The 57,249-nt window shown below is 54.2% G+C and carries 59 protein-coding genes and 2 pseudogenes (2 of these 61 cut by a window edge); 33 read left to right on the top strand and 28 right to left on the bottom strand.

Translation table 11 applies throughout. The features are described from left to right. The 3 genes from COO92_RS15510 to COO92_RS15500 form a co-directional block, all read right to left on the bottom strand. Positions 1-37 carry the 5' end (the start) of a polyprenyl synthetase family protein gene (locus COO92_RS15510; RefSeq protein WP_240626462.1) on the bottom strand. It extends 860 nt beyond the left edge of the window, so only the first 37 of its 897 coding nucleotides appear in the window; it begins with the start codon at positions 35-37; its stop codon lies off the left edge, out of view. Positions 38-48: 11 nt separating this feature from the next. Further along, complete coding sequence (locus COO92_RS15505; RefSeq protein ID WP_022733402.1) at positions 49-312, bottom strand: exodeoxyribonuclease VII small subunit; 264 nt, start codon at positions 310-312, stop codon at positions 49-51. 127 nt (positions 313-439) lie between these two features. Then, complete coding sequence (locus COO92_RS15500; protein ID WP_101303986.1) at positions 440-1,369, bottom strand: histone deacetylase family protein; 930 nt, start codon at positions 1,367-1,369, stop codon at positions 440-442. Between the two features lie 721 nt (positions 1,370-2,090). On the opposite strand from COO92_RS15500, the gene COO92_RS15495 reads away from it, so the two are divergent. Then, positions 2,091-2,405: an ArsR/SmtB family transcription factor gene (locus COO92_RS15495; protein WP_022733399.1), complete on the top strand. Its 315-nt coding sequence runs from the start codon at positions 2,091-2,093 to the stop codon at positions 2,403-2,405. Positions 2,406-2,516: 111 nt separating this feature from the next. Here COO92_RS15495 and COO92_RS15490 read toward each other — a convergent pair whose 3' ends face one another. From COO92_RS15490 to COO92_RS15475, 4 genes are all read right to left on the bottom strand, one after another. Next, positions 2,517-3,365: an EipB family protein gene (locus COO92_RS15490; RefSeq protein WP_101303548.1), complete on the bottom strand. Its 849-nt coding sequence runs from the start codon at positions 3,363-3,365 to the stop codon at positions 2,517-2,519. A 2-nt stretch (positions 3,366-3,367) separates the two neighbouring features. Continuing rightward, positions 3,368-4,315: an SPOR domain-containing protein gene (locus tag COO92_RS15485; RefSeq protein WP_101303985.1), complete on the bottom strand. Its 948-nt coding sequence runs from the start codon at positions 4,313-4,315 to the stop codon at positions 3,368-3,370. A gap of 173 nt (positions 4,316-4,488) precedes the next feature. Continuing rightward, positions 4,489-6,276 carry an aspartate--tRNA ligase gene (aspS, locus tag COO92_RS15480; RefSeq protein WP_101303983.1) on the bottom strand — a complete coding sequence of 596 codons (1,788 nt, stop codon included), beginning with the start codon at positions 6,274-6,276 and terminating at the stop codon, positions 4,489-4,491. Positions 6,277-6,502: 226 nt separating this feature from the next. Continuing rightward, positions 6,503-7,039, bottom strand: a complete 537-nt coding sequence (locus COO92_RS15475; protein ID WP_101303546.1) for a SixA phosphatase family protein — start codon at positions 7,037-7,039, stop codon at positions 6,503-6,505. 189 nt (positions 7,040-7,228) lie between these two features. On the opposite strand from COO92_RS15475, the gene COO92_RS15470 reads away from it, so the two are divergent. From COO92_RS15470 to COO92_RS22410, 10 genes and pseudogenes are all read left to right on the top strand, one after another. Continuing rightward, the gene (locus tag COO92_RS15470) at positions 7,229-9,376 is read left to right on the top strand and encodes an RNA degradosome polyphosphate kinase (RefSeq protein ID WP_101303545.1); all 2,148 of its coding nucleotides are present in this window, start codon (positions 7,229-7,231) and stop codon (positions 9,374-9,376) included. Positions 9,377-9,421: 45 nt separating this feature from the next. Next, complete coding sequence (locus COO92_RS15465) at positions 9,422-10,900, top strand: Ppx/GppA family phosphatase (protein WP_101303543.1); 1,479 nt, start codon at positions 9,422-9,424, stop codon at positions 10,898-10,900. A gap of 171 nt (positions 10,901-11,071) precedes the next feature. Continuing rightward, a pseudogene (locus COO92_RS22415) lies at positions 11,072-11,719 on the top strand (DUF1835 domain-containing protein); the annotation flags it as partial. A 780-nt stretch (positions 11,720-12,499) separates the two neighbouring features. After that, positions 12,500-13,393 (top strand): glycosyltransferase, encoded by an 894-nt coding sequence (locus COO92_RS15455; protein WP_101303540.1) that lies wholly within the window; start codon positions 12,500-12,502, stop codon positions 13,391-13,393. A gap of 43 nt (positions 13,394-13,436) precedes the next feature. After that, positions 13,437-14,207 carry a glucose-1-phosphate cytidylyltransferase gene (gene rfbF / locus COO92_RS15450; protein WP_028791857.1) on the top strand — a complete coding sequence of 257 codons (771 nt, stop codon included), beginning with the start codon at positions 13,437-13,439 and terminating at the stop codon, positions 14,205-14,207. A 3-nt stretch (positions 14,208-14,210) separates the two neighbouring features. Then, complete coding sequence (gene rfbG / locus COO92_RS15445) at positions 14,211-15,296, top strand: CDP-glucose 4,6-dehydratase (RefSeq protein WP_101303538.1); 1,086 nt, start codon at positions 14,211-14,213, stop codon at positions 15,294-15,296. Then, on the top strand, positions 15,293-16,525 hold the full coding sequence (locus COO92_RS15440) for a class I SAM-dependent methyltransferase (protein WP_101303536.1): 1,233 nt from the start codon (positions 15,293-15,295) through the stop codon (positions 16,523-16,525). Before rfbG ends, COO92_RS15440 begins: the two co-directional genes overlap by 4 nt. Further along, entirely contained in the window at positions 16,522-17,058 is a 537-nt protein-coding gene (rfbC, locus tag COO92_RS15435; protein ID WP_101303534.1) for a dTDP-4-dehydrorhamnose 3,5-epimerase, read from the top strand. Before COO92_RS15440 ends, rfbC begins: the two co-directional genes overlap by 4 nt. After that, complete coding sequence (locus COO92_RS15430) at positions 17,055-17,951, top strand: NAD-dependent epimerase/dehydratase family protein (protein WP_101303532.1); 897 nt, start codon at positions 17,055-17,057, stop codon at positions 17,949-17,951. The genes rfbC and COO92_RS15430 overlap by 4 nt, the downstream gene beginning before the upstream one ends. Further along, positions 17,941-18,522, top strand: coding sequence for a CatB-related O-acetyltransferase (locus COO92_RS22410; protein ID WP_101303530.1), 582 nt, complete (start codon positions 17,941-17,943; stop codon positions 18,520-18,522). Before COO92_RS15430 ends, COO92_RS22410 begins: the two co-directional genes overlap by 11 nt. An 88-nt stretch (positions 18,523-18,610) precedes the next feature. Here the strand turns inward: COO92_RS22410 and COO92_RS15420 are convergent, their stop codons facing one another. Further along, positions 18,611-19,525, bottom strand: a complete 915-nt coding sequence (locus COO92_RS15420; protein WP_101303528.1) for a LysR family transcriptional regulator — start codon at positions 19,523-19,525, stop codon at positions 18,611-18,613. A gap of 105 nt (positions 19,526-19,630) precedes the next feature. On the opposite strand from COO92_RS15420, the gene COO92_RS15415 reads away from it, so the two are divergent. Further along, positions 19,631-20,497, top strand: a complete 867-nt coding sequence (locus COO92_RS15415; RefSeq protein ID WP_101303526.1) for an SDR family oxidoreductase — start codon at positions 19,631-19,633, stop codon at positions 20,495-20,497. Positions 20,498-20,795: 298 nt separating this feature from the next. On the opposite strand, the gene COO92_RS15410 is transcribed toward COO92_RS15415, so the two are convergent. Together COO92_RS15410 and COO92_RS15405 are read right to left on the bottom strand one after the other, a co-directional pair. Next, entirely contained in the window at positions 20,796-21,260 is a 465-nt protein-coding gene (locus COO92_RS15410) for a nuclear transport factor 2 family protein (protein WP_101303981.1), read from the bottom strand. A 109-nt stretch (positions 21,261-21,369) separates the two neighbouring features. Continuing rightward, entirely contained in the window at positions 21,370-21,918 is a 549-nt protein-coding gene (locus COO92_RS15405) for a carboxymuconolactone decarboxylase family protein (RefSeq protein ID WP_101303524.1), read from the bottom strand. Between the two features lie 178 nt (positions 21,919-22,096). On the opposite strand from COO92_RS15405, the gene COO92_RS15400 reads away from it, so the two are divergent. Next, the gene (locus COO92_RS15400; protein WP_101303522.1) at positions 22,097-22,675 is read left to right on the top strand and encodes a TetR/AcrR family transcriptional regulator; all 579 of its coding nucleotides are present in this window, start codon (positions 22,097-22,099) and stop codon (positions 22,673-22,675) included. Positions 22,676-22,778: 103 nt separating this feature from the next. Here COO92_RS15400 and COO92_RS15395 read toward each other — a convergent pair whose 3' ends face one another. The 8 genes from COO92_RS15395 to COO92_RS15360 all read right to left on the bottom strand — a co-directional run bounded on the left by COO92_RS15395 (position 22,779) and on the right by COO92_RS15360 (position 30,741). Then, positions 22,779-23,411, bottom strand: coding sequence for a lipocalin/fatty acid-binding family protein (locus COO92_RS15395; RefSeq protein WP_101303520.1), 633 nt, complete (start codon positions 23,409-23,411; stop codon positions 22,779-22,781). A 154-nt stretch (positions 23,412-23,565) separates the two neighbouring features. Next, positions 23,566-24,726: a ribonuclease D gene (rnd, locus tag COO92_RS15390; protein ID WP_101303518.1), complete on the bottom strand. Its 1,161-nt coding sequence runs from the start codon at positions 24,724-24,726 to the stop codon at positions 23,566-23,568. A 155-nt stretch (positions 24,727-24,881) separates the two neighbouring features. Next, on the bottom strand, positions 24,882-25,961 hold the full coding sequence (locus COO92_RS15385) for a succinylglutamate desuccinylase/aspartoacylase family protein (RefSeq protein ID WP_101303516.1): 1,080 nt from the start codon (positions 25,959-25,961) through the stop codon (positions 24,882-24,884). Positions 25,962-25,965: 4 nt separating this feature from the next. Continuing rightward, on the bottom strand, positions 25,966-26,871 hold the full coding sequence (gene rimK / locus COO92_RS15380; protein ID WP_101303514.1) for a 30S ribosomal protein S6--L-glutamate ligase: 906 nt from the start codon (positions 26,869-26,871) through the stop codon (positions 25,966-25,968). Positions 26,872-27,006: 135 nt separating this feature from the next. Continuing rightward, a complete protein-coding gene (locus COO92_RS15375) occupies positions 27,007-27,507 on the bottom strand; it encodes an ATP-dependent zinc protease family protein (protein ID WP_101303512.1) in 501 nt (166 codons plus the stop codon). Between the two features lie 148 nt (positions 27,508-27,655). Next, complete coding sequence (locus tag COO92_RS15370; RefSeq protein WP_022734245.1) at positions 27,656-28,408, bottom strand: HdaA/DnaA family protein; 753 nt, start codon at positions 28,406-28,408, stop codon at positions 27,656-27,658. 7 nt (positions 28,409-28,415) lie between these two features. Next, on the bottom strand, positions 28,416-29,513 hold the full coding sequence (locus COO92_RS15365; protein WP_101303508.1) for an AI-2E family transporter: 1,098 nt from the start codon (positions 29,511-29,513) through the stop codon (positions 28,416-28,418). 103 nt (positions 29,514-29,616) lie between these two features. Next, the gene (locus tag COO92_RS15360; protein ID WP_240626461.1) at positions 29,617-30,741 is read right to left on the bottom strand and encodes a DUF2066 domain-containing protein; all 1,125 of its coding nucleotides are present in this window, start codon (positions 30,739-30,741) and stop codon (positions 29,617-29,619) included. Between the two features lie 357 nt (positions 30,742-31,098). Here COO92_RS15360 and purM point away from each other — a divergent pair, with 357 nt between their 5' ends. The 7 genes from purM to COO92_RS15325 all read left to right on the top strand — a co-directional run bounded on the left by purM (position 31,099) and on the right by COO92_RS15325 (position 37,797). Next, the gene (purM, locus tag COO92_RS15355) at positions 31,099-32,172 is read left to right on the top strand and encodes a phosphoribosylformylglycinamidine cyclo-ligase (RefSeq protein WP_101303506.1); all 1,074 of its coding nucleotides are present in this window, start codon (positions 31,099-31,101) and stop codon (positions 32,170-32,172) included. Continuing rightward, entirely contained in the window at positions 32,160-32,843 is a 684-nt protein-coding gene (gene purN / locus COO92_RS15350) for a phosphoribosylglycinamide formyltransferase (RefSeq protein ID WP_101303504.1), read from the top strand. Before purM ends, purN begins: the two co-directional genes overlap by 13 nt. Before the next feature lie 506 nt (positions 32,844-33,349). After that, complete coding sequence (locus tag COO92_RS15345) at positions 33,350-34,996, top strand: arylsulfatase (RefSeq protein WP_101303502.1); 1,647 nt, start codon at positions 33,350-33,352, stop codon at positions 34,994-34,996. A gap of 81 nt (positions 34,997-35,077) precedes the next feature. After that, positions 35,078-36,076 (top strand): HAD family hydrolase, encoded by a 999-nt coding sequence (locus COO92_RS15340; protein ID WP_101303500.1) that lies wholly within the window; start codon positions 35,078-35,080, stop codon positions 36,074-36,076. A gap of 73 nt (positions 36,077-36,149) precedes the next feature. Continuing rightward, complete coding sequence (locus COO92_RS15335) at positions 36,150-37,133, top strand: formylglycine-generating enzyme family protein (protein WP_206186421.1); 984 nt, start codon at positions 36,150-36,152, stop codon at positions 37,131-37,133. A gap of 67 nt (positions 37,134-37,200) precedes the next feature. After that, positions 37,201-37,587, top strand: coding sequence for a hypothetical protein (locus COO92_RS15330; RefSeq protein WP_101303498.1), 387 nt, complete (start codon positions 37,201-37,203; stop codon positions 37,585-37,587). An 81-nt stretch (positions 37,588-37,668) separates the two neighbouring features. Continuing rightward, the gene (locus COO92_RS15325) at positions 37,669-37,797 is read left to right on the top strand and encodes an aa3-type cytochrome c oxidase subunit IV (protein WP_028791851.1); all 129 of its coding nucleotides are present in this window, start codon (positions 37,669-37,671) and stop codon (positions 37,795-37,797) included. 65 nt (positions 37,798-37,862) lie between these two features. On the opposite strand, the gene COO92_RS15320 is transcribed toward COO92_RS15325, so the two are convergent. Then, positions 37,863-38,426 (bottom strand): P-loop nucleotide/nucleoside kinase family protein, encoded by a 564-nt coding sequence (locus tag COO92_RS15320; protein WP_101303496.1) that lies wholly within the window; start codon positions 38,424-38,426, stop codon positions 37,863-37,865. A 395-nt stretch (positions 38,427-38,821) separates the two neighbouring features. Between COO92_RS15320 and COO92_RS15315 the strand changes: the two genes are divergently transcribed. Further along, a complete protein-coding gene (locus COO92_RS15315) occupies positions 38,822-38,959 on the top strand; it encodes an aa3-type cytochrome c oxidase subunit IV (protein WP_022734237.1) in 138 nt (45 codons plus the stop codon). 90 nt (positions 38,960-39,049) lie between these two features. Here the strand turns inward: COO92_RS15315 and ndk are convergent, their stop codons facing one another. After that, positions 39,050-39,472: a nucleoside-diphosphate kinase gene (ndk, locus tag COO92_RS15310; protein ID WP_022734236.1), complete on the bottom strand. Its 423-nt coding sequence runs from the start codon at positions 39,470-39,472 to the stop codon at positions 39,050-39,052. Between the two features lie 410 nt (positions 39,473-39,882). Between ndk and COO92_RS15305 the strand changes: the two genes are divergently transcribed. Next, on the top strand, positions 39,883-41,799 hold the full coding sequence (locus COO92_RS15305; protein ID WP_101303494.1) for an ABC-F family ATP-binding cassette domain-containing protein: 1,917 nt from the start codon (positions 39,883-39,885) through the stop codon (positions 41,797-41,799). A 98-nt stretch (positions 41,800-41,897) separates the two neighbouring features. Here COO92_RS15305 and COO92_RS15300 read toward each other — a convergent pair whose 3' ends face one another. Then, on the bottom strand, positions 41,898-43,832 hold the full coding sequence (locus tag COO92_RS15300) for a diguanylate cyclase domain-containing protein (RefSeq protein WP_101303492.1): 1,935 nt from the start codon (positions 43,830-43,832) through the stop codon (positions 41,898-41,900). Positions 43,833-44,221: 389 nt separating this feature from the next. Here COO92_RS15300 and COO92_RS15295 point away from each other — a divergent pair, with 389 nt between their 5' ends. Further along, the gene (locus tag COO92_RS15295; RefSeq protein ID WP_101303490.1) at positions 44,222-44,635 is read left to right on the top strand and encodes a DUF1801 domain-containing protein; all 414 of its coding nucleotides are present in this window, start codon (positions 44,222-44,224) and stop codon (positions 44,633-44,635) included. A 102-nt stretch (positions 44,636-44,737) separates the two neighbouring features. Here the strand turns inward: COO92_RS15295 and COO92_RS15290 are convergent, their stop codons facing one another. Next, positions 44,738-45,052 (bottom strand): ArsR/SmtB family transcription factor, encoded by a 315-nt coding sequence (locus tag COO92_RS15290; RefSeq protein WP_101303488.1) that lies wholly within the window; start codon positions 45,050-45,052, stop codon positions 44,738-44,740. A gap of 46 nt (positions 45,053-45,098) precedes the next feature. Between COO92_RS15290 and COO92_RS15285 the strand changes: the two genes are divergently transcribed. The 8 genes from COO92_RS15285 (at position 45,099) to COO92_RS15250 (ending at position 51,097) form a co-directional block, all read left to right on the top strand. Then, entirely contained in the window at positions 45,099-45,911 is an 813-nt protein-coding gene (locus COO92_RS15285; RefSeq protein ID WP_101303486.1) for an alpha/beta fold hydrolase, read from the top strand. Between the two features lie 152 nt (positions 45,912-46,063). Further along, positions 46,064-46,360 (top strand): type II toxin-antitoxin system RelE/ParE family toxin, encoded by a 297-nt coding sequence (locus COO92_RS15280; RefSeq protein WP_101303483.1) that lies wholly within the window; start codon positions 46,064-46,066, stop codon positions 46,358-46,360. 14 nt (positions 46,361-46,374) lie between these two features. Further along, a complete protein-coding gene (locus COO92_RS15275; protein WP_240626460.1) occupies positions 46,375-46,671 on the top strand; it encodes a HigA family addiction module antitoxin in 297 nt (98 codons plus the stop codon). A 112-nt stretch (positions 46,672-46,783) separates the two neighbouring features. Further along, positions 46,784-47,437, top strand: coding sequence for a LysE family translocator (locus COO92_RS15270; protein ID WP_101303481.1), 654 nt, complete (start codon positions 46,784-46,786; stop codon positions 47,435-47,437). Positions 47,438-47,470: 33 nt separating this feature from the next. Further along, positions 47,471-47,908, top strand: coding sequence for an ArsR/SmtB family transcription factor (locus COO92_RS15265; protein WP_101303479.1), 438 nt, complete (start codon positions 47,471-47,473; stop codon positions 47,906-47,908). Continuing rightward, a complete protein-coding gene (locus COO92_RS15260) occupies positions 47,908-48,360 on the top strand; it encodes an SRPBCC family protein (protein WP_101303477.1) in 453 nt (150 codons plus the stop codon). The genes COO92_RS15265 and COO92_RS15260 overlap by 1 nt, the downstream gene beginning before the upstream one ends. Before the next feature lie 155 nt (positions 48,361-48,515). Then, positions 48,516-50,168, top strand: a complete 1,653-nt coding sequence (locus tag COO92_RS15255) for an MFS transporter (RefSeq protein ID WP_101303475.1) — start codon at positions 48,516-48,518, stop codon at positions 50,166-50,168. A gap of 200 nt (positions 50,169-50,368) precedes the next feature. Beyond that, entirely contained in the window at positions 50,369-51,097 is a 729-nt protein-coding gene (locus tag COO92_RS15250; RefSeq protein WP_101303473.1) for a DUF899 domain-containing protein, read from the top strand. 75 nt (positions 51,098-51,172) lie between these two features. Here the strand turns inward: COO92_RS15250 and COO92_RS15245 are convergent, their stop codons facing one another. From COO92_RS15245 to COO92_RS15230, 4 genes and pseudogenes are all read right to left on the bottom strand, one after another. Next, positions 51,173-51,973: a MetQ/NlpA family ABC transporter substrate-binding protein gene (locus COO92_RS15245; RefSeq protein ID WP_101303471.1), complete on the bottom strand. Its 801-nt coding sequence runs from the start codon at positions 51,971-51,973 to the stop codon at positions 51,173-51,175. A gap of 88 nt (positions 51,974-52,061) precedes the next feature. Continuing rightward, a complete protein-coding gene (locus tag COO92_RS15240; RefSeq protein WP_101303469.1) occupies positions 52,062-52,721 on the bottom strand; it encodes a methionine ABC transporter permease in 660 nt (219 codons plus the stop codon). Between the two features lie 93 nt (positions 52,722-52,814). Beyond that, positions 52,815-53,543, bottom strand: a pseudogene (locus COO92_RS15235) (methionine ABC transporter ATP-binding protein); the annotation flags it as partial. A gap of 256 nt (positions 53,544-53,799) precedes the next feature. After that, positions 53,800-54,462 carry a TetR/AcrR family transcriptional regulator gene (locus COO92_RS15230; RefSeq protein WP_101303465.1) on the bottom strand — a complete coding sequence of 221 codons (663 nt, stop codon included), beginning with the start codon at positions 54,460-54,462 and terminating at the stop codon, positions 53,800-53,802. 239 nt (positions 54,463-54,701) lie between these two features. Between COO92_RS15230 and COO92_RS15225 the strand changes: the two genes are divergently transcribed. Both COO92_RS15225 and COO92_RS15220 read left to right on the top strand, forming a co-directional pair. Then, positions 54,702-55,661, top strand: coding sequence for a homocysteine S-methyltransferase family protein (locus COO92_RS15225; protein WP_101303464.1), 960 nt, complete (start codon positions 54,702-54,704; stop codon positions 55,659-55,661). A 45-nt stretch (positions 55,662-55,706) separates the two neighbouring features. Next, positions 55,707-56,339, top strand: a complete 633-nt coding sequence (locus COO92_RS15220) for a GNAT family N-acetyltransferase (protein WP_101303462.1) — start codon at positions 55,707-55,709, stop codon at positions 56,337-56,339. A 30-nt stretch (positions 56,340-56,369) separates the two neighbouring features. Here the strand turns inward: COO92_RS15220 and COO92_RS15215 are convergent, their stop codons facing one another. Together COO92_RS15215 and COO92_RS15210 are read right to left on the bottom strand one after the other, a co-directional pair. After that, positions 56,370-56,825 carry a DNA polymerase III subunit chi gene (locus COO92_RS15215; protein ID WP_101303460.1) on the bottom strand — a complete coding sequence of 152 codons (456 nt, stop codon included), beginning with the start codon at positions 56,823-56,825 and terminating at the stop codon, positions 56,370-56,372. A gap of 186 nt (positions 56,826-57,011) precedes the next feature. Next, positions 57,012-57,249, bottom strand: partial view of a leucyl aminopeptidase gene (locus COO92_RS15210; protein ID WP_101303458.1) — the final stretch only. Its footprint extends 1,232 nt past the window's final position; 238 of the gene's 1,470 nt are visible here — the last part of the coding sequence; its start codon lies beyond the right edge, outside the window; the stop codon is at positions 57,012-57,014.

Below are 57,249 nucleotides of genomic sequence, written 5' to 3'. Positions count from 1 at the left end.
CAACACTCAGGCCGGCAAGCAGGTCATAACTCACCACGCGGTCTCCGATTATTCAATTTCAGTGGGGGTAGCAGCCGGACGGCCATCTGCATTCAGGGTAATTTTCTCAATGCGCTCTTCGGCGGTGCGCAGCTTGTCCGCACAATGGCGTTTAAGCGCCGCACCACGTTCGTAGGATGCAATCGCGTCATCAAGCCCGACCTGACCTTGCTCAAGCTGACGGACAAGGGTTTCAAGCTGGCCCAATGCCTCTTCAAAGCTGAGTTTGGCGATATCTTCGGGGATGGCGGGGGATGCAGTAGCCTCGGACATGTAAGCTCCATTAATTTGATTGGCGCGGAGTTTACGCTCTGATCGGTTTCAGGGCAACCAGACAGAACGGAATTTCGTCATCATGAAACATTCGCGCGAACCGCAATAACAACCCCTTAGCCGCCCCTCAGCCCATCATAAGTGTCCGCACATGCATCAGCACACATTTCGCCAGCGACGGCAGGTCATAGCCCCCCTCAAGGATCGAAACCACCCGCCCCTGACACTGTGCATCGGCAAGTGCCATCAATTGCTGTGTCATCCAGACAAAATCATCATCGGAAAACGCCAGTCCAGCCAGCGGATCGTTTTTATGGGCGTCAAACCCGGCCGAAATGATCAGAAGTTCCGGCTTGAACGCAGCAATGCCCGGCAATACCGTTTGCGTAAAGGCATGCTGTAGTTCTGCCGTGCCCGATCCGGATTCCAACCCGACATTAAGGATATTATTGGCACATCCGCGTTCGGTTTCCGCCCCCGTGCCGGGATAAAGCGGCCATTGATGGGTGGAGCAATAAAACAGATCGGGATCGTTCCAGAACAAATCCTGTGTGCCATTACCATGATGCACATCGAAATCCATCACCGCCACGCGCTTGATCCCGTATGTATCGCGCGCATGACGGGCGGCAACTGCGGCATTGTTAAACAGGCAGAACCCCATCGCACGATTATATTCCGCATGATGACCGGGCGGGCGTACGCCGACAAACGCATTGCGTTCGTGCCCCGCCATCACCGCATCCACCGCAACACATGCCCCGCCCACCGCACGAAGGGCGGCATCCCCCGACCCCGGCGACACATAGGTATCGCCATCAAGGGCGACCATACCCTCAGTCGGGATCGATGCCATGACGCTATCGACATAGTCGGGGTCATGCACCGACTTGATCAGATTGATGTCTGCTTTCGGGGCTTCTTCACGGTGCAGGAACATGAATTCCTCAGACTCAAGCACACGCTGTATCACGCGCAACCGATCGGGGCTTTCGGGGTGTCCCGGCCCGGTGTCATGTTCGATGCAATTGTGATGGGTCACAAACAATGTCGCCACGGTCTGGATCGCCTTCCTGTTTTGGTTTCCCTGTATGGCCAGCGGCATATGAACGGCCATAACGGCGCGATGACACGGGATGCTTCGCGCTCTTGTGACTGGTTTTGTTTTAGCAGCAGAAATGAACCGCTACTTTGTTCTAAATCAGCACATCAGACCGTGTTATCGCAAGTTCTTTAACCGGCGCTGATAGGTCTCTGGCTTTTTCGTCATCCACCGAGTCTGCGAATTGGAACTGTTTTATGATCGGGTGTGACGGATCGCACAGCCTTACATAATAAACGTGTGATATTCGATAATCATGATGAACAAAATCGAAAAACCACGTCACCATCAATCGACCAACAGATTGCCCTAAAATAGGCGCAAAAACTTTCTAAAGTAGTGTAATACGTTAGAAAATCTGTAGAATTCCATTTCCGGGCGAAAGTCGGGATACATTTTCGGCATTCGACAGACGGACAACAAAAACAAGTTTATGACCAAAGCAATGCGGTTTTCCGCAAGCGTCTGTGAAAACACTATCTTGACAGAAACGTCATATACTTGAGAATAAGGTGCATACTGATTTGATCGGGTTGAATTGTCCAAACCTTCCCGGATAATTGGTTGTAGAAAGCATGGAAATACTTCTTAAAAGTTGCCGTCAGCGTAAATGGTAACTATATGGTATTTTCATTGGGACAATGGCCCGTTGAGGCCATGTTTATAAGGAAGCCAAATGGAATTAAACCATCTGGAACACAATGCCGAGCAGGCAAGCACCCTGCTTAAGGCTATGAGCAATCAGAGCAGACTGCTTATTCTTTGCCAACTTAACGAAGGCGAGAAATCGGTCGGCGAGCTGGAACGGATTGTCGGACTGAGCCAGTCCGCACTATCACAGCATCTGGCCCGCCTGCGTCGCGACAAACTGGTGAAAACCCGTCGCGAAGCACAAACCATCTATTATTCTCTTCAGGGTGATGACGCACTGCGCGTGATCAAAACACTGTATGGGCTGTATTGCGAAACAAGCAATGCTGCCGCAGCCTGAAGACAGAATAGCGGGATCTCCCCACAAAAAAAGCCTGCCAGAAATGGCAGGCTTTTTTTGTGGCTTCGTTTCGCCCCGAACCTGAACGGTCCAGTCAACGAACAGCAATCCTTATTTACCGCAATCAGGTGCCGGCAACTCGGTCACTTTATCAAGCGTCCCAAGAACGGCAAAATCGCCATAGTCAAATCGTAATGCGTGCGCGACACCATTGCGCGCCAGATCAACCGCCATTTCGGTTGTCGGCCCATTTTCCGCCTCGCCAAGCGGGTAATACGCAAGGTTCATGCGATGGAATGGCACCTTGGTCAGACCGCTTTGGTCGTTGGCACTGCTATCTACCGTTTTGGCGTCCGAAATAACAACCGCCACCCGATTGGTCGGGGCATCGCCGCTGCCATCAAACACCAGATCATTGGCAAACTTTTCGCCCTCTTCGGCGCGTGCAAGCAACTGGATAGAATGTTGTGTCGGGAACATCGTATCAGCCGGCAGTTCGTCGACCACCTCAACCGGCTGTTCATAGGTGACCTTAACGCCGTCGCTTTCACGTACCGCGTCACCAACAACCTCATCAACCTTCGTGCCGTTCAGATAATCGCGCATGCGAAAACGATAACGGGTGCCGTCAAAGTTTTCCCACTGGGTCATCGAAAATGCCGAATTGATCGGCGTGCCTTCGGTCCCCTGAAGGATCATGATTTGCTGCATCTCGGTGATCCAGCCATCACAGACCTTTTCAAACCGATAGCCAAGCGCACCTGTCGCATCGACAATCGAACTGCCCTGATCGGATCGGGACATTTTGAAATTATATTCTGCCGTATGGGAAACCAGCGCAGACTGCGCCGATGTCACGTTTCCGGCCTGTGCAGCACAACCCGAAACGCCCAAACACAAGATCAGCGTCCCTGCAAAGGAACGCCGATGTTGATCAATATTTTTAAGAAACCCAGACAAACTTATTCTCCGGTAGGAGCAATTCCAACAATCCAGGGATCTTTAACCCCCTTTTTGGCAGCAAGAAGGCGCAAATCATTTGCATGCTCGGACGACAGCGGACCAACCGCAACACGCAGATAATCACGTCCCTTGACCTTAGCACTGATCAGGCGCGGTTGATATTCATGATAAAGTTCCAGTGCGCTATGCGCCCGTGCCTGATTGCTAAAGCTTGCCAGCACCACATACTCACCGGGCAACGGCACGGTCAACACATCCCCTGCCATCACATCGCTATTGGCATCGGTTTCAACCGGCTTTGTCACCCGTTCGACAGTGTCGCTCACGATGGTGGTATCAACCAAGGCAGCCGTTTGCGTTTCACCGACAACATCGGCCGGTGTTTCGGCCGGAACATATCCGGCAATCGCGGCGTTGGCTTCTGCCTCAACATTAAGCGGATCGTTGGTGCGCGCATATTGCGTCATCGTGCGTGACGGCAGTTCGTCGGATGCAGCCGCAATTTTCACCTCTGATACCGGCGCAGATACCGTCTCTGCGGCTTTGGTTTCTGGGGCACGTGGGGGCAAATCTGTTTTGACGACGGTCTTGGACACACTGCTTGGCGATGCCGGACGTGACCAGTCTTCGGCCGGGGCGTTCACCGCATAGATTTCCGGACGTGCAGTGCGGATTTCCTGTTTGATTTCCGGCTCGCCCATCACCGCAAGGGCGGATGCCTGTTCGGCAAGGATTGTGTCATCATCCTTGCAGATATCGTCGGAAAACAGCGGACGATGCAAGGCACAATCACGATCTGCGACCACCGAAACGGCGTGATCGGTTGTGCTTTTCCCCGTGGTCACATAGCTGATTAAATCACCGGCCAATTTGGCAACGGTCAATTCCACCGGCCCGCCACACGCAGAAAGCAACAACGGTGCCGCGACAACAAGTATCTTCTTCACAAGGCCATCCCCCGACGGATCGATTTTGTTTTCAACCCGCACTGTGGATCAAGGGCAGTTAATATTAGGTAAGCGACCTGGTGAAACATGTGCGGAAACCATCGCCCCCAAAACAAAACGGCCCGGTAAAAACCGGGCCGTTTGATGTAGTCTGATTGGGATGACGCCCAAAATCAGTCTTTTTTGACTTTGGCAGGCATCTGCACACGCAGATGAAGCTCTTTAAGCTGCTTGTCTTCGACACCGGACGGCGCGTTCATCATCAAATCCTGTGCCTGCTGGTTCAGCGGGAAGGCAATGACTTCGCGAATGTTCGGCTCGTCGGCCAGCAACATGACAATACGGTCAACACCCGGGGCAGAACCACCGTGCGGCGGGGCGCCGAATTTAAATGCGTTCAGCATGCCACCAAACTGTTCTTCGACCACGTCCTTGCCATAACCGGCGATTTCGAACGCACGGTACATGATGTCCGGACGATGGTTACGAATGGCACCCGATGACAGTTCGATACCGTTACACACGATGTCATACTGCCATGCCTTGATATCAAGCGGGTTCATGTTCTCAAGTGCGTCAAGTCCACCCTGCGGCATCGAGAACGGGTTGTGGCTAAACTCGATCTTGCCGTCGTCGTCTTCCTCAAACATCGGGAAATCAACGATCCAGCAGAACTTGAACATACCTTCTTCGCGCAGTTCCAGCTCGTCACACACCTTGTCACGAACTTTACCGGCGAATTTGGCAGCAGCCAGTGCCTTGTCACAAACAAAGAACACCGCGTCGCCATCGGCAACACCAGTAATTTCCTTAATCTGCGCTATGCGCTCCGCATCAAGATTTTTGGCAATCGGGCCTTTTGCTTCGCCGCCTTCGGCAAAGACGATATAGCCAAGACCAGCAGCCCCTTCGTCGCGCGCCCAGTTATTCAGCTTGTCAAAGAAGCTGCGCGGGCGGGCAGCCGCACCGGTTGCCTGAATGGCACGCACGACCGAACCTTTTTCGATGTTCGATGCAAAGATGCCAAAGCTCGACCCACGGAACGGCTCGGTAACGTCGCTGATCAGAAGCGGGTTACGCAGATCAGGTTTATCCGACCCGTATTTCGCCATGCTCTCATCAAACGGAATGCGCGGGAACGGGAATGGCGTCACATCACGATCACCGCCAAACTCGACAAAGATGTCATGGAGAACGGGCTCAATCGCGGCAAACACGTCTTCCTGAGTGGCAAACGCCATCTCGAAATCAAGCTGATAAAATTCGCCCGGTGACCGGTCGGCACGCGCATCTTCATCGCGGAAGCACGGTGCGATCTGGAAGTATTTATCAAACCCGGACACCATCAGAAGCTGTTTGAACTGCTGGGGTGCCTGCGGCAGGGCATAGAATTTACCCGGATGCATACGCGACGGCACGAGGAAGTCGCGTGCACCTTCTGGCGAGCTTGCCGTCAGGATCGGGGTCTGGATTTCCAAGAATCCCTGCGCGGTCATTTTCTGACGCATCGCCGAAATCACGTTCGAACGCAGAACGATATTTGAATGCACGCTTTCACGACGCAGATCAAGATACCGGTGACGCAGGCGAACTTCTTCGCCGTATTCAACATCGCCAAACACCGGCATCGGCAGAACATCGGCAGACGACTGAACTTCGATGTTCGATGCGTAAACTTCGATCTCGCCGGTCGGCAGGTTCGGGTTGATGGTCTCGGCGGTCCGTTTAACCACCTTGCCATCTACCGTGATCACGCTTTCGGCGCGCGCCTTATCAAGCACTTCAAACAGCGGGCTTGAAATGTCGATGACGACCTGGGTGATGCCGTAATGGTCGCGCAGATCAACAAACAGCAGGTTGCCGTGATCACGTTTACGGTGGATCCAGCCAGACAGGCGAATTTCCGCGTCGGCGTCGGTCGCGCGCAGCGCATTACAATTGTGTGAGCGAAAAGGATGCATTGTCATTCCAGGTTGCTTTATATTTTGGGCCGCAAATTTGGCCGCAAAGGTGCATGCCAGTCCCGCGCTGTCAAACAAAAAACGCACCGCAACACCTGCGCCACAGTAAATCCGGGGCGTTTGTGTAGGGTGTGTTCAAAGCCGATCATGCACGGCATCAAAATTTCAGCGGTATAAAACGCTTCTGGGGGCACCGCGTCAAGTGCGGTCTCGCCGTTGGGCGCAATCAATCCGCACCGATCTTGGCTGCTTGCAGTTCCTTGACCTTGGTAAAGCCCATCATCCGCCCGGTCTCAAATTGGGTATCGGCCCAGTTTTCCACATCAAATTCGAAATGCGCCAAGGCACAGGTTGGATATTTGCGCTCCATCATCGCGCGCGCAGCGTCATCCCCATCGCGGTACAATGCTTTGGCAAAATTCTCGATGCCGGAATTATGACCAATGATCATCACCCGTTTTGCTTCGTCATGGGTGTGATGAAGACATTCAAGCAACGTGCGTTCGCTGGCCATATAAAGATCTTCGCTATAGATCACATCCGCATGCCCGGCAAAATCACGCCCCAGCAGGCCTAGTGTCTGCACCGCACGTGCCGCAGTCGAACACCAGATAAGGTCTGGAATCAGATCATGTTCACGCAAAAAGCGCCCCATAAAGGGGGCTGCCTTTTCCCCGCGACGGTTCAGTTCACGGTCATGATCAACCCGGCTCGGATCAGACCAGCTCGATTTGGCATGCCTTAGAAGCAATAACGTCTTCATGTCTTCGTTTCGCTAGGGTTTAAGACGGTGTTCTTCCATGCCATATCGCAGCCTTGGATGCCATCAGAAAAACTGACACATAACTTTAAGAAAATTGCACGGGCGTAAGCAGTTATCCTATACTCCATTTACAACCGGGCCATGTCGCATAAATTCAAAGACATTCCCTCAATCCGCAGGAGGCATAGCGTGTCACACGCCGCTGCAGTTCAATCAAGCGCGATCACCATTGATTCGGAAAGCCGCTTCATCAACCGCGAACTTTCTTGGCTGGCTTTTAACAATCGCGTACTTGAAGAAGCCCAGAACAGTGGTCATCCGCTGCTTGAAAGGCTGCGTTTCCTGTCGATTTCAGCCAGCAATCTGGATGAATTCTATATGGTCCGTGTCGCCGGGCTCGTCGGACAGTTGCGTGCTGGCATGACCAAGGTCAGTCAGGATGGCATGAGCCCGTCTGAACAGCTGCGCGCCATCACCTTTGATGCCAACCAGTTGATGCAGGATCAACAACGCATCTGGCGTCAGCTTAGCCGGGAAATGGAACAGCAGGGCATTTCGGTGATTGATCAATCCGATCTGACCCAGACCGACCGCAAGTGGCTTGATGGCTATTTCATGCGCGAAATCTTCCCGACCTTAACCCCGCTTGCGATTGACCCATCCCACCCCTTCCCGTTCATCCCGAACCTTGGCTTTACCATCGTCATGCAGCTGTTTGACCCGGCGGACGGGCATAACATGCGTGGTCTGATCCCGGTTCCGCAAAAAATCGGTCGTTTCTTGCGCCTTCCGGGCCGCAATGAACGCTATTTGCCGGTCGAACAGGCGATTTTGCTGTATCTCAACAAGCTGTTCCCGGGTTTTGATATGATCGAACACGGTTTCTTCCGCGTCATCCGCGATTCGGATGTCGAGATCGAAGAAGAAGCCGAAGATCTGGTCCGCGTCTTTAAAACTGCCCTTAAGCGCCGCCGTCGCGGCAGCATCATCCGCCTTAAGGTCAACGCCCATATCCCCGAAGACCTGCTTGATTTTGTCATCGACGAATTGGATGTCGCACTCGAAGAAGTTGTGAAGGTCGATGGCCTTCTTGGCGTTGTGGACGTCAAACAACTGATTGATTCTGATCTGCATCATGATCTGCTGTTCGCCCCCTATTCGCCGCGTTACCCTGAACGCGTACGTGACTTCGGCGGCGATTGTTTTGCCGCGATCAGCAAAAAGGATCTGGTGGTTCATCACCCGTTCGAGGACTTTGACGTTGTCGTGCAGTTCCTGCTGCAAGCTGCCCGTGACCCGGATGTGGTCACCATCAAACAAACGCTTTATCGCACATCGGAAAACAGCCCGATCGTCAAAGCCCTGATTGCGGCGGCCGAGGCCGGAAAATCCGTCACCGCCATGGTCGAACTTAAAGCCCGCTTTGACGAAGAAGCCAACCTGCGCTGGGCGGCCGATCTTGAACGTGCGGGTTGTCAGGTGGTCTATGGCTTCCTTGATTGGAAAACCCATGCCAAGGTATCGCTTGTTGTCCGCCGTGAAACCCATGGGCTTCGCACGTTCGTTCACTTTGGGACGGGCAACTACCATCCGATCACGGCAAAATTCTATACCGATATTTCGTTCTTCTCGTGTGATCCGGCGCTTGGGCGTGATGCCGCCAGCATCTTTAATTTCATGACCGGCTACGCCACTCCGCGCTCGCTTGAAAAAATCGCCATCGCCCCGCACACCATGCGTCCGACCCTTCTGGCCCACATCGATCAGGAAATCGAAAACAGCAAGGCCGGCAAGCCATCTGGCATCTGGGCCAAGATGAACAGCCTGGTCGATCCTGTGGTGATTGATGCACTTTATCGCGCCAGCGAAGCCGGGGTTCACATTGAACTGATTATTCGCGGCATTTGCTGTCTGCGTCCGGGTGTACCGGGGCTTTCGGAAAACATCCGGGTCAAATCGATTGTCGGACGGTTCCTTGAACATTCGCGCATTGTTGTCTTTGCCAATGGGGCAAAGCTGCCCTCGCGCAAGGCCAAGGCGTTCATCTCGTCGGCTGACTGGATGCCGCGCAATTTGAACCGCCGGGTTGAAACGCTGGTCCCGGTTGAGAACCCGACCTGTCAGCGCCAGATCATCGAACAGATCATGATTGCAAACCTTAAAGATACAGCGCAGGCTTGGTATTTGCAGCCCGATGGTTCATATGAACGCTGCGAAGGCGGTGAAAAAGCGTTTTCGTCACACAAATACTTCATGACCAACCCGTCCTTGTCTGGTCGCGGAAGCGCGCTTAACGAGGCGGATCCGAATGTCCCCGTGCTGCAGCTCGATGACTAATGTGGCCAAATTGAAGACCGACGACCAACAGGTGCCCTCAAAGACATGCTGACTGACCAAAGAGCATCCAACCGCATCGCGATCATTGATGTTGGCTCCAACTCGGTACGCCTTGTCATTTTCGATGGCATGACCCGTGCCCCCGCCCCGATTTTCAACGAAAAAGTCATGTGCGGGCTGGGGCGCGACCCCGAAGATACCGGCAAACTCAACCCCGAGGGCGTTGAACTTGCCGTTGTCGCCATGCAGCGCTTTGCCACCCTGCTTCAGGCCATGAAGGTGTCGCACATCGACGTACTGGCCACCGCTGCGGTCCGTGCCGCTTCCGATGGTCAGGAATTTTGTGACCGTATCCATCGCGAAACCGGCCTTACGGTCAAGGTGATCGACGGACTTGAAGAAGCCCGCCTGTCCGCCCTTGGGATTATTTCCGGTGACCCACGCGCCAGCGGGATTATGGGTGATATTGGCGGCGGGTCGCTCGAACTTGTCTTGCTTGATCAGGGGGAAATCAAAAAACGCGTTAGCGTCCCCTTGGGAGCCATGCGGCTTCATGCCGTCTTTGCATCCGACCGTGCGCGCCTGACCGCTGAAATCAATCGCCACCTTGATACCATCGACTGGCTGAAAGAAGCCGCCGGCCAGCAGCTTTTTGCTGTTGGCGGGGCATGGCGGTCGATTGCCAAGCTGTTCATCGCACAGGAAGACTACCCGATTTCTGTCGTACATAATCTGGCAATGCCGCGCGGCGAAACCGAAGAACTCACCCACATCATTTCCCAGCAAAGCCGCATCTCGCTGGAAAAAGTCGGCGGTGTTTCCAAACGCCGTATCGACAGCCTGCCTCATGCATCGCTTGTCATGAATATGCTGCTGGCGCGCATGAAGCCGCGCGAAGTGGTCTTTTCCGGCCACGGCCTACGCGAAGGCTGGATGTATGAGGTCCTGCCCGAAGACTTGCGTCAACGCGACCCGCTGCTGGATGCCTGCTTAAGCTTTGCCGAGGACGGCGAACGGTTCCATCAACATGGCGAAGAACTGTTTCGCTGGTGCGCGCCGATCTTCTCCGACCTGCCGCAAAACCTTGAACGTCTGCGTCTTGCTGCCTGCATCATTGGCGATATCGGCTGGAACGAACACCCTGATTACCGCGCCATCCAAAGCTATAACCGCATCTTGCGTCACCCCTATCTTGATCTAAACCATCATGATCGGGTGTTTCTCGCCTATGCCATCGGGTCGCGCTATACCGGCAATTTCAAGGGCGATGAGTCAAGTGACCGGATTCTGGACGAAGAAACCCGCGTAACAGGCCGCATTTTTGGTCATGTCATTCGTCTGGGCCACACGCTTTCGGGTGGTGCTGAAGGCATCCTGTCGAAAACCGCGCTTAAACTCGAAGACGGCAAAATGATCCTTGAATTCGACAAGTCTATTTCGACCCTGTACGGCGAAGTGGTTGAACAACGCCTGTCAAAACTGGCCAAACTGATGAACCTTGATAGTGAAGTAAGGCTGTCCTGATTTCGGCGTAAACGCACCGCTTGATGCTTGCAATCGTTTGCAAAACAGATAAATTAACCGGGCTTTCCAAGCACCCCGTCCGCGGAAAGGGCTGCGCCCGGTTCGACATTACGAAACACACGGTTTCCTTGCCTGTCTGGCGGACACAGGCGATTAGAACAGGGGAATCGTATGTCTGCATCACGCACATCGAAATCCAAAAATACCAAACCTGCCAAAAGCCCGGTCTTTGATGGCCGCCTTAATCTTGAACAGCAACGCAAACGCGCCAAGGACCTTTTGCGCACGCTTGGTGCCAAAACCGGCGATGCCGTCGCACGGTTTGAAAAGGCCGGTTTCACCCCGACGCCCCAGACAATTTCTGACATCAAACTGGCCGATGCCCAATGGGTCATCGCGCGCGAAAACGGCTTTGCCAGCTGGCCGAAAATGAAGGCGCATATTGATCAGACTGCCGAACGCAATCGTCAAATCAAAAACGGCACCCCGGCAACTCTTGATACAGATAAAACCCTGCATCTGCGCTGCGGATCAGACATCCGCCACGGCCTTCAGATTGCAGGGTTCAAAGGCGCCTTCCTCGAATTTGCCGATCCGTTCTGTCAGGGACCGGTCCCGGACCTTCCCCTTGACCAGTTCGTTCAAACCCGCGCGGATTTTATCGCCGATGCCTATCACATCGTCCCCAAAGACGCGCTGGCACGGGCCAAACGCGAATATGGCGCACTGGCAACGCTCGGCGAGTATGACCATGTGGTCCTGTGGTTCGAACATGACAGTTACGACCAGTTAATCTTGGCCTTCCTGATGGATTTCATCAAAACCACCCGACCCGATACCCGGCTTGAAGTAATCTCCGTCGGCACCGTCCCCGGCGTTGAACGCTTCATCGGGCTTGGGCAACTCTCCCCCGAACTTCTGATCTGGTGCTGGGAAAATCATCGGGCCCCCGTGACCGATGCCATGCTGACCTTTGGCAGCAAAGCCTGGCAGGCGGTGCGATCCCCAACCCCCGATCTTTTGACCGACTTCATCACATCGGGTCCCGGCCCCCTGCCTCATATGATCACGGCACTCCAACGCCACCATGCCGAACTGCCCGATCCCAAAACCGGACTTGGCCTGACACAGAAACTGACCCTGCAAATCATTGCGGATCACGGCCCACTGACCGTCGGCAAGACCTTTGCCCACCTGATGCGCACCTATGACCCCTTACCCTATCTCGGTGATTTGATGTTCTGGGCCGATGTGCAACGGATGATGGCGTGCGTCGATGCCCTTTTCACCATCACATCCGATGACAGGGATGCGAACTGGGCCGAACGCACTCTCACCCTGACCGACACCGGACACCAAACACTGGCCGGACAGCGCAACTACCTGGATAACTTCACCGGCACACGCTGGGTCGGCGGTATTTCGGTTGTTGGGCGCAGTTGCATATAATTTTATGCCGGAAAAACATCGAAAACCCTAGAATGACCAAAGGAATGCTGCAATTTATGGAGCAGACTGCAATCTCTCATTGGACATTATTGTCAGATTGAATATGTTCACCGCCATTGGCAAGAAATAAGCATTTTGCAGGGAATATTGATGGCAGCGAGAACAACACTAGTTACGATTACCCATAACGGCGGCCTTGTCATTGGTGGCCTTTTGAAGTCGTTGCCCAAAGACATTCCATTGATTGTTGTTGATAACGCATCAACAGATGACAGCCTTGATATTGTCTCTGAAATTCGACCAGACGCGCTGATCATTCGAAACAGCAAAGGGCTTGGCTACGGTGCAGCCGCCAGCCAGGGACTTGCAAAGGTTGATACTGAATTTGCCCTTTTGGCCAATCCAGATGCCGTGATGGCCGAAGGCGCCATTGATGCACTTGTCGATGCCGCGGACACCTACCGCGAAGCTGCGATGTTTGGACCGATCCACAAGGATGCAAATGGCCACCTTGAACTCAGCCACGATGTAGAACTGTGGAAGCGAAGGTCACATGGCAAGTTGGCCTATGAATGCGCACCAGAAGGCCCTGCTTGTGTCGAATTTCTTTCGGGTGCCGTCAACCTCGTCCGTATGAACGTTTTATCGACGGTTGGCTTCTATGATCCCGAGATATACCTTTACTTTGAAGATGACGATATGTGCATGCGTTTACGCAAGGCAGGCCACAGCCTTATACTCGTCTCAGCATCGGTTGTAACACATTTGAACGGCGGGTCCGTAAGACCAAACCGCGCGTACTACTGGGAAAAGTTCTGGAACATTGCTTGGTCGAGAATATACTTTGAAACCAAGTACAAAGGACGTCTGGCAGGCAGTTACCTTGGCGTAACACATTGCGCCCGCTTTGCAGGTAAGGCACTACTGCATGGACTAACTTTGCAACGTAAAAAAGGCTGGCGCGATTTGGCAAGATCCGCCGGTTCGCTAGCAGCAGTGATCGGTGTAAGAGCATCCAAGCTGCCCCCGGAAAATATTCGATAGCAGCATTTGGCGCATAAAACTGAATGAGTGGAACCCTTTTCTTATGAAGGCAGTAATTCTAGCAGGCGGTTACGGCAGTCGGCTCAGCGAAGAAACGTCGATTAAGCCAAAACCGATGGTCGAGATCGGCGGAAAACCGGTTTTATGGCATCTGATGAAAATCTATTCCGCACATGGTGTGAACGAATTCATCATATGCCTTGGCTATAAGGGCTATGTGATCAAGGAATATTTTGCCAATTACTTCCTGCATCACGCCGACCTCACGATTGATATGGCCTCAAACAGTCTTGAGTATCACAATGCCACTGCCGAACCTTGGAAGATCACCTTGGTCGACACAGGCTTAGACAGTATGACAGGCGGGCGTATCAAACGCGTTGGTGATTACCTGGATGACGACAAACCTTTCTGTCTGACCTATGGCGACGGCCTTGGAAATGTCGACATCTCTGCCAGCATCGAGTTCCACAAGAAGCAGGGTCGAAAAGCAACAATGACGGTTGTCTCCCCGCCAGGTCGTTTTGGTGCAACTGTCCTTGACGGCGACAGGGTTTCTGCATTTCAGGAAAAACCGCTTGGGGATGGCGCACGAATCAACGCCGGATTCTTTGTCTGCGAAAAATCGGTTCTGAACGAAATCACTGAAGACAAAACTGTCTGGGAAGCAGATCCCCTGCGCAACCTGTCTGAGCGTGATGAACTTTCCGCTTGGCGCCATGATGGTTTCTGGCAGCCAATGGATACCCTGCGCGAAAAACAGCTGCTGGAAAAGCTCTGGTCTGCGGGCAACGCACCTTGGAAGGTCTGGTAAAAGATGCTGCCAAGTAAAAACCTTCGTCAGTTTTGGTCCGGAAAACGTGTTTTGCTGACCGGCCATACTGGTTTTAAGGGCAGTTGGGCCGCAACGTGGCTGATGCAGATGGGGGCCGAGGTTCACGGCTTTGCGCTTGCTCCCGAAACAACCCCAAATCTTCACGATTTGCTTGACCTATCATATGCCTCAGAGACGATTGCCGATCTTCGAGACCACGCCGCTGTCAAAAAGATGGTCGACAAAGTTGAACCGGAACTTGTTCTGCATATGGCAGCACAGCCACTCGTACGCCGCGCCTACCGCGAGCCGGTCGAGACCATGGCGACCAATATCATGGGAACGGCACACTTGCTCGACGCTTTACGTGACTGTAAAAAACTGGCAGGCGTTTTGGTTGTTACAAGCGACAAGGCCTATGACAACGACAGTTATGATCAGGCCAACGGCGAGATCATTTTCCGCGAGAACGACCCACTTGGCGGACGTGATCCCTACAGCGCGTCGAAAGGGTGCCAGGAAATTGTCGCGCGCAGCTTTGCGCAAAGCTATTTCCGTGAACGACATATTCCTGTGGTTACGGCACGTGCAGGCAACGTCGTCGGCGGCGGAGACTGGTCTGAAGATCGGTTAATGACCGATATCATCGCGGCCGCCATAAATGATCAGGCCGTTGAACTCAGAAACCCCGCGACAACCCGCCCTTGGCAGCATGTAATTGAACCTGTTTCAGGCTATTTAATGTATTTGCAGGCTGCTGTCGAAGGCAAAACATCTCTGCCCGCATTGAATTTCGGCCCGAACGGCTCGCATACAGTTGAGCATGTGACACGTTTGCTACTCACTGCATGGGGCAGCCGCATGGGAACTGCGCAGCAGGATACGACAAATGCCCGCAAGGAGGCGCTTACCCTTGCATTGGACTCAAGCCTGGCAGCGTCGACATTGTCTTGGCAACCACGCCTTGATTTGCCCTCATGCGTCCAATGGATTGTTGACTGGCATAAAGCACACGTAGACGGGCGGAATATGCGCGAAATAACCGAGGCACAAGTCACCTCGTTTGAATCGATGATGGATATAAAATGACAACGCCAACTTGCCGCGCATGCGGAACTGACCTTAAGCATACCCTCGTCGATCTTGGGCTGAGCCCTCTTGCCAACTCATATGTTTCCCATGACCGCGCAGACACAGAAGACCCACGATATCCGTTGCACGCTCGTGTTTGCGACACGTGCTTTCTGGTTCAAGTTGACGACGTGGTTCCGCCGTCAGAAATTTTCAGTCACTATGCTTACTTCTCAAGCTATTCGAGCAGTTGGGTAGAACACGCGCGGAACTACTGCGTCACAGCCGTTAAAAGACTGGAACTGCATGACCAGTCTTTTGTCGTCGAGGTCGCCTCAAATGACGGATACTTGCTTCAGCATTTTGTAGAGAAGTCAGTACGTGTTCTTGGCATCGAGCCTGCTGCAAACGTCGCGCAAGAAGCCGAAAAGAAAGGCGTGCGCAGCCTTGTTGCGTTCTTTGGCAAGGAAACTGCGCAAAGGGTTGTCGCAGAATACGGCCATGCTGACCTGACAGCCGCCAACAACGTTCTCGCGCATGTCCCTGACATCAACGATTTCGTGTCGGGTTTTGCAACCGTTCTCAAGGATGACGGTGTTGCGACCTTTGAATTCCCACACCTTTTGAACCTGCTTGAGAAAACGCAGTTTGATACGATCTATCACGAGCATTTCTCATATCTTTCGCTGTATGCTGTTGAAAAATGTTTCGAGGCGAACGGCCTTAAGGTCTTTGATGTTGAAGAACTGCCGACACATGGCGGTAGCCTGCGTGTTTGGGCGCAAAAGGCAGCGGGCAAACGTTCTGAAACTCAGAACTTGCAAGACCTTCGCGCGAAAGAAACCAAGGCCGGCATTGCCACGCTTGCGTGCTACGACGGCTTTGACACCAAGGTGCGCGCGATCCGTAGAAACCTTCTGGACGTCCTTCAAAAAGCAAAAACTGCGGGGAAAACCGTTGCGGCATACGGTGCGGCGGCAAAGGGCAACACACTTTTGAATTACTGCGCCATTGATAACAGCCTAATCGATTTCGTTGTCGATGCGAATCCCCACAAACAGAACACCCTTTTGCCGGGAAGCCATATTCCTGTCCATGCCCCGGACAAACTTAAAGAGTCCAAACCAGATTACGTTCTGATCCTGCCATGGAACCTTCAGAACGAAATCATGAAAGACGTATCCTATGTTAAGGACTGGGGCGGACAGTTTCTTGTGGCGGTTCCAGAAGTAGAAGTTGTGGGATGAAGATCACCAAGACAGAAATCCCTGGTGTCGAACTGATCAATCTCGAAAAACACGAGGATGATCGGGGGTTCTTTGCACGTACGTTTTGCGCAGAAGAATTATCCCAAAACGGCCATGATTTCGAAATAAAGCAGGCCAACCTGTCCTTTAACTACAAGGCAGGAACATTGCGCGGCATGCATTATCAAAAATCCCCCGTAGGCGATCCCAAAATCGTTCGCTGCATTGCCGGCCGGATTATCGATATTGTGATCGATCTGCGTAAAGACTCGCCTACATACTGCAAATGGACGGCAGAAGAACTGTCTGCGACCAACCGCAAATCATTCATCATTCCCCAGGGCTGCGCACATGGTTTCCTGACACTGGAACCAGATACCGAGGTGCTGTATCTCATGGGTGCACCATTCGTTCCCGAACTTGCTGCAGGCGTTCGATGGAATGATCCGGCATTTGCGATCACGTGGCCGGAAAATCCGACGATCATCAATAATCGCGATGCAAATTATCCCGACTACGAGCCTCAAAAATGAAGGTTCTTGTCACCGGCGCCAGCGGCCTCATTGGACCGCATGCCTGCGCGGCCTTGATCTCCGCCGGTCATGATGTGATCACCTGTAGCCGTTCAGAAATAAATGCAAAAGCCAGTCACCACATCGTCGGTGATCTTCTTGACGCAGAATTCCGCAAGACAGTTATTCGCACAGAACAACCCGATGGCCTTCTTCATCTGGCATGGCAAACCACGCACGGCCATTTCTGGAATGCGAAAGACAATCCGGACTGGCGGGATGCAAGCATCGACTTGTTAAACCGCTTTCATGATCACGGCGGCAAAAGAGCTACGATCGCGGGCAGCTGCGCCGAATACGATTGGCAAAACGGCACCGAAAAGCTCGGTGAAAGTGCTAATTGCCTGCCCGCTACATTATATGGGCAAGAAAAGCTCCGTCTTGCCCATCACTGTCTCGACCTGAACACACAAGGGGCCTCTATCGCGTGGGGCCGACTGTTCCTGTTGTGTGGCCCGCATGAGAACCCCGGTCGTTTTGTGCCTGCGATCACCAATGCCCTCCTTGATGATCAATCAGCAAAGATGAGTTCGGGAAACCAAGTCCGTGATTTCATGCATGTCGCGGATGCTGGTGAAGCATTTGCACAAGTCTTTGAACACAACGATTTCAAAGGAATTGTCAATATCGCCAGTGGCGAAGGTCATAGCCTACTGTCAGTAGCAAATTTGCTCAGAGCAATTATTGGCCAAGGGACGCTCGCTCCGGGCAGTATGCCCGACCGCCCGGATGACCCGCCTTTTCTCGTCGCCGACATAACCCTCCTTGAACAAAAAATTGGTTTTCGTCCAAAGTATGATCTGAAAGCTGCACTAAAAACCTGCGTTGATTGGTGGCAAGCCCATGAAATTTAAAGATCGTTTGCGAAAGATTTTCGGCGTTTCGCCTAAATCGTCAAAACTCCCGGATCATGTATCGGTCGGTCGACATTCATACGGACTGAAAAAGAATATGGTCGCTGGGGCATCTATAGACGCCCAGCTCAACGTTGGGTCTTATTGCTCTATCGGTCCTGACGTGCTTTTTTTGTGTAAAGTGGATCATCCTCTGAATTTCCCAAGCACCTTTCCCTTCAAAACGCTGTTGTGGAATACCGATAAGGGCAACAAGGACGCTATTACCAAGGGTTCAATCAGTCTTGGTCACGATGTGTGGATTGGCGCGAGAGCCATCGTTCTATCTGGCGTAAAAATCGGTACAGGTGCTGTTGTCGCTGCTGGCGCCATAGTCACAAAAGATGTGCCACCATACGCTATTGTAGGAGGAAACCCCGCTCGATTGATCCGAAAGCGTTTTGACGATGACAAAATCGAAAAACTTCTGGAAACTCGTTGGTGGGAGCTAAATGACGAAGATTTAAAGGAAAAAGAAACCTTGCTTTACGGCAATGTTCAAAATTTTCTTGACGCATTTCAAGATAAGTAACCATCGACTAAGTGTTCGTGACGCCCCATCGATACTGCCAAGATGACTGGACTGCACTGTCAAAGAGCAGATCATCGCCCAAGTCCTGCTACGGCAAATTGCGTGTCGCTCTGAAAATCTCGCCGCGCAACCATTTATGCGCGGCATTTTCGGCATTGCGTACGTGCCAGATTTGGCTGAATTTATAGGCCGCGAAATCAAACGGAAAATCGCACTGGCCAAATCCCTGCATAACGCCCCCGGCCAGACGCGACGGCAAGGTCGCAATCACATCTGTGCCGCGCATCAAACTGGCGACACTGGCAAAGTTTGACACCTGCAACACCGTGCGGCGTGATCGGCCTTGGGCGTGCAACACGTCATCGACCGCCGATGTATCATTGTTGCCCAGCATCACGCGCGCGTGGGAAGCGGCACAAAACCGATCAGCCGTATCAGGCGGTACTGGATGAAACGCCGCATCATAAAAACAGCTCATATGCTCACTCAGCAGGGCTTGCTGGGCGATATCGCCAAACTTGCCCGTAAGCTGAAGGCAAATCGCATGATCAAGCTTGCCCTCGCGCAGTAGTTCGACGACCTGCTCCCCACCCGTCACCGGCACAACCTTAAGCCTTATGTCCGCCGCACAGGATCGAATGCGCTTTATTAAGGCCGGCAGGATAACCGCCACCTCGTAATCATTGGTGCCCAAAACAAACCGTGCGCCATGATCCGGGTTTTGTGGATCAAATGCTCCCACCCGCGTCAGATTACGCATGTCTTGCAATAAGGCGCGAACCCGCACCGCCATTTCATCGGCATGGGCGGTTGGTGAAATGCTCCGCCCCGACCGCACAAACAACGGATCACCAATAATCTGGCGCAGCCGGTCCAGCCCGTGACTGACCGTCGGTTGCCCAACACCAAGACGGTTTGCCGCCCCTGTCACCGATCCTTCGTCATAGATCGTCAGAAACAAACGCAGCAACCGGTAATCAAGGTCCAATTCATCTATATTCATGCATATATATTATCACATCCATCGAATTGATCATATGCGTTATTCGGTCCAGATTTCTCCCATGAACAGGCGATAGCCTGACCACCACCCATCGGAGAATACAAAATGAAAACATTGATTACCGGCGCCACCGGCCAACTCGGCAGCCTCGTTGTCACGCACCTGCTTAACCGCATCCCCGCAAGCAACATCGCGGTCAGTGTCCGCACACCATCCAAGGCCGATGATCTGGCGGCCAAGGGCATTGACGTCCGGCATGGCGACTTTGATGATCTTGCTTTGATGACCGCGGCCTTCAAGGATATTGACACCGCCCTGATCATTTCGGGTGAAGCCGACAATGCCACGCGCATAGCCCAACACCGCACTGCGGTTGATGCCGCCAAGGCCGCCGGGGTCAAACATCTGGTCTATACCAGCATCACCGACCCCAAAGCCGATGCCGATTTCACCTATTCGGCCATTCACCTTGATACCGAAAATTACATCAAACAAAGCGGGCTGCGTTACACCCTGCTGCGCAACAGCTTCTATGCCGATCTGTTGATGGCCGGTGTTCCCCATGCACTTGAAACCGGTGATTTTGGCGCCCCGGCGGGCGATGCAAAAATCACCTACATCCCGCGCAATGATCTGGCAGAAGCCGCCGCCGTCGTGCTTGCCATCCCGGAAAATCACATCAATGCGACCTATGACCTGACCGGTGGCAAGGCCGTCACCCATGCCGAAATCGCAAGCTACATCGCCGCGGCGACCGGCAAACCGGTCAGTCACGTCGACCTGCCCGCAGAAATCCACAGTGGCATTCTCACAAGCCTCGGCCTGCCCGATCATCTGGTCGAAGCCTTGGCCGGTCTTTATGTCGGTGCGAAAAAGGGCGATTACGAAACCGTCAGCAAGGATATCGAACGCCTGCTTGGACGTCCGGCACAATCCGTTGAAGCCTACGTGAAAACGACTTTGGCCGCCTGATCCATTGCGGAATAATTCGTGATAGCACAACAAAAACGGGGCCATTACGGCCCCGTTCGCGTTTTTCAGGGAGGCATTCGAAACTGACCTCAGGGCGTAAGGGTCAGGAGGGTCGACACAAAAAGCACGGTCGTCGATGTGATCGAAAAGACAACATATTTGACAATCATGTTCAAAATCCTTAGCGCGCGACAGGCACGGCAACGTCAGGGGCGCGCCGTAGTGCATGCCGGTGTAAAAACAGATCCGCCGCTAGCTTGTCGGGCATCAATACCTGGCGGAGGGAGGTCTTCGGCGACTACAAACCAAGCTCGGAAAGTCCCGAATGATCATCGGGGCGACGGCCAAGCGGCCAGTGGAACAGGCGTTCCGCGTTGGTGATCGGCTTGTCATTGATCGATGCGACGCGATGGCGCATCAGACCGTCCTCATCAAATTCCCAGTTCTCATTGCCATAGGCCCGGAACCAGTTGCCGCTATCATCACTGTATTCATAGGCAAATCGCACCGCGATGCGGTTTTCATGAAATGCCCAAAGCTCCTTGATCAGGCGATACTCGATTTCTTTCTGCCACTTGCGGGTCAGGAAGGAGACAATATTCTCACGCCCTTCAAAAATCTCTGCGCGGTTGCGCCACTTGCTGTCGGGCGTATAGGCCAAAGAAACCTTTTCAGGATCGCGGCTGTTCCAGCCATCTTCGGCCATACGGACCTTCTGCTTGGCCGTTTCTTCGGTGAATGGAGGCAACGGTGGTCGTGACATTGTTTGGTTTCCTTGATGCTGAAGCGAAAAAAGATACCCCGGTCGACTGTGGGCAATAATGCGGTTGGGGGAATCATCGACCGGGGCATTCCCGAACGCAGGGTCACCCCTACGCAGCAGCGGCATGCACCGCCGGGAAGTCAATCGGCGTATCAAAGGCTTCGTTGAGGTAGTTGGTCAGGGTGCTCAGGGCGACATGGGCAACAATCTCGACAAGCTCTGCATCGCCGTAGCCCGCCGCCTTAACCGCTTTGACATCGTCTTTTCCGACCTGTCCGCGGTTCTGTACAAGCGCAACGGCAAAACGCACAGCAGCATCCGCCTTTTCGTCGGTCGAACGACCATTCCGGTTTGCCGCGATCTCGGCATCATCAAGCTTGGCAAGGTTTTTACCAATATAGGTATGCGCCGACAGGCAATAGTCACAGCCATTGATCTGGGCAACCGCAAGGGCAATACGCTCACGCGTCTGAGCATCAAGCGCGCCCTTTGCCAGCGCACCACTCAAACCAAGATAGCCTTCAAGACCGGCCGGGCTGTTTGCCGTCAGACGAAACAGGTTCGGCACAGATCCAATCTGCTTTTTAACAGCTTCAAGAAGCGGCTGGGCACCTTCCGGTGCGGCATCGATAGAAGCAGGAAGTGAAATACGGGTCATGGTCATTTTCCTTTGTGTGTGGAGAGAAGCTCTCAACTATGGAAACATATATACAGACCGATCTGTCTATTTGTCAAATTAATTTTTGAACGGTCACTCCATCACTGGAAAACCGTTGATTTTCTGCGCCCTATAGCACATATATATACAGAACGGTCTGACTACTGGAGATATAAAATTGAAATCGCGCCGCGACGAACTTGTCGATACAGCCCTGCGTTTGTTCTACAAACAGGGCTTTAATGCGACTGGAATCGACAAAATCCTGTCTGAATCCGGCGTCGCCAAAATGACGCTCTATAAGCATTTCGGCTCGAAAGACGAATTGATTTTGGCCGCCCTTACCCGGCGCGATGAACAATTTCGCGACTGGCTGACAAATGCGATGGAAACAGCATCACCCGATCCCCGCGCACAGCTCCTGTCGCTGTTTGACGCTCTGGAAAAATGGTTTCGGGGGCAGGCATTCAAGGATTTGGGATTTTCTGGCTGCGCGTTTATCAATGCTTCTGGTGAGTTTACCGATCCCGACCACCCCGCCCATCGTATCGCCAAACAGCACAAGCAAGAGATCGTCGACTATCTTGCCAAGCTTTGCACCAAGGCGGGGGCGACTGATCCTGAAACATTGGCCGAACAACTCGCCCTGCTTAAGGAAGGTGCCATCGTCACGGCACATGTCCGCGGGATGCCCGAAGCGGCCAGAGTGGCGAAAACAATTGCCACCGGGCTGCTTGACGCCGCCCTCCCCGCCTAAACCGCCGCACAGAGCGACAACAGAACCACGTCCAGAATCACAAAACGGGGCCCAATCGGCCCCGCTTTTTATTGCTCATCGCAACATGTTTTCATCGCGCCGGTTATTCTTCCTCGACTGGCAACACATGCAACATCAAACTCCCTTCCGGGCTTGGATAGACCGGATATCCTATCAGACCACCGCCGCTCATGGCGCTCACGCCCTCAACGCCAGACGTGGTCAGATCAATCTGCCCGGCAAACTTTTCTGCAATTCTGGAATTGTCTGCCGCCACCAGCACATAGTAATCACCGGCCTTGGTTGGAACGAAATGCACGCCGCCACCGCCGCCCATGCCCTGGATTTCGCCTTTGATCGTCTCAATCTGCTGATAATCGGGGTCAAAAAGATATGCGTTGAACGGCATCACCTTTTTACGAAAACCAAGGCACTCGTAGCACAAGCTACTGACATTGATCCAATATTTGTGATCGGCTTCCAGTGTCGTGCGACCAATCTTGAAATTGTTCAGACTATCGCCCTGCTGAATGGCTGGATCGGTAATCCGGACACCAAAGGTTTCCCAGTCATCAACCTCGACGAAAAACGTCTCTTCACTCTTAACCGCCTCCGAAAGCGTTTGATAGGTTTGCGGCGGATTGGTAAGCAGCGCCTGATAGTCGGAAGAACCTGAACTTGAACAGGCCCCAAGCAGCAAGATTCCTATAACCCCAAAACTTCTGATGATTTTCATGTCAAAAACTCTCTGCCACCCAATACTATGAATGTATTTTTAACGCGAAATAATTACTTAAAATAGAAAAAAAATCGTCCTTGATCCAAAAACGAAAAACGGGCCGATTGGCCCGCTTTTTCATGTTCTCGCTCCAAGCGTAAAAGCCGTTGCGTCAGCTCAGCTCAACCAGCGTCACTTCACCGTTTTCAAGCTTAAGGCCAAGCTGCCCGTGTTTGAGCCGCAGGGCATATTGACCATACAAATCACGGCGCCAACCCCGCATGGCCGGAACATCGGCCTCATCATCGGCGGCAATATTTTGCAAATCATCACTTGATGCGACAAGGCGCTGGGCAACGCCCTTTTCCTCGGCACAAAGTTTCAGCAAGACTTTCAAAAGCTCAACCGTCGGGCCAATACCAGCAGGCAGTTCGGTCCGCTGCTTTGGGGTGGGCCACTGATCTTGCGGGCTATCAAGGGCGGCCTTGATGGCATCGATAATCGCCTGACCGGGTTTGGAACTGCCAAAGTTGCGTCCCACACCGCGCGTCTTATCAAGGTCGCCTTCGGTCATGGGCTGACGTGCGGCAATATCAAGCAACGTATCATCGCGCAAAATGCGATTGCGTGGCTGATTTTTGCGCTGGGCTTCGGTTTCGCGCCATTCGCCAAGCGCACGGGCGACCGCCAGGAATTTCGGACTGTTGGATCGGGTTTTAAGCCGCTTCCATGCATCCGCCGGATCAATCGAATAAATCGACGGATCGGTCAGACGGTCCATTTCCTCACGCAGCCAGATCGCACGTCCATTGGCTTCTAGCCGTTCGTGGAATTCTTCGAAGATCACCCGCAAATGGGTAACATCCGACAGCGCGTAGCTGATTTGCTTGGTTGAAAGCGGACGGCGCGACCAGTCGGTAAACCGCATGGATTTATCGACACTTTTGCGCGTGACCTTATTGACCAGCGTTTCATAGCCAACCTGATCGCCATAGCCCAGCACCATCGCCGCCACCTGGGTATCAAACACCGGATGGGGGACTTTGCCCGACAGATGGACAAAAATTTCGATGTCCTGGCGTGCAGCGTGAAATACCTTGATCACGCTTTCATCCTGCATCAGCTCAAACAACGGGCCAAGGTCGATCCCCTCGGCCAGCGGATCAACCGCCGCACCGTTATCGCCCGGTTCGGGACTGGCAAGCTGCACAAGACACAGTTGCGGCCAATAGGTCGAATCGCGCATAAATTCGGTATCGACCGTGACATATTCGAACGTCCGCAGCTTTTCGCAAAGTACGCGAAGTTCTTCTGTAGTTGTAATTGGTTCCATAAGATTTTCTATAGCATTGCGCGCCACAAATCGCCAGTGGGCAATGCGGTACCGCAACGCAGGTCTGATCTACGGTACGCACAACCACCAAAACGGCGAAAAACACCGCCAGAGATTAGAATAAGTGATCAGAATAAGTGATTAGAAGTAAGTGATTAGATAATCTCGTCCTCATCCAACAACGGATCGGACTGCAGGTGGGTTTCAATGGCGTCCATGCGTTCCTGCAATTCGGACGGGCGCTTGATCGATGCAATATGGAAAAGCGCATCGCCCTGATTAACAATAGGCAAGTTGGTTCGCCCGATAATAAGCCCGTCTTCGCGCGATGTGACTTCTTCGTCCGTCTGGCCAAACGGGTCGGCGACGGCGGCGACCACATCGCCCGCATGAACAAACTCACCGGCCAGTTTGAATGTACGCAAAAGCCCGCCAACGGGCGCGCGCAGCCAATGGCTGTTCGATGATTTAAACGCTGGCGCACGTGGTTCACGCACTGCGCGTTGTGACGTCATGCCAAGTTTGCGCATCACACGTAAAACGCCCGACACACCGGCCCGGATCGACATTTCATCAAACCGAAGCCCCTCGCCAGCTTCAAAAAGAAGGATCGGCACATTCGATTCGCGCCCGGCCTGACGCAGCGACCCTTCACGCAGCGGACTGGTCAGAATAATCGGCGCGCCAAACGCCTCGGCATATTCCATGATGGCGGGGTCGTCTTCATTGACCCGGATCTGGGGCAAGTTAACGCGGTTAACCGCCGCCGAATGAAGATCAATGCCAAAATCGGATCGTTCAACAATTTCACTGAGGAAAAGATGCGCGAGCTGGGCCGCAAGCGATCCCCGCGCATGTCCCGGAAAACAGCGGTTAAGGTCGCGCCGGTCAGGCAAATAACGCGTATGGTTTAAAAACCCGAACGCATTGACCACGGGCACGGCCAAAAGCGTTCCACGCATGCCGCGCAACGCAGGCGATTTTAAAACCCGCCGGATGACTTCCACCCCGACGATCTCGTCGCCATGCACCGCCCCGCTGACAAACAGCACAGGCCCCGGTCGATTGCCATGCACAACATTGACCGTCAGATTAACCGGCGTGTGATTGGATAAAAGCGAGATCGGAATATCAACGATCTTGCGTGTCCCCGGAGCAACCTTTTTCCCGCCAATTTCAAAATCAGGGGTTTTGGAAGACTTGCGTTTTCCGTCGGCTGTTTCGGTTTCATGCATGCTTTTATCCTTTGCCTTTGGTCCGTACCTTGCCCGGACGGAAATCTTTTTCCATGAAGTCGATGATCATACCGGCAATGTCTTTGCCCGTTGCCCCTTCGATGCCTTCAAGCCCCGGCGACGAGTTGACTTCCATCACCACCGGCCCGTGGTTGGACCGAAGAATATCGACACCACAAACATTTAGCCCCATTGCCTTGGCCGCTTCAACTGCTGTTGAGCGTTCCTGCGGGGTAATGCGGATCGCGCGCGAGGACCCGCCGCGATGCATGTTCGACCGGAAATCACCTGCCGCCCCGGTGCGTTCCATGCTGGCAACGACCTTGCCGCCGACCACGAAACAGCGGATATCGCTGTTGCCGGCTTCCTTGATGAATTCCTGAACCATGATATCGACACTGGCCCCGCGGAAGGCCTCGATCACGGATTTCGCCGATTTCTCGGTTTCGCCCAGAACCACACCAATGCCTTGCGTGCCTTCAAGAAGCTTGATCACCACCGGCGCGCCGCCAACAATCGAAAGAACCTCGTCGGTTTTCTTTGGATCATGGGCAAAGGCCGTCACCGGCAGGCCGATACCGCGCCGCGCCAAAATCTGCAAACACCGCAGCTTGTCGCGTGAACGGCCGATCGCCACCGATTCATTAAGCGGATAAACCCCCATCATTTCGAACTGGCGCAACACCGCCAGACCAAATGACGTGACCGAAACACCAATACGCGGAATAACCGCGTCATATCCGACCAGCTTGAGACCACCGTAATAGATTTCCGGCTTCATCGACGTGATGTTCATCGTGACACGCAGCGTACTGATGATATCAATCTCATGTCCCCGCGATTCGGCGGCCTCAACCAACCGTTTGTGGGAGTAAAGATTTGGATTACGCGCAAGCATCGCGATTTTCATGCAATGAGCTCCCAGGGTCGGAATGAAAAGGCTCGCAAACGATCAAATCTCGTTTACGGGAACGATAAAACTGTCTGAAAGAAAAAACGACCCTGCCCACACTTTGTTCCGGCACATGATCGTTCTTCTGCGCATCTAACTCTGATCGGGCTTCCCTGCAAGATAAGATTTTGATGGTAGAACCAAAAATCTTCCCGCCTTCATTGCCGTACGCCCCAAAAGCATGGGAAAGCCCATGATTGACCGGTTTGCCAGGGATACTTCAACCCTGAGCTTGTGATGTCCAACCGCGATATGGGTTGAGACAATAAACCGTTCTTCGGCATTTCCGTTCGAACTGCGAATCTCGCGAAGCTCAACCAGTGGTGCGATACATTCAATCCGTCCATGCCCGTCACCACGATAATGCGGCAGGACAAAACGGACAAAATCCTTGCCGTCTTGCGTGATAAGTTTCGGATACAGCGCATGGAGCGACGATGTCCTTGCCCCGGTATCGACCTTGGCCTTGATCCACGGCACCCCCAGATCAGGAAGTCCGATCCATTCGCGCCACCCCAATACGTGACCACCGTCAATCAGCGCATTGGTTTGAATTTTTAACGACGGTTTGGCTTTGGTCTGCTGTGGGCTCACACGTGCTATCCGGTAATTGATATTGCTGCGAATATAGCCTGCAACCGTAAAAGATACCTATGAATTTCGCGTAAATTTACAAGCCCGTCTGGCATCATCAGTCCGGCATGATATGGGGATCGTCCCCGCCACTAACAGCCGTTGTAATCTAAAGCTCTTCCATAACACTACGCACAAGCGGCAAGGTCACCGCACGCTTTTCCGCCAATGCCCGCCGATCGACTGCGGCCACCAATTCGCTTAACGCCACAAAGGATCGCTCGATCCGGGGCAGGATATAACTGATGGTCTGTGGCCCGGCCTGAATTTGCCGATCGGCAAACAGCTTTAACAACAACCCCACCATCAAATCATCATCGGGCGGGGAAATTTCACACACAAGTGCCGCCCCCAACCGCGATTTCAAATCAGGCAACGCCACTTTCCAGCGGGCCGGTGGCTGGGTTGCGGTCAACAGCAAATGCCCACCGCGCTCTTTAAGCATATTGTAAATGTGAAAGCAGACTGTCTCGTCAAGGCCGCTATCGGCATCCTCAATCACCAATCCCTTGGCATCACCCAAAAGATCATCGGGATGCACCCCGTCCAGATCACGCGCCATGACACGCAAAGCAGCCGACCTCGCCCGCCACACTTCGGCAAGATGGCTTTTGCCACATCCCTTTGGCCCATAAAGGCACAAGGCCGGTACAGGCCAGTTTGGCCACTGGTCAATCCACGCCACCGCTTCGCTGTTGCTTTGGGCCACCATGAAATCATCGCGTCCCAACGCCGGACGCATTTCTAGGGCCAAGGGCAATTGCTGCGGGGCGACCTCGGCCGAAATGGCATCGGTTTGGCCCGGCAGATTGGCCTTCTGGTTCTTGATATCCTTTTCCGGTGGCGTTTTGGCCCGCGTCACTGTGATCTCAATTCTCGGTGCTCTCGACCCCATCACCCTCTTGGGGATGGGAACCATGATCATATAAACGACTGTCGAGATACTGTCTTAATCCGTAGCGCACAAGCACCCCGATCACGGCGGCCACCGGCACGGCCAGCATCACGCCAAGCAATCCAAACACGGCACCACCGGCAAGCAGGGCAAACATCACCCAGACCGCATGCAGCCCAACCTTGTCACCCACCAGTTTTGGCGTCAGGAAATTACCCTCAAGCAACTGCCCGATCAAAAAGACAATGACCACAATCCCAAGGTCAAGCCCGACCCCGAACTGTGCCAAGGCCACCCCGAAACCAACGGCAAATCCGGCAATCATTCCGAAATACGGCACGAACGAGACAAGCCCGGTCATAAGCCCGATGACAAAGCCAAATTCCAAACCCGCCAGTGTCAGGCCAAGCCCGTAAAACAGCCCCAGCAACATGCACACCGTCGACTGCCCGCGGACAAACCCGGCAAGGGTATCGTCAATTTCGCGTGCGCACTGGCGAATATCACGGGCCGAACGGCGCGGCAGATAACTGTCGATCTTGGCAACGATCTTGTCCCAGTCGCGCAAAAGATAGAACGACACAACCGGGGTAATGAACAACAGGCTGAGGAAGTTCAAAAACGCCAGCCCGCCCGACAAAACATTGGTCAGAACATTGCCAACCCATTTAAGCGCGTTGGCCGTTTGCCCCTTGATCGCATCGGAAACACTTTGCAGCGTTTCGGGTGCCACCCGGTCGAGAATATGCTGAAGATAAGGTCCGACATTGGTCTGCAACGTGTCGACATAGCCCGGCAACCGTTCAAGGAACCCGGCCAACTGGCTGCCGATCATCGGCACAATCAACAGTAAGACAAACAGGAAAACCAGGAAGAAAAGGGCTGTAATAATGCTGGTTGCCACGGTGCGGCTAATGCCGCGCGCCTCAAGCTTATCGGCCAGCGGATCAAGGAAATAGGCAATCGCCATCCCGGCAACAAACGGCAACAGGATGCTTGAAAACAACCACACCAGGAAAAAGAACCCGATGGTGAAAACCAGCCAGAAACGTGCTTGCTGCCGAAATGTCATGTCTGGTTTCCCCTAGTTTTTCCAGACGCCCAAAACCGGTGATCGTCGAGATACCGCGATGTATCGGATTGTTGGCAAACCTCGGCCTGCCACTCCCCCGATATTAGCCGCCAAGTGACAGGCCTTCCAACCGGTCTGTCCCAACCGGCTGAATGAACCAAAGCTCGCCCATACGGGTCAGGCTAAGATTTTGCTGATTAAGGGCGGTTTGCAACTGATCGGTCGATCCGACGAAATCAAGCGAAAGCTGAACTTCACGGCGTGACATCGCCACAACACGCGCACTGCGCACGACCGGCAAGCCAACCATCTTGTCTTCGATCTTCGCCCAGTCCTGAAGACCGGTAATCGGGATAAACACCATCAGGCTGCCACCGGTGCTGAAATTAATCAGATTGGCGCGTTTCCAGCTGTCTGAAAGCTGATCGGCAACCGACTTGGCCGCACGTACCAAAGTTTGATCCAGCGTCTCACCGCTCTGGGTGGCTTCACGCACACCAAAAACCTGCGGCGCACCGTTCGGGTCATAGCGCGTCACGGTCACATCAACCGTTTCGCCGCCGCTCGGACCACTGACATCGGCACTGGCAACAACGGCAACATTGGCCCCATACCGTTTGGCAAGTTCCGAAAGCCGCTCCATAGCACCACTTTCCGCCTGCTCGGCCGAAACCGTCCCGATGTCGCTCAAATCACCAATCGGTGCCTTGATCGGCACCAAACCGGACGCGGCAACATTGCGTGACCAGACATCACGCCACGGATTGGGATCATCCCACAGGGTCACGGACCCTTGCGTGCGATAAACCGGCACCATGAGCACCGGCTTGGATTGCAGTTCGGCAAAGGAAATATCGCGAAAACGCAAATAGTTGCGCAATTCGTCATCCTTGAACCGCACGGTCATATCCGCGATATAGCGCACGGAGGATGTTTTCTCGTTCGACACACCAAAGTCACGCACCATATTGGTGATCTCGGACGTATTGGGTGTCGAAAGGGCCTGACGATCTTCGGGCAGTGTCAGGCGCGCCACAACTTCTTCGAACGCACGACGCTGACCGATTTCAAGCGCCTGTTCACGGGCGGCAGCGGCCGTATCTGCACTTTCATCGACATGAACGCCGCTGACAGTGAATATGTCCTGTGCCATTGCGGGGAACGCCAGGATCATGGAAACCGTCGCAGCGCCAGCCAACATCTTGATGTTTTTCAATGAAGTAAGCACTTATGCCTCTTTGCCCTAATCTCGTCGTATGTGATTCTTTATTGCCGCTCTTTGTGGCATGTTGAACGCATTCTGCAAAGAAAACTCTGTCATGCGCAGGTGATCATTGCATATTGTCCGCGTTTGAGTATTTTCGGGCCAGCGGAAATTATCAAGCCCGCGTTTTTTATCAGTAGGACTGAGTTATATCTGGTTAAAGGCGTCAGTAAGGCGGATTGGTCAAACAGCAGCGTTGCAAACTGCGACCCGGACCGCAAGTGACACTTGAATATCGGGCCTGAAGTCAGAACGTACTGATGAAAAACGCGGGGTCGCCCGCCCGTTTATCATGCATGTTTGCTGCCAAGGATCCCTGAAATGACCTCCTCCAATGGCCTTACCTATAAGGACTCCGGTGTCGATATTGATGCCGGGAATGCCCTTGTCGATCGTATCAAACCACTGGCAAAGGCAACCTCGCGTGCGGGTGTGTCCGGTGGCCTTGGTGGATTTGGCGCGCTGTTTGACCTTAAGGCGGCGGGCTATAACGATCCGGTACTGGTCTCCTGCACCGACGGGGTTGGCACCAAACTCAAAGTCGCCTTTCTGGCCGACAAACACGATACCGTCGGCATCGACCTTGTCGCCATGAGTGTCAATGACCTTGTCGTGCAGGGTGCCGAACCGCTTTTGTTCCTTGATTACTTCGCAACCGGCAAACTATCCGTCGATAATGCTGCGGATGTTGTCGCAGGTATTGCCGAGGGCTGCAAACAGGCGGGCTGTGCCTTGATTGGCGGCGAAACCGCTGAAATGCCGGGCATGTATGCTGACGGCGAATACGACCTTGCCGGTTTTGCCGTCGGGGCGGCCGAACGTGGCGAACTTCTCGATGGCAGCACCGTTGCCGAAGGCGACGTTATCCTTGGTCTGGCCTCAAGTGGCGTGCATTCCAACGGCTATTCGCTGGTTCGCAAGGTTGTTGAAAAGGCTGGCCTTGGTTACGCCGATGATGCCCCGTTCGCACCGGGCAAAACCGTTGGCGAAGCCCTTCTTGAACCGACCAAGATTTATGTCAAAAGCTGCTTGGCCGCGCACAAGGCCGGTCTGATCAAGGCCCTTGCCCACATCACGGGTGGTGGCCTGACCGAAAACGTTCCGCGCGTTCTGCCCGAAAACCTGACGGCTGTCTTTGACGCCAGCACGTGGGAGTATCTGCCGATCTTTAAATGGCTCGGTGAACAGGGCGGCATTCCGGCCATGGAAATGGCGCGCACCTTTAACTGCGGCATTGGCATGTGCGTCGTGGTCCCTGCCGATAAGGCCGACGAAGCCGAAACATTGCTGCGCGAGCACGGCGAAACTGTCAGCCAGATCGGTTTCATTGGCCCGCGTGCCGGTGATGGTCCACAGGTCGTGATCAAAAACATGGCCCGTTCATGGGAAAAGTAACCAACGGCAAAAAGCTGAAGCTCGCCGTTCTGATTTCAGGCGGCGGGTCGAACCTGCAAGCCATCCTTGATGCCTGCAATGCGCCCGATTACCCCGCCGAAGTCGTGCTGGTCTTTTCAAACCAGCTTGATGCCGGTGGGCTTGACCGGGGCCGCCGTGCGGGCATCCGGGCCGAGGCCATCTCGCATAAGGGATATGATGGCGGTCGCGAAGCCTACGATGCGGCGGTCAGCACCCTGATCGAAGAATCTGGTGCCGATCTTGTTGTCTTGGCGGGCTATCTGCGCTTGGTCAGTGACAGCTTCGTCACCCGCTGGAAAGACCGGCTGATCAATATCCATCCATCCCTTCTGCCAAGCTTTAAGGGCCTTGGCGTTCATCAGGCCGCCCTTGATGCCGGGGTGAAATTTGCCGGATGCACCGTGCATTACGTCGTGCCCGAAGTCGATAGCGGCCCGATCATCGCACAGGCCGTCGTCCCGGTTCTTCCCACCGATGATGCAGGCAAACTGGCCCAGCGTATCCTCAAACAGGAACACAAGATTTACCCGCAAGTCATCCGCTGGATCGCTGACGGGCGCGTTTCTGTCGATGCCAAGGGCATTGTCACGGTTGCCGACGCCAAAACACTTGAAATGGCCGACATCAATCCGGTGCTAGAACCCGGATGAAAGAACCCGTGGCGGGCGATCCGCAAATGGTTTTAGCCAGCAAGGGGTGAACGAAAGTTTGCCCCTTTTTCTTTGGCCAAACCATCAAACACAGCATGACCTCCCGCAAAGGCTGTAACAAAAATTTCGACTACAAATTACAGTTTACATCTTGCTAAGCTATTGCCGAGCCCCAATAATCAACTAAGAGGCTCCATTAATTGCAACGATCAACGGGGTAGAAACATTATCTTGTAAGCGGTTCCTGATCTATTCCCGTTCAATCGGCAAGGGCTAACCGTTCTGTATTCCTGAAACTCCGATCCCGCTTTCAGGACATATTACCAAGATTTTGCAATGACCTACCATGCCAGGGAATGCCGAACCCAAAATGGGATTCGACCCGCAGCATTCAGGCAATAACCGCATCGCTCAATTGGAAACTCAACGCTCTCTTTAAGGGAGCACGAGCAAAAGGGAGGCGTATCGCCCCCGTTTCAAGCGGACAAAAAGGGAGCTAATCAGCTATGCAATCGAAAATCACCGCAGGGTTACTGGCAGCAGGTCTTGCCTGCACCACCCTGCCCGGCTTGGCATTCGCACAAGATGCGAAAAAGCCAAACATCCTGTTTATTGTTTCCGATGATACCGGCTATAGCGATACCGGCCCGTATCTGGGTGGTGAAGCGCGCGGCATGCCAACCCCCAATATCGATAAACTGGCTGACGAAGGCATGATGTTCACATCCTTCTATGCACAGCCAAGCTGCACACCGGGACGCGCCGCCATGCAGACCGGCCGCATCCCGAACCGTTCGGGCATGACGACTGTTGCCTTTCAGGGGCAGGGCGGCGGCCTTCCAGCAGCCGAATGGACGCTTGCTTCTGTCCTTAAAACCGGTGGCTACGATACCTATTTCACCGGCAAGTGGCATCTGGGTGAAGAGGATTATGCCCTTCCCAATGCTCAGGGCTACGACATCATGAAATATGTCGGGCTCTACCATCTCAACGCCTACACCTATGCCGACACGACGTGGTTCCCCGACATGCCTGACGATCTTCGTCAAATGTTCATCGATGTCACCAAGGGTTCACTGTCGGGCAAGGCCGGTGAAAAACCGACCGAAGATTTCAAAATCAATGGCCAGTATGTTGATACCCCGGACAAGGGTGTGGTCGGCATTCCCTATTTTGACGGCTATGTCGAAAAAGCCTCTATCGAGTTCCTCGAAGAAGCGGCAAAGAAACCCGATACGCCTTTCTTCATCAATGTGAACTTCATGAAGGTTCATCAGCCCAACCTTCCGCATCCCGATTTTGAGCACAAATCGATTTCCAAATCGAAATATGCGGACTCTGTGGTCGAACTTGATGCCCGCATCGGGAACGTCATCAACAAGCTCGACGAACTGGGGCTCAAGGACAACACCATCGTCTTCTGGACTACCGACAACGGCGCATGGCAGGACGTTTACCCGGATGCCGGTTATACGCCGTTCCGTGGCACCAAGGGCACCGTGCGCGAAGGTGGCAACCGCGTCCCGGCCATCGTGCGCTGGCCCGGACATGTTGAACCCGATACCAGAAGTGCCGCTGTTGTTGGCGGTCTTGACCTGATGGCAACATTCGCCTCTGTCGCCGATATTGAGCTGCCTGAAAATGACCGCGATGGTAAACCGATCATTTTCGACAGCTATGACATGACCCCGGTCTGGGAAGGCACTGGTGAGTCTGACCGTGAAGCCTGGTTCTATTTCACCGAAGATGAATTGACCCCGGGTGCCGCACGCGTTGGCCACTACAAGGCTGTCTTCAACCTCCGCGGCGATAACGGTGCCACCACCGGCGGTCTGGCGGTTGACTCCAACCTTGGCTGGAAAGGTGCTGAAAGCTATGTCGCCGCTGTCCCGCAGATCTTTGATATCCTTCAGGATCCGCAGGAACGCTACGACATCTTCATGAACAACTACACCGAACGGACCTGGTACCTGCCGGTGATCAACAAGGAAGTCGCGGAACTGATGAAGACCTACATCAAGTATCCGCCACGCAAAGCACAAAGCGAAGTCTATACCGGCCCGATCACACTCAGCCAGTATCAGCGCTTCAATTATGTGCGCGAGGCCTTGGAAAAAGAAGGCTTCAACATCGGCCTTCCAAGCGGAAACTGATCTCATGAAATGACACGTCCGCCCCGTTGCAAAGCGGGGCGGGCTTTGCCGTGAAAATTTGTTTCTGAAAGGACTTATCCCATGGGTTTCAAGTCAGTTTTACATATTTTGGGCACTGCCATCCTGACACTCGGCCTCTCGGCAACAGGCGCTTTGGCCCAATCCGATCCGCTTTCCTCATGGAATGAGGGCAAGACAAAACAGGCAATCGTTGACTTCGTCACCGCGGTCACCACCGACGGCAGTGCCGATTACGTGGTCCCGGCCGACCGGATCGCCACCTTTGACAATGACGGCACGCTCTGGAGCGAGCAGCCGATGTATGTCCAGCTCGCCTTCGCACTCGACCGCGTCAAGAAAACGGCCCCCGACCACCCGGAATGGAAGGATACCGAACCCTATAAATCGGTTCTTGCCGGGGATCTAAAGGGTCTGGCCGCCACCGGTGAAAAGGGCGTTCTCGAACTGGTCGCCGTCACCCATGCCGGCATGACCAGCGACGAATTCACCAAAATTGCCTCTGACTGGATCGCAACGGCCAAGCACCCCGAAACCGGCCGACTATATACCGACATGGTCTATCAGCCGATGCTTGAGCTGATTGACTATCTTCATGACAATGATTTCAAGGTCTTCATCGTGTCGGGCGGCGGCATTGAATTCATGCGCCCCTGGACCGAAAAGGTGTATGGCATTCCGTCCGAACGGGTTGTCGGCTCCTCGATCAAAACCGAATATAAGGTGGTTGACGGCGAACCGGTCATCACCCGTCAGGCGGCCCTTAACTTCCTTGATGACAAGGAAGGAAAACCGATCGGCATCCTTGGCCATATCGGCAAACGCCCCATTGCCGCCTTTGGCAATTCGGATGGCGATTTTCAGATGCTGCAATGGACGACGTCCGGGGACGGAAAACGGTTTGGCCTTATTGTCCATCATGACGATGCCGACCGCGAAGTCGCCTATGACCGCAAATCGGTCTTTGGCAAACTCGACAAGGGTCTGGACGACGGCCCGAAACTGGGCTGGACCATCGTCAGCATGAAAAATGACTGGAAACAGATCTATCCCGACGACTAAGCTACAACCGGAAAAGTGATCGCCCCACCACTCATCGCAACCAGCCAAAGATGCCGGTTTGGGAGAAGCCCCCTTGAAAATACTCTACGCAGGTTCTGCTCTGGCGGCTGCAGTTTTACTGACCGCAGTCGCCTTTTGGTTTTCCTCTGACGATGACAGCTTTGTGCGTCTTGATGGCGGCACGTTCCAGATGGGGTCTGATCGCCACTATCGCGAAGAGCGCGCGGCCCATCAGGTCACCGTCGGGCCGTTCGAAATCCAGAAAACCGAAGTCACAAACGCCGAATTCGCAGAATTTGTCGCCGAAACGAACTATGTCACCACCGCCGAACAGGATCTCGACCCGCAAAACTATCCGGGGGTAGCTGCCTATTTGCTCAAGGCAGGCTCGATGGTCTTCGCCCAGCCGCCAGACACAGTTGATACCAACGATTTTCGCAAATGGTGGCGCTATGTTGCCGGGGCGAACTGGCAACATCCCACTGGGCCCAAAAGCACGATTGACGGTCTGGAAAACCACCCCGTTGTTCAGATATCTCCCGAAGACGCGGCGGCCTACGCCAAATGGGCCGGCGGGCGTCTCCCGACCGAGGCCGAATGGGAATTTGCCGCACGCGGCGGACTGAATGATGCCGACTATACATGGGGCAAGGACTACGATCCGTCTCAGGGCTGGAAAGCCAATAGCTGGCAGGGAAAGTTTCCCAGCACCGACACCAAGGATGACGGCTATCACGGCACCGCCCCGGTTGGTTCCTACGTCGCCAATGGCTATGGCCTGTTTGATATGGCAGGCAACGTCTGGGAACATGTTTCAGACTGGTGGGTCCCGTTCCACGCGACCGGCGGCAACAAAAACCCGCAAGGCCCCGATAAGGCAACCGCGGCAACCTATGCCAACCCGGCCTTTGGTCCCATGCATGTGGTTAAGGGCGGATCATGGCTTTGCGCGCCATCCTATTGCCTGCGCTACCGCCCCGCCGCCCGCCAACAGGCCGAAACCAGCCTCAGCACAAACCACATCGGGTTCAGGATTGCCCGGGATATCCCAAGCTAAATTTCCCGCTAAACTCCAGACCACCAAGAACGACCGGTATGGACGGCTATCAACAAAAGGCCCCACGATGAAGACCCCCGCTTACCCCGTGATCCTTGGCATCACGCTGCTATCGCTTACCCTGCCCGCGACCGCCCTGTTAACCACCCTCTTGACCACCACGGATGCCCACAGTGCAACGTGGCGCGAAACCAAATGCGCGCTCTATCAGGACAACCGCGATCAAACCCGTGCGGCCATGCCCGCAAACGCAACCAGTGATGCGTTCAATCAGCAGGAAGACGCCTTCATCGCATCGGGCTGCACGGAACGCATTTACGTCTGCCCGCACAGCAAGGCTGAACTTGCTTACGCCAACCTGATGTCGATCAAAATGATGAATGCTGGCGCGACCGGGTCGTTCCTGCCCTTTGTCTGCGAAGGCGGCCTTCAAACCGATCAACCAACGCAATGATATCTTGAGTTAATTGACATCTTGCACTGCATCAACTTGATGGATATACATTTGAAAAATCCCAAAACGCAGGAGGCAAGTTTGCAGGGTAAAGATTACGAACTGACCGAAACCCACGTTGATATCTATAACGGTTTCACCGTCTTTATGAAGTGGGGCACCCTTTCAGTGATCGGCGTTCTGATCCTGATGGCCATCTTCCTGCTGTAATCTGCCACCACCGGCAGAAATCCAGATGTTTAAAAGCTGCCGTTTACCGGCAGCTTTTTTGTGTCTCACATGATGTCGGTCTGATAGGGGACAGTCTTAAACCCTTCCGCATCAGATGGCGGCTCAAACCATGCTGAAATCTGATGAAACTGCGCATCACTGGCGGCAAACTGATGCGCGCCTGCCTGATTGCGCGCCCGCAGGCGCTGCATGCAAATGTCTTCTGGCAGATTAAGGTAATGCAGCCTGTGATCGGCCCCAACTTCGTCAAAAACATCGCGCATCCAGCAGCGCAGCTTGACGGTATTGGCCGGAAAATCCAGCACCACCGAAAGCCCTGACATCAACAGCATACTGATGTGCGGCCCCATCACCCGGCGCAGTTTTTCCGATACCGCGACATAGTCGGCAACCGAGTGCATCTGATCGCCAAAAAGTGTCGAAAGCCATTCGTCTTCCGCGATCAGGATGGTGCCCGGTTTTCGCGCCAGCTCAGCGGCCAGTGTTGATTTCCCCGCCGCAATTTTCCCGCACAGCATATGCAAAACAGCGGGCGCTTGATCAGCCCCGTTTAAGGGGCGTCGCCCGTTTACGGTTCGTCGGTGTGGTTCTGAAACGGAATGTCGCATTGGTCATCTCCCATGTTCGACAGGCCGGGAGACAGCCATAAAAAAACCCGCCTCTCCGGCGGGTGGATCTCATTTGGTCAAAACGTCCCTACCCCGCCATCCTATGGTTGGCGGTAAAAATTCGTGCATCGGTACGGGTCACAACGTTTTCCATCACAAAATCATGGCACACCCCTTCTGTCATGTCCAGCGGGGCCCAAGGTGATGGGTAAATGGTGACGGGTGAAAGATAATAGCGCAGCGCACAAAAAGAACACTCATACAAAAGATATTCACCCCAGAGTTAAATCACGCTAGAGTTTCCGAGGTGCCGTGCGCGATCACCGTGGCGTACGGGCATAAAGTCCGCACAAAGCATCAAACAATCGGACGTAAACAACGACTGGGAGGAACCAATGCAAGGAAGCGACTACGACACCAAACTGGTCGAAGACCATCAGCACGGCTGGGAAAACTGGACCAAATTCATGCTCTGGAGCGTGCTCTCCATCGCAGTTCTGCTGCTTTTGATGGCCGCATTTCTGATCGATTGATCGAACCTGCCAAACAGACACAAAAAAACGCCCCGCAAATCTGCGGGGCGTTTTTGTATCCGGAAGAACCGGAATTTCGTCTTTCGACGCTTAGCCGACGATTTCGGTCTGCGCGAAGAAATAGGCAATTTCGATTGCAGCATTTTCAAGCGAGTCCGAACCGTGGACCGAGTTCGCTTCGATGGATTCTGCAAACTGTTTGCGAATGGTGCCTTCCTCGGCATTTGCCGGGTTGGTTGCGCCCATTACTTCACGATACGTGGCAACAGCGTTTTCGCCTTCAAGCGCCTGGACCACAACCGGGCCAGAGATCATGAAGTCTACCAGCTCGCCAAAGAACGAACGTTCTTTGTGAACTGCGTAGAAACCTTCAGCCTGAGCGCGGGTCAAAGCGACACGCTTCTGCGCAACAATGCGCAGGCCAGCTTCTTCGATGACGGCATTGATTTTGCCAGTCAGATTGCGGCGCGTTGCGTCCGGCTTGATGATCGACAGAGTGCGTTCGACAGCCATTGGTTTCACCTAGCTACTTAATAAAAAATGGGACCCAAATCGGGCCTGCAGAAGATAAAGGAACTATACATAAGAATTCCCTTATCATCTACAGACCCAAAGGTTGGCGCTATATAAACGGGCTTGGATCGCAACGCAACACATAGTTCTACCCACGCAATCCAGACCTGCGGTTGGTGCATTCACCCATGTGGCGGCGCAAAAACGCCCAAAAACCCGTAAAACTGCGATTTTCTATCGGGTTATGCTGCGCCCATTCCCCTTGGAACACACATGGTTACATTTTCAAGAATCCTTGCGTCCAAGCGCTTCCTGCCCTATTGAGGGCACAGAATTCCTTGCGATTCTCCGAAATCGCATAAAAACCGCACCAAACCCAACTCAAAATACTCAAGAGAACGACCGATAAAATGCTCCAAATTACCGACCTGACCTATCGCATCGGCGGCCGTGTCATTCTTGACCAGGTTTCCATGACCATTGCTGACGGACATAAGGTCGGCCTGATTGGACGCAACGGTGCGGGCAAATCCACACTGCTGAAACTGATTTCCGGCGAACTGGCGACCGATGGCGGCGATGTCCGCCTGTCCAAGCGCGCCCGCATGGGTGTTGTCTCGCAAGAAGCCCCCGCCGGAAGCCGTTCCCTGCTTGAAACCGTTCTGGCCGCGGATACCGAACGGGCATCCCTTCTCGAAGAAGCCGAAACCACCACAGACCCTAACCGCATTGCCGAGGTTCACACCCGCCTTGCCGATATTGATGCGCACACCGCCGAGGCACGCGCCGCATCGATCCTTTCGGGTCTTGGTTTTGATGGCGATGCCCAGAAACGCGCCTGCGATGATTTCTCGGGCGGCTGGCGGATGCGTGTCGCCCTGGCCGCGACCCTGTTCCTTGGCCCTGATCTTTTGCTGCTTGATGAGCCGACCAACCACCTTGATCTTGAAGCCACCATCTGGCTTGAAAACTATCTGATCAATTATCCCGGCACCATCATCCTGATCAGTCACGACCGCGACCTTCTGAACCGGGTGGTCAAAACCATCGCCCATCTGCATGACGGCACCGTGACCCTTTATGGCGGCAACTACGACAAGTTTGCCAAGACGCGGCGTGAACAGCTTGAACTCGCATCCAAGCATTACGACAAACAAATTGCCCAGCAAAAGCACCTGCAATCGTTCATCGACCGCTTCCGCGCCAAGGCCAGTAAAGCCAAACAGGCGCAAAGCCGCGTGAAAATGCTTGAAAAAATGGGCCCGGCGATCCCGGTGGTCGAAGACCGCGGCATTTCGTTTGACTTCCCAAGCCCCAAGGAACTGCCACCGCCCCTGATCAACATTCACGAGGGCGATGTTGGCTATGCCGAAGGCAAACCGGTCTTGCGCAACATCAGCCTGCGCATTGATATGGATGACCGCATCGCGCTTCTGGGTGCAAACGGGAATGGTAAATCGACACTGGCCAAACTTCTGGCCGACCGTCTTGAACTGATGTCGGGTGAAAAGGCTTCATCGAACAAACTGCGCATCGGGTATTTTGCACAGCACCAGACCGATGAACTGCGCGGTGATGAAACCCCGTATCAGCACATGGCATCGCTGATGCCTGATGTCATCGAACACAAAGTCCGCGCCCAGTTGGGTCGCTTTGCATTCGAAGGCCAGAAAGGCGACACCAAGGTCAAGGACCTTTCAGGCGGCGAAAAGGCACGGCTTTTGTTTGCGCTGATGACCCTTGATGCCCCGCATATGCTGATCCTCGATGAGCCGACCAACCACCTTGATATCGACAGCCGCGATGCGCTGAACCATGCGCTCAACGCCTACGAAGGTGCGGTCATCATCATCAGCCACGATCCCTATTTGATCGAAGCCTGTGCCGATCGTCTTGTTCTGGTCGCCGATGGCACAGTCACCAGCTTTGACGGCGACGTTGCCGAATATCGCCAGTATCTTCTCGACCGTGCCCGCATGGAACGCCGTGCCAATAAAAACGGCGGCGAAGACGGCAACGGCAACGGGAATGGCGGCAAGGACGCCAAACGCGACCGTAAGGCCGAACGCCAAAAGGCGGCGGAAAAACGCAAAATCGCTGCCCCGGTCAAACGCGAAGTGCAAAAGCTCGAATCCGATATGGAAAAGCTGACCGCGCGCAAGGCCAAGATCGAACTCGATATGGCCGACCAGTCGCTCTATGAGGATGCCAATGCTGACAAACTTGCCAAAGTGCGTCAGGAACTCGCCAAACTCGAAAGCGACCTGGCCCAGATCGAAACCAAATGGATGGCCAAGCAGGAAGAATACGACGCCATGGTCGCCTGACCCGGTATCTTTATCCCTGCATTGACCCCATCAAAAAAACACAGGCTGGAGATTTCCAGCCTGTGTTTTTTAATGTGTTCCCCGGTCAGGCAAAGCCCCTAGCCCGATTTACGGATGCGCTTTTGCTTGTACATTTTGTCGTCCGCCAGCCCAAGCAACGCAACGGTTTCGGTTGAATCTTCCGGGAACATCGCAACGCCGATGCTCGCCCCGACCGAAATGCTTAAAGCCCCCATCTCCATCGGACGCTGCACCGATGCGGCGATTTTCTGCGCGACCCACTCGGCCTCTTCCTTGTTTTTGACGTCATCGGCAATGACGGCAAACTCATCGCCGCCAAGCCGGGCGACGGTATCGCCGGTGCGCACGGTATTTTTAATCCGCTCGCCAACCTTGCGCAGCACCTGATCGCCGACCTCGTGACCGTATCGGTCGTTGATCGGTTTAAACCCGTCGAGATCAATATACAAAAGCGCAATCGAATGGCCTTCGGTTTCGGAATGCCCACAGGCAACTTCAAGCCGGTCTTCAAACAGCAACCGGTTCGGCAAGCCGGTCAGCGCATCATGATTGGCCTGACGCCAAAGTTCCTGCGCATTTTCCATATGGCGTGAAATATCAAGCCCCATCTCAACGAAATTGACTTCGCTGTCGCCCGGATCGGTAATCGCGCTGATCACGACATTGGAATAGAAAAAGTCACCGCTTTTTCGGCGGTTGCGCACCTCACCTTCCCAAATGCCGTTGGCCCGTGCCGCCATCAGCATGTCCTCAAGCTTCTCGGCATCTTGCTGTTCGGCACGCAGGAACGACAACGGTTTGCCAATCGCCTCGTTGGGCAGATATCCGGTCATCGCGGTAAAGCCCGGATTGACCTTGGCGATGATCCCGTCCTGATCGGCAACCACCACGCTGTTTTTCGATGCGCGCAACACCTGTTCGGACAAACGCGCGTCGAAACTTGCCACCAGTTGACGCTGCCGGGTCCAGGCATATGCCGCACTGCCCACCGTAATCAGTAGGATAAAGGCGACCGTCACAATAACCAATGTGCCGCGTTGCGGGGAAAGAAGCACATCAAACACATCGCGCGGCAAATAGGTGCCGACATACAGGTTCAACCGACTGTCGGCTTCGCCGTCGCCGCCAAATATCACCGAAAGCGAACGGGATGTATTGCGCGCCAGAAACAGATCAGACGCATCAAGAAGCTGCACCGAATAAAACCCGGTATCGGTTTCAAAACTTTGCAGGCCAAGCCGCATGTTTTCCCATGCATTGGGGAACCGATCAGCAAAAACCCGCGCCGTCCCCGTCAGGTCCATAGCCCAGTTTTCACCACTCTGCCCGCCAAGGATCCAGTTGCCACCGTGATCAAGAACAAACGGTTTTGCCCCGTCAAGTGCCAGCGGCGCGATCACGTCATCCAGGATCGGGGCGGCACGCAAATTCAGGACAACCACCCCCTGACGGTCGCCAAACCGGTCAAACACCGGGGCTGACAGTCGGATCACCGGCTTGATCGGCTTTTCGATCTCGCCAAATTCCTGATTAAGATCAATGCCGGAAATATAAACAGTGCCGCGCGGTGCATTGTGCGCAAGATTGAAATACGGGCGGTTTGCCTTGTTCTGAAGATCCCGGCCGGGAACGGTATAGGGAATGCCACTGCCGTAATTCACCCGCACCGTTTCATCGCCATCATTGTCCAGATAACGGATCTGGTCGTAAATGCCCCGGCGCAGCGTAAACAGCTTATACTCGTCGGCAAGCTGCTCGAAACTCGCCCGCCCCTCAAGCACCGCCTCAAGGTTGGTACTTTCCGACAGGATCAACAGATCGGAAACAACGATATCAATCCGTTCCTGCAAGCTCGATATCGACTTATCGAGCGCGAACCGCTGATCATCGCCAATCGATTGTTCGCGCACAGACGTGCCATCCCACGCCAACAAGCTGACAAGAAGAAGAAACACCGCACTTAACGGTGCAAAACACACCAGAAACGACTTGATATGCCCGAGATTGATCATCGCTCATCCTGTCGAGTTATGGGACAGTCTGCCAAACAGACATCCTGCACAGTCGGGCAAGCCCCTAATGCGCAAGAATAGTTTGGCTATATCATACCCAAAATCCCAAAGACACAACACACAGCACGACCCGCCAAACAAAAAGCACTTAAAAATACTTCAATTTCAACAGCCAAGCGTATCCTGATGTTTCTGGAATGATTTGAAGGTAAGGACCTAGATATAGGTAATTTCCATGCAGATTACGACATCTGCTGACGGCATAACGCCGTTCAGATACCGCCCGCCTCCTGCAAACCGTGTTCTCCTTAAATGAAGTGCCGGGGTACACCACTCCGCCAATGCAACTTGCGGTTTTTATTCGAAATGAAGTTTGATAGTCTCCGGTCATGAGCACACCAGATAAACCCAAGCTGCTTTCAAGTGGCAATCCGCAAATCCCCAAGGGCGACGGCAACGAACCTGTCCAAGCCTATATTAGCGCCATGCCGGAATGGAAAGCAGACATCGGACGCCGCATCGACGATATCGTCGAGCAGGTATTTCCCGATGTACGCAAGGCCGTCAAATGGAACACGCCGCTTTATGGTAAGGATGACGGCTGGTTTCTGGCAATGTATTGCTACAAGAAATACGTCCAGATCACCTTCATGCAGGGCACATCCCTGACCCCTGTTCCCCCGGTAAGTTCAAAAACCCAAGGCACCCGCTATCTCAACATCCACAAGGATGATGCCCTTGACGAACCCCAACTCACCGACTGGATCAAACAGGCCATCGGGCTGCCCGGTGTAAAGCTGTAAGTCGGAAAAACCGCGCGGATACGACGTCATCATCAACAATCAAGACATAAGCCTGTCATCCCGCGTCCTGCCCTGATCACCGGCATGTTGCTCAAAGCCCGCTTACATTTGGGCCGAAAGCTCGGTGTGAAGCCACGTAATATACTCATGGATCGCGCGATCATCACGCTGGCAATATGACCATTTATGATGCTTCTTGACGGTGATGAACCCCGCCTGCCTAAGGATATCAAGATGCCGGCTTGCCGTGGGCTGTGCCACGCCAAGCGCCTTGGCAATCAGGGTCATGCACACCCCGAATGCCACCGGGTCTGCTGACCATTGATCTTTGAAATGCTTTTGCGGTGCTGCCAGCAGCCGAAGGATCGACATCCGAACCTCGCTGGCCATCGCCTTGATCTGTATTGACCTGTCCATCGATCAATCATATCGTAACTTAGCTAAATGACAATATGAGATCGTTATGCTGGAACTGCCAAACACATTGAACGTCGCGGAAAATGCCGTCAAATGGGGCTGCATTGGCAACGGGCCACCGCTTGTTGCCCTTCACGGCACGCCCTTTTCGTCGCAGGTCTGGCGTCGGATCGCACCGCAAATTGCCGATCACCGCACCGTCTATTATTTTGATCTGGTTGGCTATGGCCAGTCGGAAATGCGCGATGGTCAGGATGTCTCACTGGCGGTTCAGAACAATGTCCTTAGCGCGTTTATTCAGGAACTCGACCTTGGCTGCCCCGATGTGCTGGCCCATGATTTTGGCGGTGCAACCGCCTTGCGGGCCTATTACCTCAACGGTCTGCGCTATGCGTCCCTGACAATCTTTGATGCGGTTGCGCTGGCCCCGTGGGGCTCCCCGTTTGTTCAGCATGTGCGTGCCCACGAAGCCGCCTTTGCCGGGATGCCCGATTACATGCACCGCGCGCTTCTGCGGGCTTATTTGCAAACCGCGGCCTTCAATCCCTTGTCCGAGGATGCCTTGAACATCTATTGCGCGCCGTGGCTCGGCCCCGTCGGCCAGCCCGCCTTTTACCGCCAGATCGCCCAGATGGATCAGCGTTTCACCGATGAGGTACAGGGCCTTTACGCCGCGATGGAATGCCCCGTGACAGTCCTTTGGGGCGAACAGGACGACTGGATCCCCTATGAAACAGGCGCAAAACTGGCAAGTTTGATCTCTGACACCGCCTGCGTCCCCATTCCCGGTGCCGGACATCTGGTACAGGAAGACCGACCAGAAGCCATTGTTGCCGCTGTTCTAAAACAGCTATCCTAAAACAGCTCACCCGCGCCTGAGCGGCAAAATGCAATACCCGCCCGATTACCGGAAAAAGCTGTGTGCGAGCGTATCGCATAGATTCCAGTTATCACCATTGCTGATTGTACCATAGAGTGGTACAATGGTTCACATGTGAAGGAGAAAGCTGGATGATCGGGAGTTTTCGGGACAAATGGCTTGAAGACTTTTACGTCCTCAATCAATCGGGAAAGAAAATCCCGGCCGATATTGACGCCCGGCTGTTTCGCAAATTGCAGTTAATCGACGATGCCACATGCAGCAACGATTTACGCATACCGCCCAGCAACCATTTCGAAGCCTTGCAGGGCAAACTGGCGAACTATCATTCTATCCGAATAAATCGCCAATGGCGGCTGATCTTTCGTTGGGACGATACCAAAGGCGAAGCCACCAACCTTTACCTCGACAACCACAGCTATCGATGAGGCACCCCATGATCATGACAACCAGAAAACCCGTCAGCGTCGGTGAAATGCTCACCGCCGAGTTCATGGAACCAATGGCACTGACCCAGACCGCCTTGGCCGACGCCATGGGCGTCCCGCGCAAACATGTGAACGAACTGTGCAACAACCGTCGCCGGATTACCGCCGATACCGCCCTGATTCTTGCCCGCGTCTTTGGCAATAGCGCTGAGTTCTGGATCAACACCCAAACCCGCAATGACCTGTGGGACGCCCTGAACATCCCTGATCGCCGCGAACGCATCGACCGTGCGCGCTCCATTGCCGCCTGATCAACATTTCCACCTCCCCACATCCATTCCTGACATGAGCCTGTCAGCAGCATCTTGCTAGGGTCTGATCTCCGCCGATCAAATGGTTCGGTTGATAAACTGTGAGCGCCCCATGACATATGCTGAAAATCTCTGGCTGTTCTTCATCCTGCTTTCGGGCATCATCATTGTGCCCGGCATGGACATGTTTTTTGTCATTGCCAATTCCCTGACCGGCGGCAAACGCGCCGGGTTATCGGCCACCGCCGGGATCATGCTGGGCGGGGTCTATCACACGCTGCTTGGCGCGATTGGCATCAGTGCGCTTTTAGCCATCGCCCCGTGGCTTTTGAATGTCATGCTGTTTGTCGGGGCCGCCTATATGGTCTGGATCGGCATCACGCTTTTGCGCAGTGCGATCACCGTGGATCGCATCCGGGCGGCCAAAACCGCATCGCTTTGGATCGCCTTTCGACAGGGCATGATCACCTGCATCCTCAATCCCAAGGCATATCTGTTTATCTTTGCGGTTTACCCGCAATTCATCCGCCCCCATTACGGCCCGCTTTGGTCACAGGCCCTTGTCATGGGCATCATGACCGCCATCGTGCAGCTTGCCGTATATGGCGGACTTGCCCTTGCCGCCGGAACCAGCCGCACCCTCATGACCGGCAATCCGGTCGCAACGATTTTCATCGGGCGCGCGGCGGGGGCGCTGTTTATCGGTGTCGCCCTTCTCACCGCGTGGCAAGGCATGATCACATTCGGTATAACAACTTATGATTGACAGGCTGGTTTAAATGGTCAAATACTTAACCCCATGGTTAAGTATCAAGACGCCGAATTAAACGACATATTCTCAGCCCTCGCCGATCCGACGCGCCGGGCATTGCTGGCCCGGCTCGAAGGCGAAGACGCCCTGTCCATCAGCGCGCTGGCCCAGCCGTTTGAGGTGTCGCTGCCGGCGGTGATGAAACATTTGAATGTTCTGTCCGATGCCGGGTTGATCACGCGTGAAAAAACCGGGCGCACGGTCAGCGTCCGCCTTCAGGCCGAACCGATGGCCCACGCCATGCAATGGCTGTCGCGCTATGAACATTTCTGGACAGAACGCCTCGATCGGCTTGCCGCCTTTGTCGAAGCCGCCCCGGATGCCGAGACCACGTCTGAACCGGCCCAGTCGGCCCCGTCGGCCAAGTCGGCCAAGTCGGCCAAGTCGGCCAAGTCGCCCCATCCAAACGCATCAAAGGCCCCGTAATGGAACAACAAAAACCAAGCCTGACGATCCGGCGCCGCCTTGCCGCTCCGCCCGCAACAGTTTTTGCCGCATGGACCGATGGGCAAAAACTTGCCCAATGGTGGTCGCCCCATGACTGCGAAATGATGGATGCCCATCTTGATGTCCGGGTGGGCGGCGGTTTTCGCATCCGGTTCAAGGAATCCGGACAGGACGGCGAAATTCACGACGTCAGCGGTACCTATGACATCGTCGAAACCGATCAAAAACTATCCTTTAGCTGGCACTGGATCACCACGCCCGAACGCACATCGCATGTCACAGTGACCCTGACACCCGATGCAAACGGCACGGCAACCATCCTTGTCCTGCATCACGAACAGTTCGCCGATCAGGCCGCCCGCGACGGCCACCAAAACGGCTGGAACAGCACATTGGACAAACTCGAAACCTTTTGCGCCAAGGAGCAATAACCCCCTTGACCTCAACCATGGTTAAGGCCTGAGCATCGCCGCGAATTAAGACCGCGCAGCATACTGGACACCGATGCCGCCCCATGAACTTGCGCGATTGGCCTCAATCTATCGCGCCACGACGCCACCAAAAGAAACCCGAGGAACCACAAGACATGAGCGCCCCACAAGCCACCCCCAACACCGGCCAACCCGGTGCCAAGGCCACCAGCAAGGAATGGATCGGCCTTCTGGTCCTGACCCTGCCCTGCCTTCTGATTGCCATGGACATGACGGTTCTGCATCTTGCCGTGCCCCATCTGACCGCAAGCCTCAACCCGACCAGCGATCAGTTGCTGTGGATTGTTGATATCTATGGCTTTTTCATCGCCGGATCGCTGATCACCATGGGCACCCTTGGTGACCGGATCGGGCGGCGCAAACTTCTGATGATCGGCGGCGGCTGCTTTGGTGCGGCCTCGGTCCTTGCGGCCTTTTCCGATACGCCGGAAATGCTGATTTTCGCCCGGGGTGTGCTGGGCATTGCCGGGGCGACGCTGATGCCTTCTACCCTGTCGCTGATCCGCAACATGTTTCACAATGACAAGGAACGCTCCTTTGCCATTGCCGCATGGATGACCACATTCATGGTCGGTACGGCGGCCGGGCCGCTTCTGGGCGGTGTGGTGCTCAGCTACTTCTGGTGGGGGGCGGTGTTTTTGCTCAATGTGCCGGTGATGGCGCTGTTGTTGCTGGTCGCCCCGATCCTGCTGCCCGAACATAAGGCCGAACGCTTTGGCCGGCTTGACCTGTTCAGTGCCGCCCTGTCGCTGTGCTCGGTTCTTGCGATCATTTACGGGGTTAAGGTCTTTGCCGCTTACGGCTTTGGCATTGATGCGCTTGCCGCCCTTGTGCTTGGTCTGCTTGGCGCGTGGGTGTTCTTTCGCCGTCAGCGCAAACTTGCCGATCCGCTGCTTGATCTTGATCTGCTCAAACAGAAAACCATCGCACTTCCGATTGTCATTCAGACCGCAGTGATCTTTGCCGGGATGGCCTATTTCATGTTCCTGTCACAGGCCCTGCAACTTGTCATCGGCCTGACACCCATTCAGGCCGGGCTTTCCATGTTGCCCGCCACCCTCGCCGGGATTGTCGGATCGATGGGCGCACCGGTTCTGATGGGTCGCTATAAACCCGGACAGGTGATGACCGCCGCCCTGATCCTGACCGGGATTGGCTTTGGCATGTTGTCATGGCCCGGCAGTGTCGTCAGCCTTTACATCCTGATTGCCGGTGCGACGATCTTTTCGCTCGGCATTACCCCGGTTGCGATGATCTGTACCGATATGGTGGTGGCCTCTGCCCCGGCGGATCGGGCCGGATCGGCTGCTGCCATGTCTGAAACCAGTGCCGAGCTTGGCGGTGCCCTTGGCATTGCCGTTCTGGGCAGTGTCGGCACCGCGATCTATCGCGATGTCATGGTCAACGCCGTGCCATCGGGCATTGATGCCACGGCGGCGGAGGCCATTCGCAGCACGCTGGGCGGGGCGGTCAATGCGCTGACCAATCTGCCTCTGGCCCTGTCATCCGATATCCTGCCCATCGCCCGTGCGGCCTTTACCGACGGGCTTCAGGTGATTTCAATCATCTGCACCATTCTGATGGTTTTATCGGCCATCGGCACCCTGATTGCCCTGCGCGATGCCCGCTGCGAGACCAATGACACCAACGACACCGGTGACAGCAATGACGATGACGGCGCACACGGCGATGCCGTGATTGATCCGACCTTAAAACAGGCGGTCTCCGCCACGGGACCCGTGAAGTAACCCCGATAAGCGCGCCCGACATCCAGGCAGATGAAAGGCACGCCTTCTCTGCCGTTCGCCCCTCAACCGGGGCGCGGCAGCCGCGGCCCTGACGGCCCAAACAAACACTTAGAACAGCCCAAACTACATAGCCTTGCCGCCCCTTGGATCAACGCCGCCGACCGACCAGAGCAATTTTCCAGTCCAATTTGGAGGATACAATGAAACGTCCAGAAATCGTCTCACGCACGCAATGGCTCGACGCCCGCAAAACGTTACTTGCCCGCGAAAAGGAACACATGCGGGCCTATGACCGCCTGTGCGAAGAACGCCGGGCTTTGCCGTGGGTCAAGGTCGACAAGGACTATGTTTTTGACACGCCCGATGGCCAAAAATCGCTGACCGACCTGTTTGACGGACGCCGCCAGCTCATTGTCTATCACTTCATGTTCGGGCCGGGCTGGAAAGAAGGCTGCGTTGGCTGTTCCTTCCTTGCCGATCATTTTGACGGCGCCAACCTGCATCTCAAACATCATGATGTGTCGCTGGTTGTGGTCTCGCGCGCCCCGCTTGCCGAATTTCAGCCGTTCCAAAAACGCATGAACTGGGATTTCCCATGGGTTTCATCGGCCGGATCGGACTTTAATTATGATTTTGACGCATCCTTCCGCCCCGAAGACGTCAAGGCGGGTACGGCGACCTATAACTTCCGCCCCTATACCGGCAAGATGGAAGACCTGCACGGCGAAAGCGTCTTTGTCCGCGATCCCGACACCGGCGAGATTTTCCACACCTATTCCAGCTACGCCCGCGCCGGGGATGCGCTGATCGGTGCGCACACATTCCTCGACATGACCCCATATGGTCGCAACGAGGACGGGGTGATGAGTTGGGTGAAGCTGCATGATTTGTATGAGGATTACAAATCAGCTGATTCGGGCTGTCACTAAACCCGACAAATGCAAATCGCCCGCGCGCCTGATTTAGGCGGCGGGCGATTCACTTATTTTGAATAATAGCTGGGATTATTCAGAAATTTTGAATACCGGAAGCACCGAACCTTCGTATTTGGTTTCGATGAATTCGCGGATGCTGTCATCGTGATACGACTCAACCAGGGTCTTGACCCAGGGTTTGTCTTTATCCTGCGTGCGGGTGACAATCACGTTGGCATACGGGCTGTCATTGCCTTCAATCACAATCGAATCCTTGACCGGATTCAGACCGGCTTCCAGCGCGTAGTTGGTGTTGATCGCCGAGGCATCAAGATCGGTAAGCGAGCGCGGAAGCTGTGCGGCGTCCAGCTCTATGAACTTGATATTCTTGGGGTTTTCAATCACGTCAAGCGGGCTGACAACCAAGCCTGCATCCGGATCAACCTTGATCAACCCTTGTGACTGCAGCACCAGAAGCGCACGGCCACCATTGGTCGGGTCGTTCGGAATACCGATTTCCGCACCGTCTTTAAGCTCATCAAGGCTTTTGATTTTGTCGGAATAAATGCCCATCGGGGTCAGGATGTTATAGCCAACCACCGTAAGGTCATAGCCACGGTCCTTGATCTGGTTATCCAGATACGGTTTGTGCTGGAAACTGTTGGCATCCAGATCGCCATCATCAAGTGCCTGGTTCGGAATAACATAATCCGAGAAGCTGATGATTTCGATGTCCAAACCCTTGGTAGCTGCGACTTTGGCGACTTGTTCCATGACTTCTTCATGGGCACCCGGGGTCACTGCGACCTTGATTTTTTCATTGGCGATTGCCTGCCCGGTCAGGGCGGCAGTCAGAACGGCGGCAGCCGTCAGTTTAAGTAGAAACCGCATGATAAAGCTCCTTGGTTGCTTTGTTTTCTTTGGTGTTTTGCGGGAATTCGAAAAATCGAATGTGGGGCGTCAATTCTGTATTTTGCGATCAGATGTTGCGTTTATCCGCCTTGCGCGCCAGCCGGTCGCCAAACATCTGTACCGCCTGAACCACAACAATCAGGGTCACCACCACCAGCGCCATCACATCGGGACGGAACCGTTGATAACCATAGCGAATGCCAAGATCACCAAGCCCGCCAGCACCGACAGCGCCGACCATGGCTGAATAGCCAATCAGGGTCACCGCCGTCAGCGTCAGACCATGAATAATGCCCGGCAGGGCTTCGGGCAGCAGTACCTTGGTCACAACCTGAAGCGGGCGTGCGCCCATGGCTTGGGCGGCCTCGGTCAGGCCGCTATCCACTTCGCGGATCGCCCCTTCGATGATGCGGGCAATAAACGGAATGGCCGCCACGGTCAGCGGTACGATGGCCGCAGACGTGCCGATTGATGTGCCGACGATCAGCCGGGTAAACGGAATGATCGCAACCGCCAGAATGATGAACGGCACCGAGCGGGTCGCATTGACAATCGGGCCAATAAGCTTTTGAAACAGCGGTGCTTCAAGCAATTCACCCCGACCAGAAGTTGCCAGTAATACGCCAAGCGGCAAGCCAAGGGTAGTCGCCAGAAACAGCGACACGCCGACCATATAAAGGGTTTCCCAAGTCGCCTGAAGCAGGATTGGTGCGAGTGTTGTTAGCATGGCTTAGCCCTCCTGCCCGTCAGATATCGTGGCGGATGCATCAGCATCCGTAGCAGCATCGGTACCCGCCCGAAATTCCATAAACTCATCGGCCAGAAGCGACTGGGTTGTCGCATGTACCGGATTGGCGAAGATGCTACTCACATTGCCTTCTTCGACAATCACGCCGCGATCCATCACCGCCACCCGGTCACACAGCGCCTTGACCACCGCCATTTCATGGGTGATCACCACCATGGTCAGGCCAAGACGTTTGTTGATGTCTTTGAGCAGCGTCAGGATTTGACGGGTGGTTTCGGGATCAAGCGCGGATGTGACCTCGTCACACAGCAAAACCTTGGGATTGGACGACAAAGCGCGCGCAATACCGACACGCTGTTTCTGCCCACCGGATAATTCCGCAGGATAGCGATCACGTTTGTCATCAAGCCCAACAAGGGGCAACAGCGGATCGACGGCGGCGGCAATTTCAGCCTTGCTGGCACCGGCCAGTTCAAGCGGCAATGCGATGTTGCCATAGACCGTGCGCGACGACAGAAGGTTAAAGTGCTGAAACACCATGCCAAGCTGGCGGCGGAACAACGGCAAGTCGCGCTTGGAAAGTGTGGTGACTTCTGCCCCATCGACAATCACAGAGCCCGAAGTCGGCCGTTCAAGCAGATTGATGCAGCGGATCAGAGTTGATTTCCCGGCACCTGATCTGCCAATCACGCCGACAATCTCGCCCGCCGCAATATCAAGATCAATACCGCGCAATGCCGCATGGGCATCGTTGCCGCGTCGGGCAGGATATGTTTTCTGAACGTTCGAGAGCCTGATCATCGGTCTCAACCTTTTCCGTACATACAAAAAAACCGCCGCGGCGAAACCGAGGCGGTCGTACATACGGAGCATATACGCCCTCTCGCTTTAGCCGCATTTTTATCGCGCCCGCAAGCTGAGGAGCAAATCGGCGCGTTCGATATGACTGGTATAATTGACTAAAGCCGGTTCTTCAATGGCAATGATCATGCAATTTACGCATAGCTTTTATGATAGCCGCCTGATTAACAAATATTTTTTGTATAACCAGCCAGCGTCAGCCAGCCTGTTTGGCAAACAGCAACTTAACAAAACTGCGCAGCAGCATGATCTGATTTGCCAGCATTTGCGGACGCCCAAGTGCCTTGGACATCACGATGCCACCTTCGACCACGGTGGACACCATATCGGCCAGTTCATCAAGATCAACCGGTTCGTTTGGCGGGTATTGTACAACAACCCTGTCAAGAATTGTGCGAAACCGGTCACGCCATCCTAACACTGCCTGCTGGTTTAACTGGCGGACTTCCTGATCAAATAACCGTTCCTGATAGCAATAGACGGCAATCAGGCATCCCGGATGGCCGTTTGGCAAGTCTTCCACCAGCTCGGCCAGCATTTTAAGCCCGATGAGAAACTGCTGGAGCGGATCATCTGTCAGTTCCTGCCCACGGTTAAACACCTGATCAAGGATGATTTCATCCTGATCGATGTGCCGGAGCAAAAGTGCACGCGCCAGTTCGTTCTTATCCTTGAAATGATAGAAGAACCCACTTTTGGTGATCTCGGCTTCGCAGATGATTTCCTCGATCGAGGTCGCACCGAACCCTTTTTGCAAAACAGCCTGTTCGGCAATTTCAAGAATGCGTTCGCGCGTGCGTTCGCCCTTGCCCTTGGCCGCATCGGTGTTCACACCGGGCCGATCTATTATCTGGTTCATCACATTACCCTACCGCCGGTACAGTTTTTCGTCGCACAGCATACCCCGATTGCGCCAGATTGCCGACCCAATCGCGTATCCATTTGTTTTTGAATGACTTTAAGCAAATCCCAAAACCGCACCGCGTGCGCACTAGAAGAAAAATCCAACCAGAGCGACACTTCGCGCCCACAACTTGCCCCGGCCTAAATAGCGTCAGGGTAGAATTTTTAAAACCCAAAAATGTGAAATACGACGTTATGACCCACCACCATCACAACTTGCCGCCCCTCGCGCCCACCAAATTCATCACCGATGGCGGCCTTGAAACGACCCTGATTTTTCATGACGGAATCGACATCCCCTATTTCGCGTCGTTTGATCTTTTGAAGACGAAGGACGGTTACGACCGGGTTTATGCCTATTACGCGCGTTACCTTGAAATTGCCCGCACGGCCAAGGTCGGCTTCATTCTTGAAAGTCCAACCTGGCGTGCGAGCAGCGACTGGGGTCCGTGCACGGGCTATTCCGCCGCTGAACTGGCCGACATTAATGTCAAATCAATCGCCATGATGGCTGATCTGCGTGATCAGTATCAAACTGCCGATACCCCATGCCTGATCAGTGGCTGTGTTGGACCACGCGGTGATGGCTATACCCCGTCAAATCGCATGACCACCCAGCAGGCCCGCGATTATCACGCTGTGCAAATCGAAAGCTTTGCGGGAACAGCGGTTGATATAGTGTCCGCCATTACGATGAATTATCTCGACGAAGCACTTGGCATTGCGCTGGCGTGTAAGGATGTGGGCATCCCTTGCGTCATTTCCTTTACCGTTGAAACCGATGGCCATTTGCCAAGCGGGGAAACCATCGAGGAAGCAATTGCACGGGTCGATCATCACACCGGGGCCTATCCGGTTTATTACATGATCAATTGCGCCCATCCCGATCATTTCCGCGACAAGCTTGACGGCAACGGGGCGTGGAAAAACCGCATTTGCGGGGTGCGCGCCAATGCATCGCGCCAAAGCCATGCAGAGCTTGATGCCTGCGAACATCTTGACGATGGCAATCCTGATGAGTTGGGCCGTCTGTATCGTGATCTTGCCAGCGTGTTGCCGAACCTTTCGGTGATTGGCGGCTGCTGCGGGACCGATCATCGTCACGTTACCGCCATGGCCGACCATGCGTTACCGCATCTTCACGCTGCACGCTAAGCCACAAAACCCACATAAAACCCAAAAAACGACGGGACACGAGCAATGAATATGAGCTTCAAACCAGCCCCCATGTCAGACGCGCCACAGACCACACCACCCCTTGATATACGGCGCGCCACGCCAAATGACGCCGATGCCATGGCCAAACTGATCAATATCGCGGGCGAAGGCCTGCCGGTGTATCTGTGGCAGAACATGATCGAGGGCAGTGAGACCGCATGGGATGTCGGCCGCAGACGCGCACAACGTGAAGAAGGCGGGTTTTCATACCGCAACACGCAATTTGCCTTTGGCGAACATCAAATCATGGGGGCGGTAATTGGCTATGCCCAGCCTGATACGGCTGAGCCGGTCAATCGGAATGAAATTCCGGCGATGTTTGTGCCAATCCTTGAACTTGAAAGCCTCGCGCCGGGCAGCTGGTACATCAATGTGCTGGCGGTGTTTCCGCCGTTTCGCAATCGCGGGGTGGGATCGGTTTTGGTGCAGGCCGCCGAAAACGATGCACGTGACGCTGGCAAACAGTCGGTCAGCATTATCGCATCGGATGGCAATCCCGGTGCCGTGCGTCTTTATGAACGCATGGGCTATACCGCCTGTGCGACGCGTAAAATGGTCAAGGAGGGGTGGGAAAACCCCGGTGAAAACTGGATACTTCTGGTTAAATCGATCTGATCACCTCGAACATGCAAAAGGCAGAAGGCATCAGCTTTCTGCCTTTTTCTCCCACGCCCCTTGCGGGGTTTGCTGCCAATAGGACAGCTTGTGTCCAGCGTCTTTCCAATCTTTCCAGCGCGTGCGGGCTTCTGCCACTGCGTCATGATCGCGATCATCAAACAGCATGATCACCCGTTCATAATCAGCGATTTTTTCGCTGATCGCCCGGTCGGTCAGAAACAGGAACTGGGCACCATTGGGGTTTTCATCCTCAGACGTTAGCCAGACCGGCTGCATTTGCGGATCGCCATCCGATTTTGCCCCATGGGGCAACCAGCTTGCCGCGTCATAGGTCCAAAGCAGGGTATTGATGGCATCAACCCGTTGCTCAATCCCGGTCATCACCACAGCACGCTTTTCCCGCTCCAATGTCTTGGACAGCAGGGTCGGAAGTGCGCGTTCCAGCGGCATGCTGGTGAGATGATAGAACCAGATATCAGCCATAGAGGATTTCTATCCCGAAGACGAAAACGGGGCAAGGTGATCATCACCCTGCCCCGGATTAATTTGCAATGCGTTCAGCCCGTCAATGCATCTTGGCAAATGCCCGAACACGCATGCCTCCGAACACGCATGCAATGGATTCTCGCCTGCGCGGGACTGACGGCGCGGCTTAGGGACAGTGTGGCTTTACGCTTCGTAGTTATCAGCCACAAAGCGATCAAGCAGACGCACGCCAAAACCAGTCGCCCCTTTTGGTGTGACTTCCTTGTCAGATGTCGACCACGCGGTTGCGGCAATATCAAGATGCGCCCACGGACGATCCTTGGTGATAAAGCGTTTGAGGAACTGGGCCGCGGTGATCGAACCCGCAGCACGGCCGCCAACGTTTTTCATATCGGCAATGTCAGATTTGATCTGCTTGTCA

Source organism: Thalassospira lohafexi (assembly GCF_002844275.1).
GTDB classification, from domain to species: Bacteria; Pseudomonadota; Alphaproteobacteria; order Rhodospirillales; family Thalassospiraceae; genus Thalassospira; species Thalassospira lohafexi.
The sequence above is the reverse complement of the archived record's forward strand: the minus strand, read 5'-3'. Positions and strand labels throughout refer to the sequence as shown.

What these genes read in the sequence shown, in the direction of transcription:
- COO92_RS15505 (WP_022733402.1), bottom strand. Translation starts at nt 312, where the DNA reads ATGTCCGAGGCTACTGCATCCCCCGCCATCCCCGAAGATATCGCCAAA.
- COO92_RS15495 (WP_022733399.1), top strand. Translation starts at nt 2,091, where the DNA reads ATGGAATTAAACCATCTGGAACACAATGCCGAGCAGGCAAGCACCCTG.
- aspS (WP_101303983.1), bottom strand. Translation starts at nt 6,276, where the DNA reads ATGCATCCTTTTCGCTCACACAATTGTAATGCGCTGCGCGCGACCGAC.
- COO92_RS15475 (WP_101303546.1), bottom strand. Translation starts at nt 7,039, where the DNA reads ATGAAGACGTTATTGCTTCTAAGGCATGCCAAATCGAGCTGGTCTGAT.
- COO92_RS15465 (WP_101303543.1), top strand. Translation starts at nt 9,422, where the DNA reads ATGCTGACTGACCAAAGAGCATCCAACCGCATCGCGATCATTGATGTT.
- COO92_RS15455 (WP_101303540.1), top strand. Translation starts at nt 12,500, where the DNA reads ATGGCAGCGAGAACAACACTAGTTACGATTACCCATAACGGCGGCCTT.
- rfbF (WP_028791857.1), top strand. Translation starts at nt 13,437, where the DNA reads ATGAAGGCAGTAATTCTAGCAGGCGGTTACGGCAGTCGGCTCAGCGAA.
- rfbG (WP_101303538.1), top strand. Translation starts at nt 14,211, where the DNA reads ATGCTGCCAAGTAAAAACCTTCGTCAGTTTTGGTCCGGAAAACGTGTT.
- COO92_RS15440 (WP_101303536.1), top strand. Translation starts at nt 15,293, where the DNA reads ATGACAACGCCAACTTGCCGCGCATGCGGAACTGACCTTAAGCATACC.
- rfbC (WP_101303534.1), top strand. Translation starts at nt 16,522, where the DNA reads ATGAAGATCACCAAGACAGAAATCCCTGGTGTCGAACTGATCAATCTC.
- COO92_RS15430 (WP_101303532.1), top strand. Translation starts at nt 17,055, where the DNA reads ATGAAGGTTCTTGTCACCGGCGCCAGCGGCCTCATTGGACCGCATGCC.
- COO92_RS22410 (WP_101303530.1), top strand. Translation starts at nt 17,941, where the DNA reads ATGAAATTTAAAGATCGTTTGCGAAAGATTTTCGGCGTTTCGCCTAAA.
- COO92_RS15420 (WP_101303528.1), bottom strand. Translation starts at nt 19,525, where the DNA reads ATGAATATAGATGAATTGGACCTTGATTACCGGTTGCTGCGTTTGTTT.
- COO92_RS15415 (WP_101303526.1), top strand. Translation starts at nt 19,631, where the DNA reads ATGAAAACATTGATTACCGGCGCCACCGGCCAACTCGGCAGCCTCGTT.
- COO92_RS15410 (WP_101303981.1), bottom strand. Translation starts at nt 21,260, where the DNA reads ATGTCACGACCACCGTTGCCTCCATTCACCGAAGAAACGGCCAAGCAG.
- COO92_RS15405 (WP_101303524.1), bottom strand. Translation starts at nt 21,918, where the DNA reads ATGACCCGTATTTCACTTCCTGCTTCTATCGATGCCGCACCGGAAGGT.
- COO92_RS15395 (WP_101303520.1), bottom strand. Translation starts at nt 23,411, where the DNA reads ATGAAAATCATCAGAAGTTTTGGGGTTATAGGAATCTTGCTGCTTGGG.
- rnd (WP_101303518.1), bottom strand. Translation starts at nt 24,726, where the DNA reads ATGGAACCAATTACAACTACAGAAGAACTTCGCGTACTTTGCGAAAAG.
- COO92_RS15385 (WP_101303516.1), bottom strand. Translation starts at nt 25,961, where the DNA reads ATGCATGAAACCGAAACAGCCGACGGAAAACGCAAGTCTTCCAAAACC.
- rimK (WP_101303514.1), bottom strand. Translation starts at nt 26,871, where the DNA reads ATGAAAATCGCGATGCTTGCGCGTAATCCAAATCTTTACTCCCACAAA.
- COO92_RS15365 (WP_101303508.1), bottom strand. Translation starts at nt 29,513, where the DNA reads ATGACATTTCGGCAGCAAGCACGTTTCTGGCTGGTTTTCACCATCGGG.
- purM (WP_101303506.1), top strand. Translation starts at nt 31,099, where the DNA reads ATGACCTCCTCCAATGGCCTTACCTATAAGGACTCCGGTGTCGATATT.
- purN (WP_101303504.1), top strand. Translation starts at nt 32,160, where the DNA reads ATGGGAAAAGTAACCAACGGCAAAAAGCTGAAGCTCGCCGTTCTGATT.
- COO92_RS15345 (WP_101303502.1), top strand. Translation starts at nt 33,350, where the DNA reads ATGCAATCGAAAATCACCGCAGGGTTACTGGCAGCAGGTCTTGCCTGC.
- COO92_RS15340 (WP_101303500.1), top strand. Translation starts at nt 35,078, where the DNA reads ATGGGTTTCAAGTCAGTTTTACATATTTTGGGCACTGCCATCCTGACA.
- COO92_RS15330 (WP_101303498.1), top strand. Translation starts at nt 37,201, where the DNA reads ATGAAGACCCCCGCTTACCCCGTGATCCTTGGCATCACGCTGCTATCG.
- COO92_RS15320 (WP_101303496.1), bottom strand. Translation starts at nt 38,426, where the DNA reads ATGCGACATTCCGTTTCAGAACCACACCGACGAACCGTAAACGGGCGA.
- COO92_RS15315 (WP_022734237.1), top strand. Translation starts at nt 38,822, where the DNA reads ATGCAAGGAAGCGACTACGACACCAAACTGGTCGAAGACCATCAGCAC.
- ndk (WP_022734236.1), bottom strand. Translation starts at nt 39,472, where the DNA reads ATGGCTGTCGAACGCACTCTGTCGATCATCAAGCCGGACGCAACGCGC.
- COO92_RS15305 (WP_101303494.1), top strand. Translation starts at nt 39,883, where the DNA reads ATGCTCCAAATTACCGACCTGACCTATCGCATCGGCGGCCGTGTCATT.
- COO92_RS15300 (WP_101303492.1), bottom strand. Translation starts at nt 43,832, where the DNA reads ATGATCAATCTCGGGCATATCAAGTCGTTTCTGGTGTGTTTTGCACCG.
- COO92_RS15295 (WP_101303490.1), top strand. Translation starts at nt 44,222, where the DNA reads ATGAGCACACCAGATAAACCCAAGCTGCTTTCAAGTGGCAATCCGCAA.
- COO92_RS15290 (WP_101303488.1), bottom strand. Translation starts at nt 45,052, where the DNA reads ATGGACAGGTCAATACAGATCAAGGCGATGGCCAGCGAGGTTCGGATG.
- COO92_RS15285 (WP_101303486.1), top strand. Translation starts at nt 45,099, where the DNA reads ATGCTGGAACTGCCAAACACATTGAACGTCGCGGAAAATGCCGTCAAA.
- COO92_RS15280 (WP_101303483.1), top strand. Translation starts at nt 46,064, where the DNA reads ATGATCGGGAGTTTTCGGGACAAATGGCTTGAAGACTTTTACGTCCTC.
- COO92_RS15275 (WP_240626460.1), top strand. Translation starts at nt 46,375, where the DNA reads ATGACAACCAGAAAACCCGTCAGCGTCGGTGAAATGCTCACCGCCGAG.
- COO92_RS15270 (WP_101303481.1), top strand. Translation starts at nt 46,784, where the DNA reads ATGACATATGCTGAAAATCTCTGGCTGTTCTTCATCCTGCTTTCGGGC.
- COO92_RS15265 (WP_101303479.1), top strand. Translation starts at nt 47,471, where the DNA reads ATGGTTAAGTATCAAGACGCCGAATTAAACGACATATTCTCAGCCCTC.
- COO92_RS15260 (WP_101303477.1), top strand. Translation starts at nt 47,908, where the DNA reads ATGGAACAACAAAAACCAAGCCTGACGATCCGGCGCCGCCTTGCCGCT.
- COO92_RS15255 (WP_101303475.1), top strand. Translation starts at nt 48,516, where the DNA reads ATGAGCGCCCCACAAGCCACCCCCAACACCGGCCAACCCGGTGCCAAG.
- COO92_RS15250 (WP_101303473.1), top strand. Translation starts at nt 50,369, where the DNA reads ATGAAACGTCCAGAAATCGTCTCACGCACGCAATGGCTCGACGCCCGC.
- COO92_RS15245 (WP_101303471.1), bottom strand. Translation starts at nt 51,973, where the DNA reads ATGCGGTTTCTACTTAAACTGACGGCTGCCGCCGTTCTGACTGCCGCC.
- COO92_RS15240 (WP_101303469.1), bottom strand. Translation starts at nt 52,721, where the DNA reads ATGCTAACAACACTCGCACCAATCCTGCTTCAGGCGACTTGGGAAACC.
- COO92_RS15230 (WP_101303465.1), bottom strand. Translation starts at nt 54,462, where the DNA reads ATGAACCAGATAATAGATCGGCCCGGTGTGAACACCGATGCGGCCAAG.
- COO92_RS15225 (WP_101303464.1), top strand. Translation starts at nt 54,702, where the DNA reads ATGACCCACCACCATCACAACTTGCCGCCCCTCGCGCCCACCAAATTC.
- COO92_RS15220 (WP_101303462.1), top strand. Translation starts at nt 55,707, where the DNA reads ATGAATATGAGCTTCAAACCAGCCCCCATGTCAGACGCGCCACAGACC.
- COO92_RS15215 (WP_101303460.1), bottom strand. Translation starts at nt 56,825, where the DNA reads ATGGCTGATATCTGGTTCTATCATCTCACCAGCATGCCGCTGGAACGC.